This window comes from Hansschlegelia quercus (genome assembly GCF_004310425.1).
In the GTDB taxonomy this organism is placed as follows: Bacteria; Pseudomonadota; Alphaproteobacteria; order Rhizobiales; family Methylopilaceae; genus Methylopila; species Methylopila quercus.
Genome location: NZ_SIUB01000005.1, coordinates 112,393 through 169,915, shown reverse-complemented (window position 1 = coordinate 169,915; position 57,523 = coordinate 112,393). Strand labels below are relative to the sequence as shown.

49 protein-coding genes and 1 pseudogene (2 of these 50 running past the window's edge) are annotated in these 57,523 nt (G+C 66.4%); 22 read left to right on the top strand and 28 right to left on the bottom strand.

The features are described from left to right. A protein-coding gene (locus tag EYR15_RS11755) for a N,N-dimethylformamidase beta subunit family domain-containing protein (protein ID WP_131003736.1) crosses the window boundary here: on the top strand, window positions 1-266 show its 3' end. Its footprint begins 1,948 nt before the window's first position; the window shows 266 of its 2,214 coding nt (coding positions 1,949-2,214); its start codon lies off the left edge, out of view; its stop codon occupies window positions 264-266. Between the two features lie 53 nt (window positions 267-319). On the opposite strand, the gene EYR15_RS11750 is transcribed toward EYR15_RS11755, so the two are convergent. The 4 genes from EYR15_RS11750 to cysT are packed head-to-tail and all read right to left on the bottom strand — an operon-like array spanning window position 320 to window position 3,562. After that, complete coding sequence (locus EYR15_RS11750; protein WP_131003735.1) at window positions 320-769, bottom strand: RrF2 family transcriptional regulator; 450 nt, start codon at window positions 767-769, stop codon at window positions 320-322. 21 nt (window positions 770-790) lie between these two features. Further along, complete coding sequence (locus EYR15_RS11745) at window positions 791-1,852, bottom strand: sulfate/molybdate ABC transporter ATP-binding protein (RefSeq protein WP_131003734.1); 1,062 nt, start codon at window positions 1,850-1,852, stop codon at window positions 791-793. An 11-nt stretch (window positions 1,853-1,863) separates the two neighbouring features. Next, window positions 1,864-2,772 (bottom strand): sulfate ABC transporter permease subunit CysW, encoded by a 909-nt coding sequence (gene cysW / locus EYR15_RS11740; RefSeq protein WP_131003733.1) that lies wholly within the window; start codon window positions 2,770-2,772, stop codon window positions 1,864-1,866. Next, a complete protein-coding gene (gene cysT, locus EYR15_RS11735; RefSeq protein ID WP_245498288.1) occupies window positions 2,762-3,562 on the bottom strand; it encodes a sulfate ABC transporter permease subunit CysT in 801 nt (266 codons plus the stop codon). The genes cysW and cysT overlap by 11 nt, the downstream gene beginning before the upstream one ends. Window positions 3,563-3,896: 334 nt before the next feature. Between cysT and EYR15_RS11730 the strand changes: the two genes are divergently transcribed. Beyond that, window positions 3,897-4,139 carry a hypothetical protein gene (locus tag EYR15_RS11730; RefSeq protein ID WP_131003731.1) on the top strand — a complete coding sequence of 81 codons (243 nt, stop codon included), beginning with the start codon at window positions 3,897-3,899 and terminating at the stop codon, window positions 4,137-4,139. Further along, the gene (locus EYR15_RS11725) at window positions 4,136-6,586 is read left to right on the top strand and encodes a P-type ATPase actuator domain-containing protein (RefSeq protein WP_131003730.1); all 2,451 of its coding nucleotides are present in this window, start codon (window positions 4,136-4,138) and stop codon (window positions 6,584-6,586) included. Before EYR15_RS11730 ends, EYR15_RS11725 begins: the two co-directional genes overlap by 4 nt. Before the next feature lie 19 nt (window positions 6,587-6,605). Here the strand turns inward: EYR15_RS11725 and EYR15_RS11720 are convergent, their stop codons facing one another. Continuing rightward, the gene (locus tag EYR15_RS11720) at window positions 6,606-6,929 is read right to left on the bottom strand and encodes a hypothetical protein (protein ID WP_131003729.1); all 324 of its coding nucleotides are present in this window, start codon (window positions 6,927-6,929) and stop codon (window positions 6,606-6,608) included. Next, entirely contained in the window at window positions 6,926-7,786 is an 861-nt protein-coding gene (locus EYR15_RS11715) for an exopolysaccharide biosynthesis protein (protein ID WP_280987274.1), read from the bottom strand. Before EYR15_RS11715 ends, EYR15_RS11720 begins: the two co-directional genes overlap by 4 nt. 484 nt (window positions 7,787-8,270) lie before the next feature. On the opposite strand from EYR15_RS11715, the gene EYR15_RS11710 reads away from it, so the two are divergent. From EYR15_RS11710 to EYR15_RS11690, 5 genes are all read left to right on the top strand, one after another. After that, window positions 8,271-8,699, top strand: a complete 429-nt coding sequence (locus tag EYR15_RS11710) for a hypothetical protein (RefSeq protein WP_131003727.1) — start codon at window positions 8,271-8,273, stop codon at window positions 8,697-8,699. Window positions 8,700-8,773: 74 nt separating this feature from the next. Beyond that, the gene (locus EYR15_RS11705; protein WP_131003726.1) at window positions 8,774-9,082 is read left to right on the top strand and encodes a hypothetical protein; all 309 of its coding nucleotides are present in this window, start codon (window positions 8,774-8,776) and stop codon (window positions 9,080-9,082) included. A 176-nt stretch (window positions 9,083-9,258) separates the two neighbouring features. Next, a complete protein-coding gene (locus tag EYR15_RS11700; protein WP_245498274.1) occupies window positions 9,259-11,685 on the top strand; it encodes a heavy metal translocating P-type ATPase in 2,427 nt (808 codons plus the stop codon). Window positions 11,686-12,203: 518 nt separating this feature from the next. After that, window positions 12,204-13,583: an APC family permease gene (locus tag EYR15_RS11695; RefSeq protein WP_245498273.1), complete on the top strand. Its 1,380-nt coding sequence runs from the start codon at window positions 12,204-12,206 to the stop codon at window positions 13,581-13,583. An 84-nt stretch (window positions 13,584-13,667) separates the two neighbouring features. Next, window positions 13,668-14,069, top strand: coding sequence for a hypothetical protein (locus EYR15_RS11690; protein WP_131003723.1), 402 nt, complete (start codon window positions 13,668-13,670; stop codon window positions 14,067-14,069). 1,196 nt (window positions 14,070-15,265) lie between these two features. Here the strand turns inward: EYR15_RS11690 and EYR15_RS11685 are convergent. The 3 genes from EYR15_RS11685 to EYR15_RS11675 form a co-directional block, all read right to left on the bottom strand. Next, window positions 15,266-15,934, bottom strand: coding sequence for an OmpW/AlkL family protein (locus tag EYR15_RS11685; RefSeq protein WP_131003722.1), 669 nt, complete (start codon window positions 15,932-15,934; stop codon window positions 15,266-15,268). Window positions 15,935-16,092: 158 nt separating this feature from the next. Next, window positions 16,093-17,442, bottom strand: a complete 1,350-nt coding sequence (gene hemN, locus EYR15_RS11680; RefSeq protein WP_131003721.1) for an oxygen-independent coproporphyrinogen III oxidase — start codon at window positions 17,440-17,442, stop codon at window positions 16,093-16,095. Between the two features lie 48 nt (window positions 17,443-17,490). After that, window positions 17,491-18,318 carry a universal stress protein gene (locus EYR15_RS11675; RefSeq protein WP_131003720.1) on the bottom strand — a complete coding sequence of 276 codons (828 nt, stop codon included), beginning with the start codon at window positions 18,316-18,318 and terminating at the stop codon, window positions 17,491-17,493. Between the two features lie 122 nt (window positions 18,319-18,440). Here EYR15_RS11675 and EYR15_RS11670 point away from each other — a divergent pair, with 122 nt between their 5' ends. From EYR15_RS11670 to EYR15_RS11650, 5 genes are all read left to right on the top strand, one after another. Further along, a complete protein-coding gene (locus EYR15_RS11670) occupies window positions 18,441-19,943 on the top strand; it encodes a PAS domain S-box protein (RefSeq protein WP_131003719.1) in 1,503 nt (500 codons plus the stop codon). Further along, a complete protein-coding gene (gene fixJ, locus EYR15_RS11665) occupies window positions 19,933-20,571 on the top strand; it encodes a response regulator FixJ (RefSeq protein WP_131003718.1) in 639 nt (212 codons plus the stop codon). Before EYR15_RS11670 ends, fixJ begins: the two co-directional genes overlap by 11 nt. A 69-nt stretch (window positions 20,572-20,640) precedes the next feature. Then, the gene (locus tag EYR15_RS11660; protein ID WP_131003717.1) at window positions 20,641-21,012 is read left to right on the top strand and encodes a response regulator transcription factor; all 372 of its coding nucleotides are present in this window, start codon (window positions 20,641-20,643) and stop codon (window positions 21,010-21,012) included. Between the two features lie 114 nt (window positions 21,013-21,126). Further along, complete coding sequence (locus EYR15_RS11655; protein WP_131003716.1) at window positions 21,127-21,789, top strand: helix-turn-helix domain-containing protein; 663 nt, start codon at window positions 21,127-21,129, stop codon at window positions 21,787-21,789. A 145-nt stretch (window positions 21,790-21,934) separates the two neighbouring features. Continuing rightward, entirely contained in the window at window positions 21,935-23,587 is a 1,653-nt protein-coding gene (locus tag EYR15_RS11650) for an OFA family MFS transporter (RefSeq protein WP_131003715.1), read from the top strand. A 782-nt stretch (window positions 23,588-24,369) separates the two neighbouring features. On the opposite strand, the gene pdxR is transcribed toward EYR15_RS11650, so the two are convergent. Then, window positions 24,370-25,866 (bottom strand): MocR-like pyridoxine biosynthesis transcription factor PdxR, encoded by a 1,497-nt coding sequence (gene pdxR, locus EYR15_RS11645; RefSeq protein WP_165455487.1) that lies wholly within the window; start codon window positions 25,864-25,866, stop codon window positions 24,370-24,372. Between the two features lie 261 nt (window positions 25,867-26,127). On the opposite strand from pdxR, the gene EYR15_RS11640 reads away from it, so the two are divergent. Beyond that, a complete protein-coding gene (locus EYR15_RS11640) occupies window positions 26,128-28,278 on the top strand; it encodes a molybdopterin-containing oxidoreductase family protein (protein ID WP_131003713.1) in 2,151 nt (716 codons plus the stop codon). A gap of 68 nt (window positions 28,279-28,346) precedes the next feature. On the opposite strand, the gene EYR15_RS11635 is transcribed toward EYR15_RS11640, so the two are convergent. Together EYR15_RS11635 and EYR15_RS11630 are read right to left on the bottom strand one after the other, a co-directional pair. After that, window positions 28,347-30,461 (bottom strand): hybrid sensor histidine kinase/response regulator, encoded by a 2,115-nt coding sequence (locus EYR15_RS11635; protein ID WP_131003712.1) that lies wholly within the window; start codon window positions 30,459-30,461, stop codon window positions 28,347-28,349. Window position 30,462: 1 nt separating this feature from the next. Then, on the bottom strand, window positions 30,463-31,938 hold the full coding sequence (locus EYR15_RS11630; RefSeq protein ID WP_245498272.1) for an ATPase domain-containing protein: 1,476 nt from the start codon (window positions 31,936-31,938) through the stop codon (window positions 30,463-30,465). A 154-nt stretch (window positions 31,939-32,092) separates the two neighbouring features. On the opposite strand from EYR15_RS11630, the gene EYR15_RS11625 reads away from it, so the two are divergent. Further along, window positions 32,093-32,524, top strand: coding sequence for a response regulator (locus tag EYR15_RS11625; RefSeq protein ID WP_245498271.1), 432 nt, complete (start codon window positions 32,093-32,095; stop codon window positions 32,522-32,524). Window positions 32,525-32,578: 54 nt separating this feature from the next. Here EYR15_RS11625 and EYR15_RS11620 read toward each other — a convergent pair whose 3' ends face one another. The 3 genes from EYR15_RS11620 to EYR15_RS11610 are packed head-to-tail and all read right to left on the bottom strand — an operon-like array spanning window position 32,579 to window position 35,329. After that, the gene (locus EYR15_RS11620; RefSeq protein ID WP_131003710.1) at window positions 32,579-33,094 is read right to left on the bottom strand and encodes a DUF4142 domain-containing protein; all 516 of its coding nucleotides are present in this window, start codon (window positions 33,092-33,094) and stop codon (window positions 32,579-32,581) included. 57 nt (window positions 33,095-33,151) lie between these two features. Continuing rightward, complete coding sequence (locus tag EYR15_RS11615) at window positions 33,152-34,495, bottom strand: NTP/NDP exchange transporter (protein ID WP_205741631.1); 1,344 nt, start codon at window positions 34,493-34,495, stop codon at window positions 33,152-33,154. A gap of 3 nt (window positions 34,496-34,498) precedes the next feature. Beyond that, window positions 34,499-35,329 (bottom strand): aldo/keto reductase, encoded by an 831-nt coding sequence (locus EYR15_RS11610; protein ID WP_245498270.1) that lies wholly within the window; start codon window positions 35,327-35,329, stop codon window positions 34,499-34,501. 259 nt (window positions 35,330-35,588) lie between these two features. On the opposite strand from EYR15_RS11610, the gene EYR15_RS11605 reads away from it, so the two are divergent. Then, entirely contained in the window at window positions 35,589-37,055 is a 1,467-nt protein-coding gene (locus tag EYR15_RS11605; protein WP_245498269.1) for a phospholipase D-like domain-containing protein, read from the top strand. Between the two features lie 19 nt (window positions 37,056-37,074). Continuing rightward, entirely contained in the window at window positions 37,075-37,797 is a 723-nt protein-coding gene (locus EYR15_RS11600; RefSeq protein ID WP_131003707.1) for an endonuclease/exonuclease/phosphatase family protein, read from the top strand. 4 nt (window positions 37,798-37,801) lie between these two features. Here the strand turns inward: EYR15_RS11600 and EYR15_RS11595 are convergent, their stop codons facing one another. From EYR15_RS11595 to cyoA, 10 genes are read right to left on the bottom strand one after another with little or no spacing between them, the layout of a single operon-like run. After that, window positions 37,802-38,197: a RidA family protein gene (locus EYR15_RS11595; protein ID WP_382239712.1), complete on the bottom strand. Its 396-nt coding sequence runs from the start codon at window positions 38,195-38,197 to the stop codon at window positions 37,802-37,804. Between the two features lie 44 nt (window positions 38,198-38,241). Then, window positions 38,242-39,231 (bottom strand): DUF808 domain-containing protein, encoded by a 990-nt coding sequence (locus EYR15_RS11590; protein ID WP_131003706.1) that lies wholly within the window; start codon window positions 39,229-39,231, stop codon window positions 38,242-38,244. Between the two features lie 49 nt (window positions 39,232-39,280). Beyond that, window positions 39,281-40,690, bottom strand: a complete 1,410-nt coding sequence (locus EYR15_RS11585; protein ID WP_131003705.1) for an amidase — start codon at window positions 40,688-40,690, stop codon at window positions 39,281-39,283. After that, the gene (locus tag EYR15_RS11580; protein ID WP_131003704.1) at window positions 40,687-41,226 is read right to left on the bottom strand and encodes a response regulator transcription factor; all 540 of its coding nucleotides are present in this window, start codon (window positions 41,224-41,226) and stop codon (window positions 40,687-40,689) included. The genes EYR15_RS11585 and EYR15_RS11580 overlap by 4 nt, the downstream gene beginning before the upstream one ends. Then, entirely contained in the window at window positions 41,216-42,469 is a 1,254-nt protein-coding gene (locus EYR15_RS11575) for an ATP-binding protein (RefSeq protein WP_131003859.1), read from the bottom strand. Before EYR15_RS11575 ends, EYR15_RS11580 begins: the two co-directional genes overlap by 11 nt. 56 nt (window positions 42,470-42,525) lie before the next feature. Beyond that, a complete protein-coding gene (locus EYR15_RS11570) occupies window positions 42,526-43,320 on the bottom strand; it encodes an SURF1 family protein (RefSeq protein WP_382239703.1) in 795 nt (264 codons plus the stop codon). Continuing rightward, window positions 43,317-43,706 (bottom strand): cytochrome o ubiquinol oxidase subunit IV, encoded by a 390-nt coding sequence (gene cyoD / locus EYR15_RS11565; protein ID WP_131003702.1) that lies wholly within the window; start codon window positions 43,704-43,706, stop codon window positions 43,317-43,319. The genes EYR15_RS11570 and cyoD overlap by 4 nt, the downstream gene beginning before the upstream one ends. Then, on the bottom strand, window positions 43,706-44,335 hold the full coding sequence (cyoC, locus tag EYR15_RS11560) for a cytochrome o ubiquinol oxidase subunit III (protein ID WP_131003701.1): 630 nt from the start codon (window positions 44,333-44,335) through the stop codon (window positions 43,706-43,708). Before cyoC ends, cyoD begins: the two co-directional genes overlap by 1 nt. A 4-nt stretch (window positions 44,336-44,339) precedes the next feature. Beyond that, window positions 44,340-46,343, bottom strand: coding sequence for a cytochrome o ubiquinol oxidase subunit I (cyoB, locus tag EYR15_RS11555; protein WP_131003700.1), 2,004 nt, complete (start codon window positions 46,341-46,343; stop codon window positions 44,340-44,342). Between the two features lie 4 nt (window positions 46,344-46,347). Beyond that, complete coding sequence (gene cyoA, locus EYR15_RS11550; protein ID WP_245498268.1) at window positions 46,348-47,466, bottom strand: ubiquinol oxidase subunit II; 1,119 nt, start codon at window positions 47,464-47,466, stop codon at window positions 46,348-46,350. Window positions 47,467-47,704: 238 nt separating this feature from the next. Between cyoA and EYR15_RS11545 the strand changes: the two genes are divergently transcribed. Further along, window positions 47,705-49,021: an MFS transporter gene (locus EYR15_RS11545; RefSeq protein WP_131003698.1), complete on the top strand. Its 1,317-nt coding sequence runs from the start codon at window positions 47,705-47,707 to the stop codon at window positions 49,019-49,021. A gap of 4 nt (window positions 49,022-49,025) precedes the next feature. On the opposite strand, the gene EYR15_RS11540 is transcribed toward EYR15_RS11545, so the two are convergent. Beyond that, window positions 49,026-50,510, bottom strand: a complete 1,485-nt coding sequence (locus EYR15_RS11540; protein ID WP_205741629.1) for an AAA family ATPase — start codon at window positions 50,508-50,510, stop codon at window positions 49,026-49,028. 96 nt (window positions 50,511-50,606) lie between these two features. After that, window positions 50,607-51,380, bottom strand: a complete 774-nt coding sequence (locus EYR15_RS11535; protein WP_131003696.1) for a DeoR/GlpR family DNA-binding transcription regulator — start codon at window positions 51,378-51,380, stop codon at window positions 50,607-50,609. Between the two features lie 239 nt (window positions 51,381-51,619). On the opposite strand from EYR15_RS11535, the gene EYR15_RS11530 reads away from it, so the two are divergent. The 4 genes from EYR15_RS11530 to EYR15_RS11515 all read left to right on the top strand — a co-directional run bounded on the left by EYR15_RS11530 (window position 51,620) and on the right by EYR15_RS11515 (window position 57,325). Next, window positions 51,620-53,143: an amino acid permease gene (locus tag EYR15_RS11530; RefSeq protein WP_131003695.1), complete on the top strand. Its 1,524-nt coding sequence runs from the start codon at window positions 51,620-51,622 to the stop codon at window positions 53,141-53,143. A 93-nt stretch (window positions 53,144-53,236) separates the two neighbouring features. Further along, window positions 53,237-54,616: an NAD(P)/FAD-dependent oxidoreductase gene (locus tag EYR15_RS11525; RefSeq protein WP_131003694.1), complete on the top strand. Its 1,380-nt coding sequence runs from the start codon at window positions 53,237-53,239 to the stop codon at window positions 54,614-54,616. Next, on the top strand, window positions 54,613-55,848 hold the full coding sequence (locus EYR15_RS11520) for an NAD(P)/FAD-dependent oxidoreductase (RefSeq protein ID WP_131003693.1): 1,236 nt from the start codon (window positions 54,613-54,615) through the stop codon (window positions 55,846-55,848). Before EYR15_RS11525 ends, EYR15_RS11520 begins: the two co-directional genes overlap by 4 nt. Before the next feature lie 67 nt (window positions 55,849-55,915). Then, a complete protein-coding gene (locus EYR15_RS11515) occupies window positions 55,916-57,325 on the top strand; it encodes an FGGY family carbohydrate kinase (RefSeq protein WP_205741628.1) in 1,410 nt (469 codons plus the stop codon). A 27-nt stretch (window positions 57,326-57,352) separates the two neighbouring features. Here EYR15_RS11515 and ssuE read toward each other — a convergent pair. Then, window positions 57,353-57,523, bottom strand: a pseudogene (gene ssuE, locus EYR15_RS17180) (NADPH-dependent FMN reductase) (its annotated part continues 324 nt past the right edge of the window); the annotation flags it as partial.

Genomic DNA, 57,523 nt, shown 5'->3' with positions numbered 1-57,523 from the left:
ACGTGGTTGCGAGCTCGGAGGCGCACACAAACGCCTACTACATCGTGCCCGAGGAGTTTCTCGAGACAGGACCGGCGCTGGGCGGCGACGAAAACCCGTCAGTGCGCGCCGACATGACCTTCTTCGAGACGCCAAACGAAGGCGCGGTTTTCTCGGTCGGATCGATGGCTTGGGCGGGGAGCCTTTCTCACGCCGGCTACGACAACAACGTATCCCGCATCACGGACAATGTCCTTCGGCGTTTTCTTGATCCGACGGCGTTCTGACTGCAGCTATGTACAAGCTGGTTAAGTCGTTCTGACCAGAAGCGACCGCCCGCCTAGATGTCGTAAACGAACGACGCCATTCGATCGGAAGTCGAGTCGCGGACTTCGGCCAGCGTCGTATGGTCGAGGATGCCGGCGAGGGCTTCCCGAACGTTGAGCATCACGATCCTGATCTCGCAGGTCTCGATCGTCTGGCAGTCCGCGCATGGCGCGTAGTTCGACCGGCTCGCGCAGGCGATCGGGGCGAGCGGTCCGTCCAGGACGCGCAGGATCGCGCCGATCGTGATGTGCTCGGGGCGCCGAGCCAGCACGTAGCCGCCGTTCCGGCCTTTCTTGCTCGAGAGCATGCCGGCGGTTCGAAGCTCGCCGAGGATCGTGTCCAGAAACTTCTTCGGCGTGCCGTTATGCGCCGCGATCGACGCCACGAAGGCGCTCTGCCCGAAGTCGAGCCTCGACAGATACAACATGGCCTTGAGGCCATACTTCGCTTTTTTGGTCAGCATACCGCGCGACCAGACGTTTCGTTAGTTCGGCGCCGTAGAATGAGGCGCGTCCGACGGGAATACGGCGAAGCGGTTGAAATGCAGCCCGACCTCGTCGCCTTCGGTGATCGCCAGTTCCGGCGGCAACTGCGCTTCGATGCGCCGACGGGCGTCGCCGACCTCGATGTCGGCCCGCCGGAACGCGCCTGTACGGCGAAGCAACGTTACGCGTCCTGATACGCCTTCTCCGGTCGGACGAAGAACGACGTCCTGCGGTCGGACATGGAGACGGGCCTGGCCGTCGGGCGCGGAGAGCTGGCCGAGAGGCAGGACACTGCGATCCAGAACGGCCTCGCCGCCGCGCACCTCAATGGGCAGGAAGCTGGAATCGCCGATGAAGGCGTAGACGAATGGCGTCGCCGGACGGTCGTAGATGTCGTCGGGCGTCCCGATCTGCTGAAGCTCGCCCTTGCTCAGAACCGCGACGCGATCAGCAAGCTCGAGAGCTTCTTCCTGATCGTGCGTCACGAACACCGTCGTGTGTCCGGTCTCTTCGTGGATCGCCCGCAGCCAGCGGCGGAGATCCTTTCTCACCTGCGCGTCGAGGGCCCCGAACGGCTCGTCGAGCAACAGCACCTGCGGCTCGATCGCCAGAGCGCGGGCGAGCGCCACGCGCTGGCGCTGACCACCCGAGAGCTGTGCGGGATAGCGGTCGCCGAGTTCCGGCAGTTGAACGAGCTCCAGGAGCTCCTTCACCTTCCTGGCGATCTCGGACTCATGGGGCCGGCGCGAACGGTCGCGGGCGCGCAGGCCGAAGGCGATGTTGTCGGCGACCTTCATGTGCCGGAACAGAGCGTAATGCTGGAACACGAAGCCGACATTGCGCTGCTGGATGGAGGTCCGGGAGGCGTCGGTCCCGCCAAAGAAGATCTGACCTTCGTCGATTGTCTCCAGCCCCGCGATCGCGCGCAGCAGGGTCGTCTTGCCGGAGCCGGAGGGCCCGAGCAGCGCGACGAGTTCTCCCGATCGGATGTCGAGGCTGACGTCATGAAGCGCCGCGAAGGTCCCGTAGTCTTTGCTGACGTGGCGGATCTTGAGTTCCATCGTTTTGCTCCTCAGCGCCGACGGCCGGCGGCCAGTTGATCCGCGTAGCGCCACTCCAGAGCCGACTTCACGGCGAGGGTGACGAGGCCGAGCCCGGCGAGCACCGAGGCGACGGCGAAGGCCGCGACGAAGTTGTAGTCATTGTAGAGAATCTCGACCTGCAGCGGGATCGTGTTGGTCAGACCGCGCAGATGGCCCGAGACCACCGAGACCGCGCCGAACTCGCCCATCGCCCGCGCGTTTGAGAGCAGCACGCCGTAAAGCAGCGCCCAGCGGACGTTCGGCAGGGTCACGGACCAGAAAGTCCGCCAGCCGCCGGCGCCGAGCGACAGCGCGGCTTCCTCCTCGCTCGAGCCCTGCTCCTGCATCAGCGGGATCAGCTCGCGCGCCACGAAGGGGAAGGTCACGAAGATCGTCGCAAGGACAAGCCCCGGAGTCGCGAAGATGATCTGCAGATTGATGGTGTCGAGGTAGTGGCCGAGATACCCTTGAGCGCCGAACAGAAGCACGTAGGACATGCCGGATACGACGGGAGACACCGAGAAGGGCAAATCGATGAGCGTGACAAGAACGCTCTTGCCGCGGAAATCGAACTTCGCGATCGCCCAGGACGCGGCAAGGCCGAACACGACGTTCAATGGCACCGCAATCGCCGTCACCAGGAGGGTCAGCTTGATCGCCGCCCAGGTGTCGGGGTCGTCAAAGCTCTCGAGATATTTCGACACGCCGCCGCGGAAGGCCTCGGTGAAGACGGCAGCGAGCGGAAGGATAAGAACCGCAGCGATGAAGGCGAGAGATATCGCGATCACCACCCGGCGCGTGGCGGGAGTTTCCGTGGTCGCCGAAGGCGGCGGCGCGGGCGGCGTTTCGCGGCTGGGCGCGGTGGTTGCAGGAAAACGAAGCGCGATGTCAGCGGCCATGACCGAGCCTCTTGCGGGACCACGCCTCGACGAGGTTCACGAACAGCAGGATTGCGAAGGACAGGGCCAGCATGATCGTCGCGACCGCCGTAGCGCTGCCGTAGTCGAACTCCTCGAGCCGCATCACGATCAAAAGGGGCGCAATTTCCGAGACGTACGGAATGTTGCCGGCGATGAAGATGACCGAGCCGTACTCGCCGACCGCGCGTGCGAACGCCAAGGCGAAGCCTGTCAGGAGGGCGGGAAGAAGCGTCGGCAACACGACCTTGAGGAGCGCCCAGGCGCGTGAGGCGCCGAGCGTCGCCGCGGCTTCCTCGACCTCGCGATCGAGATCCGCCAGCACGGGCTGCAGAGTCCGCACGATGAACGGCAGGCCGATGAAGACAAGCGCTACGAAGATGCCGGCCGGCGTGAAGGCGACCTTGAACGGGATGATCGAGCCGACCCAACCGTTCGGGGCGTAGATCGAAGCGAGCGCGATGCCGGCGACCGCCGTTGGAAGCGCGAACGGCAGATCCACCGCTGCGTCTATGAGGCGGCGGCCGGGGAAGTCGTATCGCGTCAGCGCCCAAGCCACGATGAGGCCGAAGACGGCGTTCACAGCAGCCGCGGCGAGCGAAAGGCCGAAACTGAGCCTCAGCGCGTGCCCGACCCGGGCGTCGCTCGCGATCTGCCAGAGCCGCTCCGGCCCGAGCGAACCGGTCCAAAGCACGACCGCGCCGAGGGGTACGAGGATGACGACCGCGAGATAGAGCCAGGTGAATCCGAGCGCCGCTCCGAAGCCTGGAATTGCGCTCGGCTTTCTGAAAGTGGTCCCGCGTCCCCTTTTGCGAGGAGGTCGGCGATGCTGGGAATAGGCCCGATCAGTCAGGGCGCGCCCAATTTCAGCGTCAGACAACAATGCGCTCCTGCGCTCAAATTTCGAGCCGATCGCGAGGGGAAACCGCTCGGCGGCCACGCGAAAGTGCGGCGCAGCAACATGAACTGTCAACAACAATCTATAAAGTCGAGCAATTTTGTGGAAAGACATTGACTTCGCCCGATGCGGAACTCTAGCTGACGGGCGCATGGGCTGAGGGCCGGAACGCGCCTCGCTCGCATCACGAGGGGTCTGGAGACAAAAGATGAGTCACGCCACGATCGTGCGCGTCGATGGACGGCAAGCCGGCATCGCCGTCTGCCTCGAGCAGGATCAATTCCGATTCTTCTCGACGATGAGGGAGGCCTACCCCGTCGAGGACGGCACGTTCGGAAGCATCGCCGAAATCACGAACGCCGTGCGCGACGCACTGGCGGTGAGACGTTCCGCTTGGCCCGATGCAGGCCCCGTTCGCGTCGCTCGTCCGCTCGGGCACAGCTTTGCATGAGTGCTGCGCCTAAGCTCAAGATCGCGCCTGGCGTCGACGGCGTCTCGATCTGGAGCGACGCCCTCTTCAGAAGCGCGAACGCCGACAACCTTCGCCAGTTCGTGAGCCGCGCCTTCTCGGTGCCCGACGTGAGCGGGGTCGAGATCCGACCCGATGGCGGCTTCGCTCGCCTGTCCTATGCCGCCACCCGAGACGCGGCCGCGATCTGGAGGCGGCTAAACGCCTCCCTGCGAGGCGCTGTGGAAGCGCCGCACGACGCCTCCGGCCTGTTCCTGAACAGCGCGGCTCCCTGGCCTATCCGCGTCACCAAGGTCGGGGACGTGCTGTCCACGTGGCGAATGCGGTCCGAAGGCCAAGACCATCTGCGAGTCGCCCACCCGATCCTGCGCGGCCGCCGCGACGTCGCCTTCCGGCTGGAGGAGGTTCTGGCCGAAATCGTGGGGGTTGAGGAATTCCGGTCGAGCAGGCTCACGGGAGGCGTCCGCCTCCGATTCGACGCCAGCGTCCTGACCCTTTCGAAGATCGCTCGTGAATTGGAGGCCGCATGGCCTCGGGTGCTGAGCGGGATCGAAGGGCCTCCCGCCAAGACGCGTCTCTACGCCGCTGGCGGCCTTCTCGCTCTCGCCGCGGCCGGGCAGTTCGCCATTCCCGCCTTGCGCCCAGTGGCGGTGGCGGGCGTCGCCCTTTTCAGCGCGCCGAACGTCGCGCTCGCGGCGCGCCAGCTTCGGCACGGCCAGGTCGGCCTGCCCGCGCTCTACTCGACCGGCCTCGCCTTCCTCTTCATCACAGGCCTGCCACTGACAGGCACGATCATGGCCCTGCTCATGCAGCTTTGGCCGCATCTCGCCGAGCGTACGATCATCGATCGTCAGCGCAAGCTCTTCGCGACCCGCCGTAAGCGCCACGCCTGGGCTCGGCTGCCGCAAGACGACGGGGTGAACGTCGAGATCCACGTCGATGACCTTAAGCCCGGCGATCTCGTCGTGGTTCGACGCGGCGAGTTCGTGCCGGTGGACGGCGTCGTAACGGAAGGCGTGGCGGCAATTGTCGACGCACTCGCCAACGATCCGGATGGCGATGCGGATCTCGCTCCCGGCGACCCCGTGAACGCCGGCGCCTTCCTTCGGGATGGAGAAGTCGTCATCCGCGTGAGGCAGTCCGGCTCGGCGACCGCCGCCGCCCATATCGCGAAGTCTTTGCCGCACGCCTTCGTAGACGGATTGCCTTCGTCCGCCGTCGCTGAACTCGTCGCGAACCGCAATGCGAAGCCGGCCCTGGCGCTCTCGGCGCTGAGCTTTCTCGCTACGGGCGTGCTGCGCCCTTCGCAGGCAGTGATCCGACCGGACTACGCGACGGCGCCGCGCATCAGCGCCCAGTTCTCGGCGCTCTACGATCTGGCGAAAGCGCTCGACCACGGACTTTTCTTCCGCAACCCGGCGGCGTTGGACAAGGTCGGCGAATTCGACCTCTTCGTGTTCGACGACAGCGCCGCGCTTGATCGGCGCGCCGTCGCGATCTCAAACGTGCTGGTCAACGGTGCTTCCGACAAGGAGATCTTGGCTTACGCGGCGGTCGGCTTTCCCGATCTGCGTTCAGAGCGCGGACGGGCGATCCGCGCCTTGCTGGAGTCTCGGAGCGTAACCATTCCAGGGCCGGAGACGCTGCGCCGCGCGGGCGCCGTCGTGTTTCGTGATGATGTCGGCCAGACGATCGAACTACTGTCGCCCGCCCGGTTCGCGCTGTCGAAGCTCGAAGCGCCGGCTCGGCTCGAGGCCGCAGCTGCGCGCGCGACGAGCGAGGGGCAGCCAAAGCCCTTATGGGTCGTGCGAGACGGCTCGCCAATTGGCTTGGTGACGTTCGGGCGGAGCGGCGCGCCGGAAGCCGAAGCCGTGATTCGGGCGCTGAAGGCTAAGACGCCGTCCGCCCGTTTCGTCTATGTCTCGAGGCGCGCTGAAGCCGTAGCGCAGACGATCGCGGCAGGCGCCGGGATCGAGCACGTCGCAAGCGGACTGACGGCGCGGAAGAAGGCGGCGTTCATCCGGTCCCTTCCCCGCGCAGTCGTCTGGATCGGAGACGGCTCTCATGAGGATTCGAGGGAGGCGATGACCGCAAGCGCCGTCAGCGTCTCGCTTGCCGGTCTCTCATCAGCACCCGGCGACAACGCCGACATCCAACTGCTTAAGGGACGGCTCTCAGGGTTGCTCGATCTCGCGGACCTTGGCGCAGCGCACCGCCGCCGGCTGAAGGCCGACTACAAGACGGTCTACGCGGCGAACCTGCTTGCTGTGGCGGGCACGTTTCTCGCAGGCTTCGGAAGCCTTCGCGCCGGTCTATTCTCCAACCTCGGCACTGCCGTGGTTTACGCCCAGCACATCCGCCAGCTCGATGCGCTCGTGCAGGAACGCGAGGGCCGCGACGCCCGGCTGCGATCATCGATCCATCACTGACGCCAACGGAAGCCGGAGATCAGGCTCTCGGTCCGAACTTGGAATCCGTGAGCACGCTCTCGACGAGCTGCTTGACCTCGGCCTTGCGCTTTTGCGTGAACGCGACGCGCGCCCATAGCGGGGCCGTTGCGAAGAGCTCGACCTTGTCGGCGAGGAAGCTGATCTCGATCTCGACTGGATCGATGACGATGTGAAGCAGATTGTCGTCGTCCTCGTCCCACCCGTACTCGAAATCTTTCGGGGCGAGCGAGGCGTTCTTCTCGATGTTCTTTTCGAGCGATTTGCGTCGCGTCGCGTTCAGCGGCTTCTCGATCGAGAACTCGAATATCTTTTCGCGCTTCATGCCGTGGCCAATTGCCCCCGCCCGATCTTGTGATCTCTAGCCTTCGCCGCCTCCGCCCGTCCATTTGACCGCGCAGATTTGATGCTGCGACGCGCGATCGACGGATCGGATGCGCCCGCCGTCTCCGCCAAGCCGGCTTCAGCGCCAGCGCGACGCTCCGGATCCCATGCAAGCAAGAGGTCGGCCCACTCGAACCGAAGGATTGCGGCGAGCCGTTCCCAGCCTCGGCGCTGGCAGTAGTTCGCGAGCGCCCTGAAGCCTAGACGGCGTGTCAGCTTGCCGACCCACTTGCCGATCTTCGAGCGCAACGCACGCAGATTGACGCCTGAAAGCGCGACAAGGCCCAGCGAAAGCAAGCCCGCAATCACGCCAAGGATGATCGCGAGCCCATCCTTTTCGGCGAGACCGAGCGAGATCACGAAGATCGACATGGCGTGCAGCGGGTCGAAGCCGATCACGGGAAACGCGATCGTCGCGGCGAGGATGAAGACCAGAACCCCGACGATCCAGCGGCTGACGGGATGGCTGGTCCAGGCGAGCCTCGCCCGCGTCCTCTTCTCCGCGAACTCCATGACCGGCAGAAGCGCATGAATCGCGACCGCCAACGAACGGCGCGGCACCTGCTTTTCGAGGATGGCCTTCGGCAGTTTGAACTCGGTGCGGCCCGCGGCGAAATGGGCGCCGACGGCGGCGGCGGCGCGCGGGCTGAATGCGGGTGCGCCGGGCGCCGGAAGAAACGCCGAAACGGAGAACAGCATCAGAGAGGTTTCGACCCTCTCAGTCCCGATCGAATCCAGGATGTCTCCGATGGAGAAACTTTGGACGTCAGGATTCTTTGCAAGCACGTTCCGAAGCAAATCCGATGTTCGCGTGATCGGCGGCCGCTCGGCTTCGGAGCTGGGCCTGACGCGTGATGCGATGATCAAAGCCGACTGCCCTCTTTGACGATATGCGCCGCGCGGCCGGGACGACTCAGGGTCCTATCTGCGTCAGCCGCTTGATGGCCTGCTTCTGCTTCAGTTTTGCGAAGGTTCAGAGGGAACTTGTCCATCGCTGATGCTTCGTCCGTTGCAGGCCGGTAGCCGACGGATCGACCGTCGTCCGGTTTGACAACAATGGCCGCTCTCGGTAACGATCTCAAGACACAATCTATGGATTAGATAGTTTGTCTGATGGCGGTGTGAATGATGGCGTTCTCAGGCTGGCGAGCCGTCGCCAGCAGGGCCGGCCTCATCTTTGCCCCGGAGCACAGTCGCCGCGTTGCGTCGCCTTCGCGACCAGAACCACGCTGCAGCCCAGAGACTTGGGCCGCTTGAGCAACAGTAAGAAGGAAACGAGTTGATGGCTGCGACGGTCGCCGATCCCAACGAAGCGAACGCTTTTTCCATTCTTGGAGATGCGCTGGAGGCGGCCGCCGAGAGCATCGGCGACGCAAGCGCGAACGCCAGCGCTCAGGCCAAGGTCGCCGCCCGCAAGGTGAAGTCGGGAGTCAGCACGGGCGCCTATCACACCGCCTACGGCCTGTCCTTCGGCATCGTGTTCAGCGGCGTCTTTCTGAAAGAACTGCTGCCCGAGAACAGTTCGGTTCGCCGTGGGCTCGAAGAAGGGGCCGAGGCGGCCTTCGACGCGGTGGCCGCACGCAGGGCCGGCGCGTCGCCGGTCGTGGGCGACGAATTCGAGGACGAACTCAAGGAGCAGGCGAACGGTCGCAAGCCCGCCGCCCCGCGCGCTCGTAAGACGGTGCGCGTGACGAAGAAGGCGGCTGTCTGAGCCGACCGACGGGCGCGTGCGCAGCGACCGTCGCGCGCCCGATTTCATCATGGTCTTGCGACCGGAGGACCTCCTTGACCACGCCATCGAGACCCCCCGCCGCACGGCGGCCCCTGCCGCCCGCTCGTCTGTCAAACCCCAATTTCGAGATCGTCCATAAGCGGCTGCCCGAAACGCAATTCCTGTTCCGCGACCTCTTCGCTGCGGTCAGCGGCGGCCTGTCCTGGAGCGCCGAGCTTCTCGGCGCGGCCTATGCCGGCGCGGCGCGAAGCGCGCTGGAGCGCAAGGAGGCGCTGCAGGATTTGAACGCCGAACGGCGTGCGGCCTCGCGCCCGGCCGCCCGTACGCACGAGGCGCCGCACGACGGCGCCCACCGCGCTTAAAGCAACTCGTCCCCCGGTGAGTAATCGAGCCCATGACGCTGAACACATCGTCTTCGCCTAGGTCCGATCGTTCCGCCGCCCGGCAGTCCGGTCGAACGGCCGCGTCGCATGCCGCCAGCGGCGGCCAGCGCTCGCGGGGGGCGCGGCGGCCCCGCTCGAAGGCGTCCGAGCTTCACGTGACTTTTCCGTCTGATGACACGGTGCAGTTCGCGAGCGACAGCCTGTTCGTGAGCCCGCGCGGACCACTCGCCCGGACTTTCTTCGAGCGCGCCTTCCGATCGTCCGGCGTCGTCGAAGTGGCTGTGGACGGCGCGAAGCGCGTCGCTCAGGTGAAGTTCGGGGCGCCGCTTTCAAGAGACGACAGCCGCATCGCCGAGCTCGGCAAAGCGCTGTCGGGGCGAACCTCGCCGCCGCAGGCGCCCGAGCTGAAGCTGCCGGAGGATTTCGATCTTGGAACGTCCCGGGAGGTGAGGCTGCGCCGCCATGGAGAGCGGCTGTCGACATGGACGGTCCGGAGCGCGATCCCCGGCCGCATCCGCCTTTACAATCCCGCAATCCTGCGTCGGCGAGAACTCTGCCAGGCGATCGAACGCGAGTTCATGAACACGCTGGGCGTCGATCGCTACGCCACCAACGAGCTAACCGGGACGGTTCTCGTCCACCACGATCCGAAGGTCATCCGCGCCGATCAGATCGTCGAGCTGCTCGATTATGCAGTCGTCTCGACCGGGGACGTTCCTCTTTCGCCCGTCGATCTCGACCTGCCGATAGCGACCGCCTCGGTGGCCCTCGCGACGGTCAGCCGCTTCTTCGTTCCGGGCCTCACGCCGCTCAGCGCCGCATTGTTCCTGTTCTCGGTGATCCCGAGCTTCAAGAGCGCCTACGAAGTCCTGTTCAAGGAGAAACGCCTCGGCGTGGACGTGCTCGACGCAATCGTCGTCGCGGCTTGCCTCGCGACCAACCAGGTGTTGGCCGGCACCGTCCTCGGCTTCACGCTCAGCGTTTCCCGAAAGCTCGTCGAGAAGACCGAAGACGATTCCAAGAAGATGCTCCTGAACGTGTTCGGGAAGCAGGCCCGGTTCGTCTGGCTCGATGTCGACGGGACCGAGGTCGAGACCCCGCTCGAGCGCCTCAAGGTCGGGGACGTCATCGTCGTGCATACCGGCGAGGCCGTGCCCGTCGACGGCGAGGTCGTCGACGGCATGGCGATGATCGACCAGCACACGCTGACCGGCGAAGCCGCGCCGGTCGAAAAGCTGAAGGGCGACAAGGTCCTCGCCTCCACCACCGTGATCGGCGGCAAGGTGCGCGTCGCGGTGACGAGCGCGGGCGACCAGACAACCTCCGCCAAGCTCGCGCAGATCCTGAACGACACCGCCGGCTACAAGCTGAAGTCTCAGTCCCGCGGCGAGGAGCTCGCCGACAAGGCCGTCGCCCCGACGCTTGCCTTGGGCGCTCTCGGCCTCGCGACTACGGGCGTCGCGAGCGCCACCGCGGTGGTGAACTGCGATCTCGGCACAGGCATTCGCATGGCGGCGCCGATCGCCATGCTGAGCTCGCTGACGCTGAGCGCCGAGCACGGCGTGCTGGTCAAGGACGGCCGCGCGCTCGAGACGCTTCGGAAGGTCGACACATTCCTGTTCGACAAGACCGGGACGCTGACGCGCGAGCAGCCCGAGGTCGGCCGCATCCTCACCTATAACGGGGATTCGGAGGACCAGATCATCGCCTGGGCGGCGTCCGCCGAGAACCGCTTCAGCCACCCGATCGCGAAGGCCATCATCGCCAAGGCGCGCGCGCTCGGCGTCAGCGTGCCGAGCACCGACGATTCCAAATACGACGTCGGCTACGGCATCAGGGTCGAGGTCGAGGGCCATGTCGTGCGGGTCGGCAGCGCGCGGTACATGACCCATGAAGGCGTGAAGCTTCCCTCTTCCGTCGAGAGGGAGCTCGAGGCGGCGCATGCCGAGGGGCACTCGCTCGTCATGGTGAGCGTCGACGGAAAGCTCGGCGGCGCTCTCGAACTCCGCGCTTCGGAGCGTCCGGAGGCGGCCGAGATCATCAGGGGATTGCGCGCTCGCGGCGCGAAACACCTAGCGATCATTTCGGGCGATCACGAGCAGCCCACGCGCCGCCTCGCGGAGCGGCTCGGCATGGACCGGCACTTCGCCGAGGTGCTGCCCCAGGACAAGGCGCGCTATGTCGAGCTGCTCCAGAAGGAAGGTCGGACCGTGTGCTTCATCGGCGACGGCGTGAACGACTCCATCGCGCTGAAGAAGGCCAACGTCTCGATCTCTCTGCGCGGCGCTTCGAGCATTGCGACAGACACCGCGCAGGTCGTGCTGATGGAGGACAGTCTCCTGAAGCTTCTGCAGCTCCATGACGTATCCACCAACCTCCATCGAAACATAAACCGAAGCTGGGGCCTCGTCATCGTCCCGAACGTCATCTGCATCGCGGGCGCGTTCTTCGGCGGCTTCGGCGTCATGCACTCGATGATCTTCAACCAGATCGGCGGATTGCTGGCGGTCGGCAACGGACTTCTTCCGCTGCGGAAGGCGACGGCTCTGCGCGCCGAGAAGGAACGTCTCCTTCTGAGGTGAGGACCGCGTGGCGCTGCCGCGCCGCGCCGGCCACCGACCTGACGCATCGATGCACGCCTTGCTCAGGTGCAACGCAGCAGCCGGAGGCTCGTCAAGAAAGAGCATACTCCTAGTAGACTTATAGAATTCTTTTTACTCTCAGTGAGTTAGAAGGATTTTTTTTGCAGCACTGCATTGCGAAATCCGTAGTCGCACTGCATGATGTGTCAGGTTAGTGACGATGTCGGCCGCGCTCCGAAGCCGCGTCGACGAAGAGCATCCGCAAGACTGCATGCCGCCTCAGCGCCTCGCCGGCGCGTCCGGCAGTTGTGCGACAAGCCGGGGTTCAAGCGACCAGCACATAGGCGATCCAAGAGCGGGATCGATAAGCAACCGGAACTTACGAGAGGCGCAACGGCATCATGACATCACGGGCGGCTTATTCGGATCAGAATGGATTTGAAGGCGGATCCACCCAGGAAGCTCCCACGGAACTTCGCCGCTCGTGTCTTTCCTATCCGGAAGTCCTCGCCCAGTCGGTGTCGGTCATCGCGCCGTCGACCGTCCCTGCCGCCATTCTCGGCCTCATCTTCGCGTCCGCCGGCAACGGCGCCTGGCTGAGCTTTGCGCTCGGGATGCTCGGCCTCGTGCTGGTCAGCCTCAACGTCAACCAGTTCACCACGCGCTCGGCGTCGCCGGGCTCGCTCTACAGCTACATTGTCCAGGGCCTCGGCCCGACCGCCGGCATCCTCGGGGGATGGGCGCTCGTTTTCGCATATATTCTGACGGGCATGTCGACGCTCTGCGGCTTCGCGATCGTCGGCGACGTCCTTCTCCAGCAGGCGGCCGGATTGCATGCGCCGATGCTCGTCTGGTTCGCGGGCGGCGCGGCGGCGTCTTGCTGGATCGCGATGCGCAACATCCAGCTCTCCGCCAAGACGATGCTGGTTTTCGAGGTCGTCGCTCTCATCTCCATCGTCGTGCTCGGAATCATCATCTGGTCGAGCCACGGCTTCGAAGTGGACGCCGCTCAGTTCCGGCTTGAGGGCGGCACCCCGAGCGGGATCCTGGTCGGCGTGGTCCTCGTGGTCTTTGGCTTTTCCGGCTTCGAGAGCGCGAGTTCGCTCGGCGCGGAGGCCAAGAATCCGCTGAAGTCGATCCCCCGCGCGGTCACGCACAGCGTCCTGTTCTCCGGAATCGTCTTCATCTTCATGGCCTATGTGGTTGTGCTGGGGTTCCACGGCGCGCCGGAATCGCTCGCGACCTCCGAAGCGCCGCTGAACTACCTCGCGTCCAGCCTCGGCTGGGGTCCGCTCGGCACGATCATCACCATCGGCGTGGCTCTCAGCTTCTTCGCCTGCACGCTTGCCGCCATCAATTCGACCGCCCGCATCATCTTCTCGATGGCGCGCCACGGGCTGTTCTTCGAGGCGCTCGGCGAGGCCCACGAAACCAACCGGACGCCTCATATCGCGGTGGCGGTCTCGGCGGCGATCACCTTCGCTGCGCCCGCGGCCATCTATATGGCCGGCGTCACGCCGTTCGACGCGCAGGGTTATTTCGGCACGCTGTGCAGCTTCGGCTTTATCCTGGTCTACATCCTGATCACGGTCGCGGCCCCGCTCTATCTGCAGTCGATCGGTAAGCTGTCGGCGCGCGCGGTGGCCTATTCGGTTGGCGGCGTGGCGTTCATGGCCCTGCCGCTGCTCGGCACGGTCGGCCTGCCGGGAAGCGCTTTGTTCCCGCCGATCGATCACACCAACTCCGTCCTCGCGTCGATCTTTCTCGGATACATGGCGGTCGGCGCCGCATGGCTGCTGGCCGAACGCATCCGCCGGCCGAGGATGATCTCCGACGTCAGAGGCGCCGTCGCCGACGTTCAGCTTCAGTTCGGCGCCGGCGCGGAGCGCCTGGCCTGAACGCAGCGCGCGCCTCGCTCTCCGTCTCCAAACGTCCCGGCAGCAACGCCGTCGCGGAAAAGCCTGAAGAAAGGTCACATCCAGATGTCTGACACCGCTCTCGCCACCTCCGAGCGCAATACCTTCTCATCCCTCGGCGACGCGCTCGAGACCGCCGCCGAATATGTCAGCGCCGCGGGCGCGACCGCCGGCGCTTCGGTGAAGTCGGCGGCGGCCAAGACTGGCGAGGTCGCCGGCGTCGGCGCCTACAAGACGGCCTATGGCCTGTCCTTCGGCCTCGTCTTCGGCGCGGTCTTCCTGAAAGAGCTTCTGCCCGCCGGGAATGCGCTTCGCCGCGGCTTCGAGGACGGCGCCGACGCCGCTTTCGACGCGGTCGAGGCGCGCAAGTCGAGCGACGAGACTCTCGGGGACGAGATCGCGGTCGCGCCGAAGCGCAAGGCGCCCGTTCGCAAGACGGTGAAAGCGACCGCCTCAGAGGCGAACTGAACGCGCGCTGACGACGGAGCTGGCTTGCCGCTCCGTCGTCAGCGGACGAACGAACCGCGCCATGATGCGCTTGCAAGCCGGGGATCGGCCGGTCTTGCGAGAACTTCCGCAGGTCGAGAAATGTGTCTCCCGCGGAGTTCGCGCTTCTTTGTAGAAGCGGCTTCTCGCATCGCCTAAGCCGGACGATGTTTTCGAGGCGTTTGCGCGCTCTTGCAGCTTGGCTCTGACGGAGAGGGGACGCTTTCATCGCCCGTTTCCATCCAGCTCCTACAGATAAAATATCAACTCTATCGACGCTTGCTTTCGCGAGGGAGCTCGAACGTCTACGGCCGTTTGTGGGTCCGCCCGGATTCGGCTGATGGCGAACCAGGCCGATCGTCCTCCGACCCGCGAACTGCTTGGCCTGATCGCTGCCACCGCGATCGATAAGCGAGGAAAAGCCGGAAGCGCTAAGCGCCAGCACCGGAAGCCGGACAAACGCCGCGAAGGCGACCTCGTGGATCGGCGTCGTCTCAGGTCAGTATGGCTTGACGTAAGTGGCTGCGGCGTGAGCATTATTCAGGTCATAACGCTTGCCTAGCGCGGGGCGCGCAACGCACGGAAGCGCACTTTCTCCAGGACGGTCGCTGCGTGCTTAAGGCTGGCTCGCTTGTGTTCGGCCATTGCGTTTCCTCGCTGCATGGGGGACGGACCTTGATCTTCGAAGAAGCAAAGTTTTAGGGCTTTTGCAGGCCAGCCGGAGCGCCGATTGCTCTCAGCCACCGCTGACCTAACCTTCCACAGCGCGATTACATGAGACAGTTGTGCGGACTGGTCCCAGGCTAACTGGACCGCTGGAAGCTCACTCCGCGAGGCGCGATCGACGCAGTCGCGGCGATGAGCAGGGCCGATCGGCCATCCCGGGCGGAACGCCACGCTGACACAGCGACGGGCTAGCGTTCCGTTACACTACGTTGTCACAGTTGCGAGTCGGAATGCTCGCCGGGCTTCGCGTCGAAGACCTTCGGCCCCTCGACGAGGTGGAAGGTCAGCGCCGGCCGGCTGACGTCGATCGCTCCTTGACGTCGCGCCGCGGGACCGTTCGTTCCAGGCGAACAGGCCGATCTTCGCCGTGGACTAGGCGGCGTTGAAGGCGACCAGAAGTTTCTTGGTCATGGGCTGCGCCTTCAATCGCCGCGCGCGTCCCGGGCAGACGGTCAGAAGCGATAGGTCACGCCGACGCCGGTCACCCAGGGGTTGATCTTGGCCTTGCCGCGCACGTCGGCGCCGCCAGCCGTCAGCCTGATCTTCGGCTGCATATAGATCTTCTTGACGTCGAAGTTCACGCCCCAATGCTCGTTGAACATGTAGTCGAAGCCGACCTGAGCGGCGGGGCCGACGGAGTTCTTGAGCTTGAGATGCGACAGGCCCGGACCGCTGTCCTCGTTGAAGTAGATCGAGTAGTTCACGCCGACGCCGACATAAGGCTTGAACGCGCCGAAACCGGTGAAGTGATACTGCGCCGTGACTGTCGCCGGGATCACCCAGGCGTCGCCGATCTTCAAGCCGTCGATCGCCCCACGGCCCCTGATCTTGTGGTGGGACGCGCAGCAGATCACTTCGACCGCCAGATTCGGCGTGAAGAAGTAGCTGAAGTCGATCTCCGGCATCACGTCGTAGGAGACGTGGGCGCTTCCCGCGATGTTCAGCTTGGCCGACGAATCGGTCAGCAGACCGATGGCGCGGACGCGGATCATGAACCGGCTCCAGTCCGACGGAGAAGCGGCGACGAAGCTCGGCGATTCAGGGATGTCGGCGGCGCGGGCTTGTCCCGCAAGCGACGCCGACGCGAGCAACGCGGCGGACAAGGCGTAGAGCGACTTCACGTTAACCCCCTTCAGAAACGGACTTATTCCGTCCTTGAAGGTTAGGCGGCGCTGCGGCTCACCGCGTTGACCTGCATCAAACACATTGGTCAAAAGTACAATGCGGATCGCCGAACGGTGGTCTCACGGAGGCGTGCTGGCTGAACGATCGAGGACGATCAAACCACCAGCGAATGCCGCGCGGCGGCGCCGAGATAGGCGTCGAACGCGCTCGCCACGATACGGGCGAGGGCAGGGGCGTCCTTGGCGATCGTGACGCGCCAGCCATCGATGCGGACGAACTCCTGCTCGGCCAATTTCCCGAGCTTCTCGAGGTCGTCCGCGAAGATGGCGGGCTTGAAGCCATGCGCGGCCGCGGTCGCTCCGAGGTCGACCTCGAATCCGCACATCAGCTTCTCGATGATTTCCGCCCGCAGGCGGTCTTCCGGCGTCAGCGCGCGTCCCTTGACCGTCGCGAAGCGGCCGGCGTCGATCGCGCCTGCCCAGCCCGCAGCGTCGGCGGCGTTCTGGACGTAGCCTTCGCGCAGCCGCCCGACGGCCGAGGGGCCGAAGCCGATCAGGACGTCGGACCGGTCGGTCGTGTAGCCCTGAAAATTGCGGCGCAGCGTCCCCTTCTGCGCCGCGCGGCGGAGTGCGTCCTTCGGCTTCGCGAAGTGATCGATGCCGACCGCGACATAGCCAGCCTCCAGCAGCGTCTCGCGCGCAGTCTCTGCGAGATCGAACCTCGCGGCGGAATCCGGAAGCGCCGCGTCGTCGATCAGCCGCTGGTTCGCCCGCAACCAGGGAACATGCGCGTAGCCGAACAGCGAGATCCTGTCCGGGCCCAGGAACGCAGCGAGGCGCGCGGTGAGGCGGACAGATCGCATCGTCTGGCCTGGAAGACCGTAGATCAGGTCGAGGTTCAGCCCGTCGACGCCCGCCGAGCGGAGCGCCGAGATCGCGGATTGCACGACGGAATAGGGTTGCGGACGACCGATGGCGCGCTGCACCCCCTCGTCGAAATCCTGCACGCCGAGGCTCGCGCGCGTCACGCCGCTCGCCTTCAGCCGGCGGGCGCTCTCGCGGGTGACCCAGCGCGGGTCGAGCTCGATCGCGTGTTCCGCGTCCGGTCGGACGTCGAAGCGGTCGCAGAGCTCCGCCACGAGCTGGTCGAAGACGTCGGGCGGCAGCAGGTTCGGCGTGCCGCCGCCCCAATGGATATGGGAGACCCGCAGCGGTCCCGTCCGATCGGCGACGAGCGCGATCTCCCGGCGCAGCCTGTCCGCATAAGCGATGATCGGCTCGTCGCGGCGCGTCGCCTTGGTCGTGCAGGCGCAGTAATGGCAGATCGACCGGCAGAACGGGACGTGGAGGTAGAGCGAGGCCGAAGCGCTCTCGCCCTTAAGTCCGCGGAGCCATCCGTCGTAGTCCTGCGGCCCTACGGCTGGCCCGAACTGCGGCGCCGTCGGATACGACGTGTAGCGTGGCGCGGACCGACGCACGAGTTCCGATAGTCGAAGCGGGATCATGCGTCGGTCTCTGCTTTTCGATGTCCGGCCGCGGCTTCTCGCGAAGCTTCAGTGCGAGAGCAGGAGGGGGATCGAGGCGGTTTCGAGCAGGTCCCTCGTCGCGCCGCCGAAGATCCATTCGCGGGTGCGGCTGTGACCATAGGCGCCGGAGACGACGAGCCCCGCGCCGAGGTCGTCTGCGACGTCGAGCAGTTCTTCCGCGACGGATGACAGCTCTCCGGCCCGCACCAGCGGCCGGCTATTGGCGCCGTGGCGCGCGAGCCATGCGGCGACGTCCTCCGCGCCTTCGTCCCGGAAGGACGAGGTGGCGGCGACGACGACGACTTCGCCGGCGCGCACGAGCAGGGGAAGCGCGTCGAAGACCGCACGCCTCGCCTCGCGCGTGTCCTTCCAGCCGACGACCACCGACTTGGTCGACAGGGTCTCGGTCTCGGGCGGCACGACAAGGACGGGTCGGCCGCATTCCATGACGACGTAGCCGGGCGAGACGCCGAGCGCCGGATCGCCATGGTCGTAGGACGCCCGCCTACCGACGACGACGATGTCGGCGCCGCGCGCCTGCTCGACGACATGGCGGTCCGGCGCATGAACGCAGGCGCGCCATTCGACGTCGTTGCGCGAGCCGACGACGTCGAGAAAGGTTCCGTGCGCACTTTCGAGGTTCCGTTCGACGCGCTGCCGTTCATCGTCGGCGCCGTAGCCGGTCTCGCCGGTGATCTGCATGATGATCTGCTCGGCCGCGACGCCGATCATGCGGGCGCCGAACATGTCCGCGAGCGACGCGGCGAGCCGGCCACGCTGCGCCGCGTAAGGCGAAAGGTCGAAATGCGCCATCACGCTCGCATAGGACGGCGAGCCAGCGATCGGTCGGGTCATGCTCCGTCTCCTCTCGGATGTGTGGAGGAACCGTCCGCCGAAAGCCGCTGCGGCGCTTTGATCCTGCTCAAGTCCCGCGGCGCCGTTTCGGGAATGCCCTCGAAGCCGCTATACGTCCGGGCATGCGCGCCACGCGGGACGGCGAAAATCACGGGACGACGATCGGGCCGCGCGCCTCGGTCGGGCTGGCCGCGTTCACGCTGGACGCCGCCGGGCGCATCACGACCTGGCCGGAGTTCGCCGAACGCGTTTGTGGATGGCGCGCGGGCGACATCGTCGGCCAGCACGTCTCCGCTCTCCGTCCGCCCGAGGATCGGCGGTCCGAGGTCGTCCTTGAGACTATTGATCCCTCGCAAGAACGGATCGAACTTGCGAGGGCCGACGGGTCGCGCTTTCTTGCCGAGGTGGCCGCAACGGAGATCCGCGATGGCGGCGGCGAGGTCGTCGGCTATGCGCAGGCGGTTCGCGACGTCAGCGAGAGCTTCGCGTCGGAGACGGCGCTGAGAGCGCGCGAGGCGCATCTCAGCTCGATCCTGGAGACGATCCCGGACGCCATGATCGTGATCGACGAGCAGGCGATCGTGCGATCCTTCAGCGCCGCTGCGATCCGGCAGTTCGGCTACCAGCCGGAGGAGGTCGTCGGCCGCAACATCAGCATGCTGATGCCGGAGCCCTACCGGACCCAGCATGACGGCTACATGGCCCGCTATCTCAAGACCGGCGAGCGGCGGATCATCGGGCTCGGCCGCGTCGTGGTCGGCGAGCGCAAGGACGGCTCGACTTTTCCGATGGAGCTCGCGGTCGGCGAGATGCGCTCGGCCGGCGCGCGCTACTTCACCGGCTTCATCCGCGACCTGACCGAGCGGCAGCAGACCGAGGCCCGGCTGCAGGAGATCCAGTCCGAGCTCATCCACATGTCCCGCTTCACCGCGCTGGGCGAAATGGCCTCGACGCTTGCGCACGAGATCAACCAGCCGCTGACGGCGATCACGAACTACCTCAAGGGCTCCCGCCGGATGCTGGAGCGCATGGAGGGCGAGCAGGCGGTTGTGCTCCGCGGCGCGGTGGACGAGGCCGCCGAGCAGGCGTTGCGCGCAGGAGACGTGATCCGACGGTTGCGCGACTTCGTCACCCGCGGCGAAAGCGAGCGGCACATCGAGGAGCTGCCGCGGCTGATCGAGGAAGCGTCCGCGCTCGCCCTCGTGGGCGCCAGGGAGCGGGGAGTGCGCGTGTCGTTCCGCTTCAAGCCGGCCGCGAACCTCGTTCTCGCCGACCGCATCCAGATCCAGCAGGTTCTGCTCAACCTGATGCGGAACGCCGTCGAGGCGATGGAGGGCGCGGAGCGTCGCGAGTTGGAGATCGCGACCGAGGCGCTCGCCGACGGACTGCACGCGGTCAGCGTCGCCGACACCGGCCCCGGGATCTCGCCCGAGATCGCGGGACGCCTGTTCCAGCCCTTCGTCACCACAAAGGCGAACGGCATGGGCGTCGGGCTTTCGATCTGCCGGACGATCGTGGAGGCCCACGGCGGAAAGCTCAACGTCGTCTCGCCTCCAGGCGGAGGCACGAAATTCACCTTCACCCTGCGCTCGGTCGACGAACGGGAGCTCGCGAATGGCGAATGAGGCTGTCGTGCACGTGGTGGACGACGACGACGCGGTGCGCCGCTCGCTGTCGTTCCTTCTGGCCTCGGACGGCCTGCCGGTGCGGCTTCACGAATCCGCCGACGCCTTCCTCGATCATATCGACGGGGTTCAGGAGGGCTGCGTCGTCACCGACGTGCGGATGCCGGGGATCGACGGCATCGAGTTCCTGCGGAGGCTTCGGATTGAGGGTCTCGGGCTGCCGGTGATCGTCATGACGGGACACGCCGACGTTCCGATGGCCGTCGAGGCGCTGAAGCAGGGCGCGGTGGACTTCATCGAGAAGCCGTTCAGCGACGATCTGTTTCTTGCGGCGGTCAGATCGGCGCTCGCGGGCCATGCGGCGGAGACCCGCGAACACGCGCGCGCCGCCGAGATGCGGGAGCGCATCGAGCGCCTGTCGGACCGCGAGCGCGAGGTGCTCGACAGGCTGGTCGCCGGCAAGGCCAACAAGGTCATCGCGTACGAGCTCGAAATCAGCGCGCGCACGGTGGAGATCTACCGGGCCAACGTGATGACCAAGATGCAGGCGAAAAGCCTGTCGGAGCTGGTCCGCATGGCCGTCGCCGCAGGCCTCGACCACGAAAGCGAAGATCCGCGGCGGGTTTGAGAGAGATCAAGCCGCCGATCGTCAACCTCCGGTAGGTTCTGACGCGTTCACGACGTCAGGATGACCCCCATGCCTTGCAGCGGCACCGTGATCGTCGTCGACGACGACGAGGCCGTCCGATCCTCGATGCGCTTCGCGCTGGAGCTCGAAGGCCTCGACGTGCGCCTCTACGACGGCGGCGCGTCGCTGCTTGCGGCCGGCGACCTGCCCGCGGCAGGCTGCCTGCTGATCGACCAGTACATGCCGGAAATGGAGGGCGTCGATCTGATCGCGCGCCTCAGGGAGCGCCACGTGGACTTGCCGGCCATCCTGATGACCGCGAAATCGACCGAGGAATTGCGGCGTCGCGCGGGGCAGGCGGGCGCCGAGCTGGTCGTCGAAAAGCCGTTCGGCGACGGCGCCCTGATGGACGGAATCCACCGCGCGCTCGGGCCCCGCTGAGCCGGCGCGGCGCGCAACTCAGGGATTCCCCTTAAGGGTCGTATCTGAATTTCGCGGAGCCATCCCCGGCCGTAGCTCTGGACGACGCCAGACGCGGTCGATGGAGGTCGCCAGATGCTTGCCGCTCTCGAAGCCAATCCTATCCGTTTCCGTCCCGTCGAGACGCGGGCCGAAGCCTCACGGACGGCCGTCGGCCCGCTGCGGAATTTCTCGAAAGATGAGGAGATCTTCGCCGAGGGCGACGACACCGACGTCTTCTACAAGGTGGTGAGCGGGGCGGTGCGCACCTACAAGCTGCTGAGCGACGGCCGCCGCCAGATCGACGCCTTCCATCTCGCCGGGGAGATATTCGGGGCTGAGGCCGGAGCCGAGCATCGTTTCACCGCCGAGGCGATCGGCGACGTTTCGCTCGTCTGCTATCGCAGCCGTTCGATCGATACCCTGTCCTACGACAATCCGGCGCTTGCGCGGGACGTCCTGGGCGCGACGATGGAGGCGCTCGCCCGCGCGCAGGAGCATATGCTGCTGCTTGGCCGAAAGAGCGCCGTCGAAAAGGTCGCGACCTTCCTGCTGGGCCTCGCCGAGCGGACCACGAGCGGCGGCGCGGTCGATCTTCCGATGGCCCGCATCGACATCGCCGACCATCTCGGCCTGACCATCGAGACGGTGTCGCGCTCGCTCACCCAGCTCGAGCGCCAGGGCGTCATCGCGGTCCCCGCCAATCGCCGCGGCATCGTCCTCAAAGACCGCGCCGCGCTGAGGCGCCTGCGGGCGTAAGCCCAGGACGTCCGAGCGGCGCGGCCGGGGGCGGCCGCGCGTTTGATGCAATCCTTCAGTGTACGGACGGGGCGTGATCACGCTGGCGTGAACGGAGATCCGGCTTTATCCCAAGTTCATAACAAAAGAACATTTGGGAGGATCAATGTCCGTCGCCACTGCGCCCAATCCCGGAGCCGCTCCTCTGCTGTCGCGGGAGCGGATCGTCGCCAGACCCGGATTCAATCGCTGGCTCGCGCCGCCGGCCGCGCTCGCGACGCATCTGTGCATCGGCATGGCCTATGGCCTGTCGGTGTTCTGGCTGCCGCTGTCGAAGGCGCTAAGCCAAAGCGCGCCGGCGGCGGCGTGCCCGGACATGACGCTTGCGCAGGCGCTGTTCACGACGTCCTGCGACTGGCGCGTGACCGATCTGGTGATCGTCTTCTCCATCGGCATCGTCGTGCTCGGCCTTTCGGCCGCGCTGTTCGGCGGCTGGCTGGAGAAGGCCGGGCCGCGCAAGGCGGGCGCAGTTGCGGCGCTCTGCTGGGGCGGCGGCTTCCTGATCGGCGCGCTCGGCGTCTACGTCCACCAGCTCTGGATCATCTGGCTCGGCATGGGCCTGATCGGCGGCGTCGGCCTGGGGATCGGCTACATCACGCCGGTCTCGACGCTCATCAAATGGTTCCCCGATCGCCGCGGCATGGCGACCGGGATGGCCATTATGGGCTTCGGCGGCGGCGCCATGATCGGCTCGCCGCTTGCGGATCTGCTGATCAAGCACTTCCACGCCGGCAATCCCGCCTCGGTCGGCGTCTGGGAGACGCTCACCGTCATGGGTCTCGGCTATGTCGCGTTTATGCTCGGCGGCGCGTTCGGCTATCGCGTTCCGCCGGCCGGCTGGGCGCCTGACGGGTGGACGACGCCCACCGCGAAGAACGCCATGATCGCCTCCGGCCACGTCCATCTGCGCGACGCGCACAAAACCTTCCAGTTCTGGATGCTCTGGCTCGTGCTCGCCCTCAACGTCTCGGCGGGCATCGGCGTGCTCGCGCTCGCGTCTCCCATGCTTCAGGAGATCTTCGGCGGCGCGCTGATCGGCCAGCCGGGCGTGCCGCTCGGCTCCCTCGACGCGGGCCAGAAGGCGGGCGTCGCTGCGGTCGCGGCCGGCTTCGTCGGCCTGCTGTCGCTGTTCAACATCGCCGGCCGCTTCTTCTGGGCCTCGATGTCGGACAAGCTCGGCCGCAAGCTGACCTATGCGATCTTCTTCGTGCTCGGGGCCGGGCTCTACGCGGCCGCGCCATGGGCCGCACATCTCGGAAGCCAGGCGCTGTTCGTCGCCTTCTTCTGCGTGATCCTGTCGATGTATGGCGGCGGCTTCGCCACCATTCCGGCCTATCTCGCCGACATCTTCGGAACGCAGTTCGTGGGCGCGATCCACGGCCGGCTGCTGACCGCCTGGTCGACGGCCGGCGTGGTCGGTCCGCTCGTCGTCGCCGAGATACGGCAGATCCAGCAGTCGGCCGGCGTCGAGGGCGTCGAGCTCTATGCCCGCACGATGTACGTGCTGGCTGGCTTCCTGATCGTCGGCTTCATCTGCAATCTGCTCGTCCGCCCGCTCGCGGCGCGCTGGTTCATGGGCGACGCGCAGGTCGGCGAGGCGCAGGGCCACGGCCAGAAGACCGCCACGGCGACGGGCTCGCAGGGCATCGGCAAGGGAGGCTTCACGCCCGCGATCGTGATCCCCTGGCTCGTCGTGGCGCTGCCGATCCTCTGGGGCGTCTACGTTACGTTCGGCAAGGCGGTCGTGCTGTTCAGGTAGCGATCCATAGCGCATGGCGTCGTCCGATGCGGCGACGCCACGCAGCCAAGTTCGAACATCTCGCTCGGAGGCTTTTCACGCCGGCCACAGGAGGGGCCGGTTGCATGGCCCTGCGGCGACTTACGCCGCTCTGCCCAGAAGGGTAGTTTGGAGATGAGCTTCAAGAGCGTTGAAACCTATTCAAAAGAGCCATCGGCCCTCGTTCCGGAAGGGATGGGGCACAATTTCGGTCCCCCATCGAGGTGACCGAGCACCCAACGATAAGCAAGGCGGCGAAACGGGCTCTGCTGGCGTCGTGGGCGTCCGATCAGAACGCGGTCGGGCGCGGTCCGGACCTTCGCCAGCTTGATAGCGGGGCCATAGTCCGCCTCGATGGAATCCTGTCGGCGTTGAAGTCGCTGGACGATTCAAAGCCGGCCCGGACCAAGCCATCCCTATTCGCGAGACGTCCGGCCTTCCGGATGATCCGGGGGACGTTCGCCGGCGCTCGCCAGCCATTGGTCGGATGACGATCCGCCGCCGCCAAAGCCGATCCTCGTCCGCTTGAAGGTAGCTGCTGATCGGCGGGGTTCAGGATGTCCTACACAGTAATCGGCCAGGGAACCGCTGACACGACCGGCGTCGTTCGTTCCAACGGTTATCGAGGCTCTGTCTCTGGCGCGTAGCCTCGGAAGCGAAGAACAGCGTGAGCCGATCATCTTCGCGGACAATGGATAGATGCTGACGATGGACGAGCTTGAGGAACCAGAGAAACCTTGAGCTCGGCGACCAATCGGCGGCGGTCAGCCTGCCGCCGATGCGGCGGAAATCGGTGACGTCTTCGCTACGAGCATGACCCGCAGCTTCGCTATTGCCGATCCGATCTGCCGCTCATCCAGCGAGGAATAGCCGAGCACCAACGCATCGTCGGGCGCGTCGCCGTTGAAGTCGAAGGCTGCGCCGCTCGAGAGCGCATAGACGCCAAGGCCGATGTCGCGCGCCCGGGTTTGGATTTCGCGAGCCGCCGGGAAGCCCGGCGGAAGCCGCCAGATAAGATGGAGACCGCTGTCGGCGCCTGAAATCCTCGGGTTCTCGAAGTTCGCGCGCAGCGCGGCGACCAGGCTGTCGCGACGCGCCTTGTAGACCTGCCTCAGCTTCCGGAGGTGTCGGTCGAAATGCCCCTCATTGATGAAGGCGGCGAGCGCGGCCTGCTCCAGCCAGGATTGGCCGTTGCTCATGCGCGCCTTCAGGAACCGGGCGTCGTCCCACATCATCCGCGGCGTCACGGCGAACCCGATGCGCAGGCCGGCGCCGACCGATTTGGAAAAGGTGCCGGCATAGAAGACGCGCCGCCCGCGATCGAGGCCGGCGAGCGAGGTGAGCGGCGGACCGTCGTAGCGGAAGTCGCTGTCGTAATCGTCTTCCACGATGAAGCTGTCGGTCTCCTCCGCCCATTTCAGCAGCGCGAGACGCCGCGGGAGCGTCATCATCACGCCCGTTGGAAACTGGTGCGAGGGAGTGACGTAGAGCAGGCTGCCCCGCGCGGTCGGGAGCCGGTCGGTGCGCACGCCGTCCTCGTCGACCGGAATCGGCCGGATCTCGAGAGAGGTGCTGGAGAACAGCATCGACGCGCCGAGATAGCAGGGGTTTTCGATGCAGAGCTGCTTCGTGTGCGACTGGAGCAGGTTGACGACGAGGTTGAGCGCATCCTGACCGCCGGCGGTCACGATGATCTGGTCGTCGGTGACCGTCATGCCGCGGGCGCGGCCGAGATGGCCCGCGATCGCCTTGCGCAAATCCGGCAACCCGGCGGGGTCGCAGTAATCGGTGAGATAGGAGGTCTCGCTCGCGAGCAGGCGGTTGACGATGCGCCGCCAGATCCGGAGCGGAAAGGCGGCGGGGTCGGACCGGCCCACCCAGAAATCGAGCGCGGGACGATCGCTCCCGCCGCCCGGCGCGCCCGCGAAACAAAGCAGCGGCTCGCTTGAAGGCTCGGGAATCGGCCCGTTGGTCTCAGCTCGGCTTCCGTTCTGGATGAGGATCAGACCATCGGGCGGGATCGACGTGACGAACACGCCCGCTGTGCCGCGCGCTTCGACATAGCCTTCCGCCGCCAGCCGTTCATAGGCGATCAGCGCGGTGTTGCGCGAGATGCCGAACCGCTCGGCGAGCAGGCGGCTCGGCGGCAGCGCCATGCCCGCCTGAAGCTGGCGGTCGAGGATGAGCTGGCGCACCTGGTCGAAAATCTGCGCCTGCAGGGATCTCGACGATCGGGGGTCCAGCGAGAGGGTCAGGTCCAAGCGCGAGCCGCTTCCGGTGAGATTGGCGCCATCGAGCGACGGTGAGGCGACAAGTCTGAGACCCCAGAATCGCGTCTGTCCATGGCGCCAACTGATAAGCGGTTTCTTGCCCAAACCGGTCTTGGCGCCATGGCTTCTTGCGGAATTGGTACTTCGCAAAACCAAAACTTCAAGATGTTCTATCTCCAAAGCGTCATGTGACGGGACCTCGCGTCAGGCCCGCGCTAAAGGCGCCCCGGAAGACGCTGGGAGCAAAGCCGCATGAACGAGCTCATCAAGCCCGAGACCCTGTTCGGCAAATCGTCGGAAACCTTCTTCGGCGGCTGTCCGCACGATTGTCCGGACACCTGCTCGATGCTGTTCGAGGTCGAGGACGGCAAGCTGCTCAGCGTCCGCGGCAATCCCGAGCACCCGATGACGCGCGGCGGGCTCTGCGTGAAGCTCAAGGATTACGAGCAGCGCCATTATCATCCGGACCGTCTGCTCTACCCGATGCGCCGTGTCGGGCCGAAGGGCTCCAAGCAATTCGAGCGGATCTCATGGGACGAGGCGCTCGACGAGATCGTCACGCGCTGGAAGGCGATCATTGACCAATACGGGCCGCAGGCGATCGCGCCCTACAGCTATCTCGGCAATCAGGGGCTCGTGCACGGGCTGAACGGCGGCGACGCCTTCTTCAACCGCCTTGGCGCCACCGTGATGGAGCGCACTTTTTGCGGCGAAGGCTCGTGCACTGCCTGGCTGCTGACGGTCGGCCCGACCGCCGGCCTTGATCCCGAGAGCTACATCCACTCCAAGTACATCGTGATCTGGGCGTGCAACTCGGTCAGCACCAACCTTCATCACTGGGCGATCGTCCGCGACGCGCAGAAGAAGGGCGCGAAAGTCGTGGTGATCGACTCCTACGCCTCGCGCACGGCGAAGGGCGCGGATTGGCACATCGCTCCGAAGCCCGGCACCGACGGCGCGCTCGCCATGGCGCTGATCAACTCGATCATCGAACAGGGGCTGGTCGACCAGGATTATGTCGACAATTACACGCTCGGCTACGAAGAGCTGAAGGAGCGCGCCGCGAGCCGCACGCCCGAGTGGGCCGAGGCGATCACCGGCGTTCCCGTGGCCGACATTCGCCAGCTGGCGCGTGAACTCGCAACCGCGCAGCCGGCGGCGATCCGCATGGGCGTCGCGCTCGAGCGTCACTATGGCGGCGGCCAGACCATCCGCGCCGTGAGCTCAATCCCGGCGCTGACGGGCGCCTGGCGTCACGTCGGCGGCGGCGTGACCCAGTTCCCGGTCTGGGAGCACCCTTACAAGTTCGACGTGATGTGCCGACCGGATCTGATCCCCGAGGGCACCCGCGTGGTGAGCAATCTGCAGATCGGCCGCGCGCTGCTCGGCGAGATCCCGATGGATCCGCCGATCATGTCGATGATGTGCTGGAACTCGAACCCGGTGACGCAGGCGCCGGAAACCGACAAGATCGTCGCAGGCCTGATGCGCGAAGACCTGTTCCTGGTTTCGGCCGAGCACTTCATCTCCGACACCGCGTCCTACGCCGACATCCTGCTGCCGGCTTCAATGGGCGCGGAGATGGAGGACATGATCCTGTCCTGGGGCCATCTCTATCTGACCTACAACACCAAGTGCGCCGACAGTCCTGGCGAGGCCATTCCGAACAACGAGATCTTCCGGCGGCTCGCGGCGCGGCTCGGTTTCGAGGAGGAAAACTTCAAATGGTCGGACGCCGAGTGCCTTGAGCATTATGTCGACTGGTCGTCGCCGGCCTGCGAGGGCATCGACCTCACTTACATGCGCGAGCATGGTTTTGCGCGGTTGAAAGTTGGGACTCCCGACGATCGCGTTCCGCACAAGGAAGGCAATTTCCCGACGCCTTCGGGCAAGTGCGAATTCAAGGTCGAGGGCGCCAAGAACTTCGTCGCCCCGCCGTTCCGGCAGATGTACGCGGGCTTCCAGCCTGGCGAAGATCTCGACCCGCTGCCCGATTATGTCGGCGCGCGCGAGAGCCACGCCAACGATCCCGAGCTCGCCAAGCGGTTCCCGCTCAACATCGTGAGCCCCAAGAGCCACGCCTTCCTGAACTCCTGCTACGCCAATATGGAGCAGAAGCAGCAGGTGCAGGGCGAGCAGTTCGTGATGATCAACCAGATCGACGCGGACAAGCGCGGCATCCTCAATGGCGATCGGGTTCGCGTCGCGAACGACCGCGGGGCCTTCAAGGGCGTCGCGCGGATCACCGACGACGTGAAGGCCGGGATCGTGGTGGCGACGCTTGGCTATTGGCGCCAGCTCAACGAAGGCACCGTCAACAGCATCTCCTCCTCAGCCTTCACCGACATGGGCCATGCGCCGTCGTTTTCGGACAACCTCGTCGAGGTTTCGCTGTCGAATTGACGGATAGCGAGGCGGCGTCTTGAGGCGCCGCCTCGTCGGAAAGCGCGTCCCGCGGGCTCGCGGCTGCGCTAGCTGGAGACTTGGTCGAGTTCGGACTTGGCGGCGTCGGCCGCCGCAAGCATCTCCGAGACTCGCTGCGCCAGGAGCTCCATAGCGAATGGCTTGGTGATCATCTGCATGTTCGTGCCGAGGAAGCCGGCGCGGATCGCGGCGTTCTCGGCATAGCCGGTGATGAACAGGATCGGCACGTCCGGATGGTGCGTGCGCGCGATATCGGCGAGTTGACGCCCGTTCATTCCCGGAAGCCCGACGTCGGAGACGATCAGGTTGAACGTCTGTCCCGACCGGAGGACTGGGATCGCAGTAACCGCGTCCTTGGCTTCGATCACCTGATAAGACAGCTCCTCCAGCACATTCCGGACCAGGAGGCGCACGGACACGTCGTCCTCTATCAGGAAGATCGTCTGGCCTTTTCCGTCGGGAGCCCGCGGCAGCGGCGTTTCGAGGCGTTCTTTAGCGATGGCGTTGCTCGCCTGCAGATAAAGCGACACGGTGGTCCCGACTCCGGGCTCGCTGTGCACTCGCACCTGCCCCCCTGACTGGCGCACGAAGCCATAGATCATCGACAGTCCGAGCCCGGTTCCCTGTCCGATGGGCTTGGTCGTGAAGAACGGATCGAAGATCTTTTCCAGGATTTCCGGGCTCATGCCGACGCCGGTGTCGGAGACCGAGATCACGACATACGGCCCCGGCCGCATGTCGGGCTTCAGCGCGACATAGCTTTCGTCGAGCTCGACAACGCTGGTCTCGATCGTGAGCTGCCCACCCTCAGGCATGGCGTCGCGCGCGTTGATCGCGAGGTTGACGATCGCGCTCTCGAGCTGGTTCGCGTCGGCGATCGCCTGAGGGGCTCTCGGATTGGCGACGATCCTCAGCGAGATATTTTCCTGGATCGTCCGACGCAGAAGCTCCTCGAGGGACATGATCAGGGCATTGGGATCGAGCGGCTTGGGGTCGAGCGACTGACGCCGTGAGAACGCCAGGAGCCGCGCCGTCAGCGCAGCGGCGCGCTGCGCCGACGATGAAGCGGCGTCCATGAAGCGGTCGAGATCGTCCAGGCGTCCGGCGCCGACACGGCGCTTGATCAGGTCGAGCGCTCCGATCACGCCGGTCAGCATATTGTTGAAGTCGTGCGCGATGCCGCCGGTGAGCTGACCGACCGCTTCCATTTTATGGCTCTGGCGCAGAGCCGCCTCGGCCGCCATCAGCTTGTCCGTGCGCTCCGCAACATGGCGTTCGAGCTCCTCGTTCAGCGATCGCAGCTGAAGCTCGGCGGCTTTCCGCGCCGTCACGTCGATCGCCGTTCCGATCAGCCGGACGCAGCGTCCCATCTCGTCGAAGACGCCCCTGCCTTTGGCGGCGACCCAGCGCAGAATTTTGTCCTCATGGCCGATCGTCCGGTATTCGACATCGTAGACCGCGCGGCGCCCGGGATCCGCAGCCGCCTGGAATGCGGCCGCGGTCGCGTCCCTGTCGTCCGGATGAAGCCCCTCATAGAAGTGCGTCATCGAGACCTCGGCGTCGGCGGAAAGGCCGAACATCTTCTTCACCCGAGGCGGCCAATAGAGGACGTCGTTGATGGGATCGACATCCCAAAGGCCGATTTCGGCGGCCTCGGTCGCAAGCCTGAGCTGGTTTTCCCGCTCCACGAGTTCGACGCGCGTTCTGTCGAGATCCGCCAGCCTGTCGCGCATCTCGAACTGCTTCTGGCGCGACCGCAGCGCAGACGCCGTGGCGCTCAGCAGCGAAGCCAATCCGAGCGGCCGTTCGAGCACGATGGCGTTGGAGACGAAGTTGAAGAGCCAGCCGCCCGTTCGGTCTCCGGGGCCGCTTCGTTCGGTGCTACGCGTGGTCAGGAGGATGAACGGGACGTCCGACCAGTAGGGCTGCGCTTTCAGCGATTGTTGCAGAGCTTCGACGCCGGCGGCGTCTCGAAGCGCTTCTTCCGTCACCAGGACGACGCCCGTCCCCTCGTCCAGCGCCGTCGCGACGGACGGGAGATCCACGCAGACATGCGTGTCATGCCCCTCGCGCGACAGGAGCGTCGCCGCACTTTCGGCGTCGCGTCCATAAGGCGCCAGTATGAGGACCTTGTGCCCTTCGGGGCCGGTCCTGTGGCTCATGTCAGCGGTCTTCCATCAGCGGGGCCCGTTCGCCGGTGTATTCGGGCGTCCCCGTCAGCACTCCCCTGAACTGTTTCAGCGCTTCGCCCACCCGAACGCCCTGGGAGTCGATGCGAAGCTCACGAATGACATCTTCATGCCTGCCGCCACGGTTCTTGAGCACCGAAATCGCTTTTCTGATGCGGCCTTCGGCCTCGAAGAACCGAAGCAGCACCACCGCGTCGGCGACATAGGAGATGTTCAGATTGGTCGCCATCGAGCCCACAAGTCCCTGCTGGGGATTGATGAGGAACGTCACGACGCCCTGCTGGCCCAGATACGAAAGCAACTCGTGCATCTGCAGGATAAGGAGCTGCTCCTCGGGCATCGAGGAGAGATAGCCGTTGAGGCTGTCGATGACGAGCATCTGGGCTTGGCGCGCTTCGACTTCGCGGCGGACGCGGGCCGCAAATTCGCCAGGCGACAGCTCTGCCGGATCGATCTGCTCGATGCGGAGCGTTCCGGCGTCGATGTGCTTCTGCAAGTCCAGTCCGAAGGCGCTGGCGCGTGTCAGAAGCGTCCCGATCCGCTCGTCGAACTGATAGACGGTCGCGGCTTCGCCCCGCTCGCACGCCGCGTAAAGATACTGAAGCGCGATGGTGGTCTTGCCCGTGCCGGCGGGACCCGTGATCAACGTGCAGGTTCCGCGCATGGGGCCGCCGTTGAAAAGTCCATCCAGTTCCGGCACGCCGCTTTGCACGAGGTCCCCGGTAAATGGGGTGTGGTGGTCCGCTGCGATCAGGCGCGGATAGATGTCGAGGCCGCCCTTGCGGATGTTGAAGTCGTGGAAGCCTGCGACGAAATCCACGCCGCGCAGCTTCTGGATCTGCAGTCTGCGGCGAGCCGCCCCGAAAGTCAGCGTCAGACGCTCCAGCGTGATGACGCCGTGGCACAGGCTGTGGAGGTGGGTGTCTCTCCCGTCGCCATTGCCGGTCATGTCGTCGATGAGCAGGACGGTCGTATCGCGGCCGGCGAAGAACTGCTTGAGGGCCAGGATCTGCCGTCGGTAGCGAAGCGGATCCTGCGCGAGCAGTCTCATCTCGGAGAGGCTGTCGAATACGACGCGCTTCGGCTGCGTGCGTTCCACCTCGGCCTGCACGAGGCGAACAGTTTCTCCAAGCTCCAGCTCCCAGGAATGCAGAATCGACTGATCGCTGCCGGCGCCGAGGACGCTCTCGATGGAGCTGAACTCAAAGACGTCGAACTCGTCGAGGTCCCACCCGTGGGAGACGGCGACGGCCCTCAGTTCTTCCCTTGTTTCCGAAAGCGTGACGTAGAGCGGTCGCTCACCTCGCCGGACGCCTTCCCGCAGGAATTGCAGCGCCAGCGTCGTCTTACCGGCTCCTGGCGCCCCTTCGAGAAGGTAGAGGCGGTTTTCGGGAAGGCCGCCGCGAAGAACGAGGTCGAGTCCCTGATTTCCCGTCGAGATCAAGCTCACTGGCGCGCCACGTTGAATGCGGGGAGAGGTAGCATATCGCCTTCTAATGGTATCCGAGGGCGCCGCCTAGCGGATTGGAGGTCGATGCCCGTCTCAACCAACCCCTGCGAATGCCCGCTTCGCGTAGCCTCTCGATCCCAACGTCACGAAACCTATGACCGCCTGCTCCGTTGAGGCTTCAAGGCAGGAGACGGAGGCTATGGATGGCGTTGTTCTGGTCGTTGAGGATGATCCGGTCCTCCGCTTGGCGGCCGCATCAAACGTGAGAGAAGCCGGCAGTCGGGTTCTGACAGCCGCAAACGCGGACGAAGCGTTGAGCCTGCTGGAAAGCAATCCGGACGTCTCTGTACTTTTCACCGACGTGGACATGCCCGGCTCGATGGACGGCGTCGCGCTTTCCTATTTGGTCCACGAGAGGTGGCCAAACATCAAATTTATCGTCGTTTCCGGCCACGCCTCTATTGCAAACGAAGACCTCCCGGATGATGGGAGGTTTGTATCGAAGCCGTATTATCCGAGGGTGATTCAAGACGCCTTGCGCAACGCGGTTCAACAGTCCGCAGAAGCCGAGGATCAAGCTCGATGAGCGAACGCGTCGTCTAGAGAAAAATCGGCGCGCCGTGAGGCGCGCCGATCGAGATTACTTGTCCAGCGCTTGCGCCATTTCGAGATGATGCTGGAGATCGGGCAACGTCTTCGCCGCCCAGGCCTTCAGCTCCGGGGAGTCGCCGCCGTCCGCGTAGCGCTGGAACAGCGACACCGCATCCTTATGAGCGCTGACCTGATCATCGATATACTGATCGGCGAGGTCGTCGCCCTTCCGGGTCTTCAGGTCGTCCAGCATGCTCTTCTGCGAGCTGCTCACGTCGGTCGGGAGCGTCATCTTGGAGCCCACGGCGGACTTCAGCTCCGAGGTCGTCTTGCTGTGCGCCTCGACCATCTGCTGAGCGAAGTCCTTGACCTTGTCGCTCTGCGTCGACGCAAGTTTGCTCGACTGAATCTCGAACATGTCGCTTTGCGCGGCTTGTAGGACAAAATCCTCTGTCGAAGGCGTGACGCCGAGAACGGAGTTGACGCCTGATTTCTCTCCGACTGACTGGGCGAGCGCCGGAGACGCTGCCAGCAGGAGCACTGCGAGTACGGTTGTCGTTTTCATTTGAACCTCCCTAGTTGAAGCTAGAACGAGCCAGACCGCTCGTTCGATCCTCGAACATCAGGCATTTTCACCGAGCGGAGCGGCGCGCTCCGGCGCCTGCTCGCTCGACTTCGCCATCGCCTCCTGCCGCGCGCCGAGCCAGTAAGCGTTGATGAGCCACGCCGCAGCAATGGGCAACGCCGCGACCGCGACTCCCGCGACGCCGAGCCCAAAAGCTGCAAGCAGAGCGTAGGACCAACTGCCGACTTGGTCGCCGAGCCGATAGATCACCGTGTCGACGACGTTCTTCGCCTTGTACTTATCCTCGCGCGAAAGCACCGTGAACATCAGCTCCCGCGTCGGTTTCGCGAGGCCGAAATTGCCGACACGGCGCAGCACCTGGAACGCGACGATCGCCGTGATCGTGGGCGCGACGGCCAGAGCCGTGAAGCCGATCAGCGTCAGTAGTGGAAGGACGGCGGCCGCCTTTGCCACGCCGAAGCGCCGCAGCACGCCGCTCGTCAGGAATACCTGCACGAACAGCGTCAACACGTTCACGGCGAGGTCGACAGAGGCGAAGAAGGCGGTGCGCGCGCCGCGATCGGCGAAAGCGTTCTTCGCGATCTCGGCCTGCTGGAAATACAGGAACGTCGACGTCACGGCGTAGAACAGGATGTAGAGGCCGATATTGATCAGATAAGGCGAACGCGCGACGCGGATGAGGCCGGCCCACAGGCCGCCGCCGATCGTCTCGCGCTCGAGGTCGGCGGTTCTGCTCGGCAGGTCCCGCGCCAGCCGGACGATGCGGGCGACGCAGGCGACCGCGACCAGAAGGAGCGCCGCTGCGACCGTCATCATCGCCGCGGTGCTGAGCGCCTTGGCGAGCGTGGCGGCGATGGCCGAGCCGAGCGTCGCTCCGAGCGTTGCGGCCGCCGCGAGAAAACCGAACAGCCGCTTGGCTTGGCCCGAGTCGAACAGGTCGACCATCAGGGTCCAGAACACCGAGACGACGAACAGGTTGAAAACCGAGAGCCAGATGAAGAAGCCCCGGCCGACCCAGACCAGTTGCTCAGGCGAAGAGAAATGCGCAGCGAGGCCGAACGCGGCGAGATTGGCGACGAAGAACAGGTAGACGACCGGGATCAGCGTCCGGCTCGGGAGTCTCCGCACGAGCGCGGCGTAAAGCGGGTTCAGCGCGATCATCGCGACGAGCGTCGCGCTGAACAGCCACGGTAGGTTCTCGATCCCGCCTTCGACCCCCATCGCGTCGCGGATCGGCCGCAGCACGTAATAGGCCGTCATCAGGGCGAAGATGTAGAGGCCGGCCCAGCCGATCAGCGCGCCTTCGCCTCGCCGGATGTCGGCGAAACGCCTGAAGCCGCGTCCCCCGTTCGCCTCGGCGGCGGCGTCGCCGGCGGCCACGCCTCAGCCCAGCATCTCGATCAGCGATTTCCGCTGCGCCTCGTCCAGCATCGGCCCCGTTCCGGCCTTGAGGTTGTCGGCCTGCCGCTCGGGCTTGCCCGTCGCCGGGATCACGACGGTCACGGCCGGCTGGCTGAGCGCGAATTTCAGGAAAGCCTGCGCCCAGGACGTGACGCCGATCTCGGCGGCCCAACCCGGCAGATCCTTACCCTTCGTCCTGGCGAACAGCTTCCCGTCTTCGAAGGCGCGGTTGATGATGACCGCGACGCCCATGTCCTTTGCAGCCGGCAGCAGCCTTTCCTCCGCCCCTCGAACGCCAACCGAATAGTTGATCTGGATGAAATCGGGCTTGGTCTCGCGCATCGCCTCGAGCAGCCGATCGTGCGCGGATTCGAGGTAATGCGTGAGCCCGACGTATCGCACCTCGCCTTCGGCCTTCAGCTCGCGCGCGAGCTTCAGCTGGGTCGCGGTGTCGCCGAGATTGTGGACCTGCAGCAGCTCGACCTTGTTGGTCTTCAGCGACTTCAGCGAACCGTTGAACTGCTCGAGCCCCCGTTCGCGGCCCTGAACGCCCGACAGCTTGGTCGCGAGCCAGGCTTTTCCGCGCAGGTCCTGCTCGGCGAGGATCGGACCGAGGATGTCCTCCGCGTTCGAGTAGGTCGGGGCGGTGTCGATGACCGTCCCTCCGCCTGCGAAGAACGTCCTCACCACCTCGCGCAGCGCCGCCTCCTCGGGCGAGCCGGGTCTGACCTCGAAGCTGCCCGACGTGCCCATCCCGATCACCGGGATCTTCTCGCCGGTCGAAGGGATCGCACGCGTTTCGATCGCGCTCATGTTTCCTCCGGAGGGTTCCGCCGCCCGCGCAAGCGGGCCGATCGCGGCGGAGGCCGCAGCGGCGGCGAGTAGGGAGCGTCGGGTCAGCATAGCGGCTTCCTCGTTTGTCCGGCGGCGATCGGATGGCCTGGCAAGGCCGGGCAAGCTCAACCTAAAGCGCTGCCGCCGATGCGCGACGCCAGCTGCATCACATCTGTTTGACGAGCCCGCGGTCGGGGTTGAGCTGAGGCGTCCAGCTGCTTGGCAAGGCGAAGTTCGCGTGCTGATTGGTCGGCGGGCCGCCAAGCCGCCCGTCGCCTTCGGAGACGTCGTCATCCTGCAGAATCTGTTCGCAACCGACGGCCTCATTCTCAGCGTCCTGCACGTCGCGATCGCCTCGGCGACGACCGTCCACGCGCTGCTGAACAAGCGAGAAGTGCGCGCGGCGGTCGGGTGGATCGGCGTCGTGTGGCTGTCGCCGCTTCTCGGGGCGGCGCTCTATCTCGGCTTCGGCATCAACCGCGTGCACCGCAAGGCGCGTCGTCTTCGCGGGTTGAAGCAGACCCTCGACGCCGAGGCGAGCAACCGCTCCGCCCCGACCACGCGGCGCGAGCGGCTGCAACTCGCCGTCGGCGCCATTACCGGCTCCGACCTCAGGCAGGCGGACGTCGATCTCGTGCTCGATTCCGGGGAAGAGGCCTATCCCGTCATGCTCGCCGCGATCGAGAGCGCGCGGTCGAGCGTCGCTCTCTCGACCTTCATCTTCCGCGTCGACGAACCGGGCTCGAAATTCGTCGCGGCGCTTGCCGTGGCCAGGCGCCGAGGCGTCGACGTGCGCGTGCTGATCGACGGCATGGGCGGCGGCTTCTTCCTGTCTCGGGCCTATCGGGCGCTCCGCGCCGAGGGCGTGCCGGCCGCACGTTTCCTACATTCGTTCTGGCCGTGGAAGATGCCGTTCCTCGATCTGCGGCTCCACAAGAAGGCCCTCATCATCGACGGCGAGATCGCCTTCATCGGCGGACTCAACATCGCGGCCGAGAACCTCGCCTCGGCGCCTGAGGAGGCGCGCGTCCGCGACACCCATTTCCGGGTGCGCGGCGACGTGGTCCGCCAAATCGCGGAGGGCTTCGACGACGATTGGGCGTTCGCCACCGGCGAGGAGGCGAGCGGCTCGAGCCGAACTTCGTCGCGGCTGCCGGCCGAGGGCGAGGTCGCCCGCGCGATCCAGGCGGGCCCCGACCAGGCGGTCGGCCAGCTCCTGCTCGTGCTGCTTTCGGCCATCACCGCCGCACGACGGTCCATACGGATCGCCACGCCGTACTTCCTGCCGGAGGAACAGCTTCTGACGGCGCTCATGCTCGCCTCGCTGCGCGGCGTGGACGTCAGGCTGGTGACGCCCGGGGTGAACAATCACAAGATGGTGGCGTGGGCCGTCGAGGCGCATATCCGCCCGCTTCTGGAGGCCGGATGCAGCCTTTATCGCTCGCAGCCGCCCTTCGACCACGCCAAGCTCATGACGGTGGACGACGAGTGGAGCCTGATTGGCTCCGCGAACTGGGACGCGCGCAGCCTGAGGCTGAATTTCGAGCTCGGCCTCGAGGTCTACGACCGAGATCTCTGCCAGCGGCTGTCGACCCTGATCGACCAGAAGTGCGGGCGGCGTATTACGCTATCGGAGATCGATGGGCGGCCTTTCCTCATAAAACTTCGCGACGCGACCACTCGGCTCGCGCTGCCCTATCTCTGATCTGATCGAAGGAGGCGCGGTGCGGTTCGCATCCTACAACATCCATAAGTGCCGAGGCACCGACGGTCGCGTCAGGCCGGACAGGATCGTCCAGGTCCTGGCCGAAATCGCGCCGGACTTCGTCGCGCTGCAGGAGGTGGACCACCGCTTCGGCAAGCGGATGGGCCTGCTCGATCCGGACGCGGTGAAGCGCGAAGCGGGCCTCATCCTGCTCGCCCAGTCCGACGCGCCGGACGGCCACGGCTGGCACGGCAACGCCTTGCTGACGCGCCGGACCCCGAAGACCTATCGCCGGCTGCGGATGCAACTGCCCGGCGTCGAACCGCGCGGCGCGATCATCGCGGAGCTCGATTTTGGCGAAGGTCCGTTCCGCGTGATCGCGGCCCATTTCGGCCTGCTTCGGCGCTCGCGCGTCAGCCAGGCGAACGCCCTGCTCGCGACCTTCTCGAAGCTGACGCCGATGCCGACCGTGCTGCTCGGCGACCTGAACGAATGGCGACGCCGCAGGCGCTCCTCGCTCAGCGTGTTCGAGCCGGTGTTCGGCGAGCCGCGGCCGCTCGCGAGCTTTCCGTCGCGCCGCCCGATCTTCGCCCTCGACCGGATCCTCGGCTGGCCGCACGGTCTCATCAAGGATCTGTCGGTCCACAACACTCTGCTTGCGCGGAAGGCGTCGGATCACCTTCCGCTGGTGGCCGAGATCGACCTCGATCATCCGAGCGTCGCGATCCGCAACGTCGCCTGACGGTTCAGGGCCGGCGCGCGATCAGGTCGATCTCGACGAGAGCGTCTCGGGCGAGACCTGTCACGCCGATACAGGTGCGGGCAGGCCGCCGCTCCGGCGGGAAGTAGGACGCGTACACGGCGTTCATCGCGGCGTAGTCTTCCTTGAACCGGGTGATGTAGATCCGGGCTTGGACCACATGCTCGAGCCCGAGGCCGAGACCCCTCAGCACGATGATGAGGTTGTCCATCACCCGCGCGGTCTGCGCCTCCACTCCGTCAGGCAGCGGACGCGCGTCGTCTCCCGGCCATGTCGGCATCTGCCCCGTCACGAACACCCAGCCATCGACTTCGACCGCATGCGAGAACGGCGCGACCGGCGTCGGCGCGTCAGGCGACATGAAGAAGATGGGCTCGGACATCGGGGCTCCTCGATCGACGGGCTGCGGCTCCGCCATCATGAATTTCAGGCCGACTTTCCGACCAGCCGCTTGGCGCCGCTCCATATCGGCGCGAGCACAAAGCTCGTCAGCGGAATGACCGCCGCTCCGATCGCGAGACCGACGACGCCCGCGCCCGCCGCGCTGACCAGCCACTCGATTGCGGACTCGGCGAACGGAACCGCGTGCCCTGCGGCTGCGGCCGCGGCGTGGATGAAATGGCCGAGGGCGGGAAGCCCATAGATCTCCAGCCCGTGGACGATAATGCCGCCGCCGACCCACACCATTGCGGCCGTGCCGATGATCGCGAGGACTTTCAGCAGGACCGGCATGCCGACGACAAGGCTTCGGCCGACGCCGCGCAGCAGACTTCCAAAGGCTGATTGCGACTGGCTCGCGGCAAGCGCCACGCCGGCGTCGTCCGCTTTTACGATCAGAGCCACCACGCCGTAGACGCCTACGGTGATGCCGAAGCCGACCGCCGCGAGCACGATAGCCTGCGTCCAGAAACCGCCGTCAGGAACCGCTGCAAGCGTAATCGCCATGATCTCGGCGGACAGGATGAAGTCCGTCTTGATCGCGCCGGCGACCTTCTGGTTCTCCATCGCCGTCGCATCGACCGGTTGAGCGACCGTCGCCTCGTGGGCGTGGGCGGCGTGTGGAAACAGCGCCTCGTAGACCTTCTCCGCGCCTTCGTAGCAAAGGTATGCCCCGCCGAGCATCAGCAGCGGCGTCATCAGCCAGGGCGCGAAGAAGCTGAGCGCGAGCGCGGCCGGCAATAGGAAGACCAGCTTGTTCTTCAGCGAACCGATTGCGATCCGGAAGACGATCGGCAGTTCTCTCTCGGCGGCGAAGCCCACGACGTAGCGCGGCGTGACCGCCGCGTCGTCGATCACGACGCCCGCGGCCTTGGCGCCGGCCTTCGCAGCCTGTCCTGCGACGTCGTCGAGCGAGGCGGCCGCGACCTTCGCGATGGCGGCGACATCGTCCAGAAGCGCGATCAGACCGACGGCCAACGGGGTCTCCAGAGCGTTCGACGGGAAGCGGAGGCGGCAATGAGACAGCTTATAGAGCGGCGGCCCGTGAGGTCGCGTCCAGCCCGAGCCTCTCGATCGATCGTGCGACGCCGAGCAGCGCCTCGTCCTGATACCGTCGGCCGACGATCTGCAGGCCGACCGGCAGCCCATCGGCCGCGCGCCCGACCGGGAGCGACAGCGCGGGGCAGTGCGGCGTCATGTTGAAGGGGCAGGTCATGTCGAGCCCGAGCAGCTTGCCTGCCTCGTCCTCCGCCATGAACTCCCCGTCGCGCGCTTCGATCGGCGGCGCGGTGATCGCGCAGGTCGGGCAGAGCAGGGCGTCATATTCGGCGTGGATCCGGGCAAGGTCGCGCCACATCGCGCTGCGCAGGAGCTCGATGCGCTTGTACTCCGTCGCGCCGAGCGCGCGGCCCTGCTCGATCAGTTCGACGATCGCGGGATCCATGCGCTCGCGGAAGGCCTCCAGCCGATCGCCGAAATAGGCGGACATGAACACGGCCCAGAGGTCGATCCAGCGATCGAGGACGGCGCGCGTCCAAGGGAGCTTGATCTCGTCGACCACGCCGCCGGCGTTGCGGATCGCGTCGACCGCGCGGCGCACCGCCGCCTCGACGCCAGGCGCGACCGCGTAGAACCCCAGGTCCATCGACAGCGCGAAGCGCATTCCGGAGAGGTCGCGCGGCGCGGTCGCCGCAAGGTCGAAAGCGAGCGGCAGCGACAGCGGGTCCTCGTCGCTCGGGCCGGCGGCGACGGCCATGAAGCGGGCGGCGTCGTCGACGGTGCGGGCGAGCGGCCCAAAATGCGAGATGTCGTCGAACAGGCTCGGCAGGATGGTCATCGGGATGCGACCAAGGCTCGGCTTGAGGCCAACCACTCCGCAGAACGACGCCGGGATGCGGATCGAGCCTCCCATGTCGGTACCCTCGGCGAAGGGGACGACGCCGGCCGCGACGGAGGCTGCCGAACCCCCGGACGAGCCGCCGGGCGTGCGGTCCGGCGCGCGAGGGTTGCGCGTCGCGCCGTAACGCGGGCTCCAGGTCAGGCTGGAATGGGCGAACTCCGGGCTCGTCGTCTTGCCCACGAGGATGCCGCCGGCTTCCTGCAGGCGGCGCACTATCAGCGCGGAACTCTCGGGCACGTAATCGCCCGAGCTCCACGAGCCCAGCGTGGTGATGTCTCCCGCGGTCGGCGTCAGGTCCTTTGCGAGGAAGGGCACCCCGTGCAGCGGCCCGAGCGGCTTCTTCGCCTGAACCGCCTCATCCGCCAGCCGCGCCGCCACGAGCGCCGCTTCGTCACGGATCACGACGAAGGCGTTGAAGTCTCGCGCCGCGGCGTGCGCGCGGGCGAGGGAGGCCTCGACGATCTCGACCGCGCTGAAGCGGCCGCGCGCCACGCCATTTGCGATTTCTCCGGCGGTGAGGTCGAGCGGCTCAGTCATTTCACCTGTCTCTTCTCGAGCTTGCGGGCGAGCGTCCGGCGGTGGAGGCCGAGCCGACGGGCGGTTTCGGAGATGTTGAAGCCGGTCTCCATCAACGTCTCGTGGATACGCTCCCATTCGAGCGTCTTGATCGAGGTCGCCCGCTCGGTCAGCGGCGCGTCGACATCGCCGTCGCCGCCGCGGGTGAACGCGGCCTCGATGTCGTCGGTGTTGGAGGGCTTCACGAGATAATGGCAGGCGCCGAGCTTGATCGCCTCGACGGCGGTCGCGATGCTCGCGAAGCCCGTGAGCACCACGATCAGCGTCGCCGGGTCGGCCGTATGGAGCGCCTGCACGCAGGTAAGGCCCGAGGCGCCGGCCGCGAGCCTGAGATCGACGACCGCGAAACCGGGCTTCCTAGTCTCCAGCAAGGCGTTCAGCGCGTCGAGGTTGGGGACCGCCAACGCCTCGTAGCCGCGCCGCTCGAACGAGCGGCGGAGCGTGCTCGCGAACTTCTCGTCGTCCTCGACGATGACGAGAAGCCTGTCAGAGGGCATCGGCCGCCGCGACGTCGATCGAAAGCGCGGCGAGCGGCAAAGAGAGCGTCACGATCGCGCCGCCTTCGGGACGGTTCGCTGCGGCCACGGCGCCGCCGAGCTTGCGCAGCACGTTGACGACGAGAAATAGGCCGAGCCCGCCGCCCGGACGACCCTTGGTCGAGGAGTAGGGGCGGCCGAAGCCCGCCAGCATCTCGCGCGTGAAGCCCGGCCCGGAATCCCCGACGGAGAGCCGCAACGTCGAACCCTCGCGCACGGCGGAGACGCCGACCCAGCGGGGAGAGGCGTCGACGGCGTTGTCTATGACGTTCCCGATCACCTGCTTCAGCGCCGAATCCGAAATGATGGAGACATCCTCCCCGAAGGCGTCGTCGAAGTCGATGCGGCCAGCTGGCCTCGCGGCTCGGCGGTCCTCCACGATGTCGTTCAGGAAGGCGCGCACGGTCGTCACCCGCAGCTCCTCGCCGCGCGCCTCGCCGGCTGAAAGCAGGATGCCGCCCACGATCGACTTGCAGCGACGGATCTCAGCCAGCATGTCGTCGATCTCGGCGGCGCGCTCGGGCTCGGAGGTCAACGCCTCTTCTCGCCGCCAATCGCTGAGGATCACGTCGATCGTCGCGAGCGGCGTTCCGAGTTCGTGCGCGGCTCCGGAGGCGAGCAGACCCATGCGCACGATATGATCTTCCTCGGCTGCATGCTGGCGCAGCGTCGCGAGACGTCCGTCGCGCTCCTTCAGGTTCCGGTTGATGCGCGCGACGAACACCACGAGGAGGGCGGCGTTGAGCATGAAGCAGATCAGCATGCCCTCGATGTGCAGGCGGAACAGGTCTCCGTCCCGCCCCTCAGGCAGCGCAAGCGGCTGGTAGTTCATGGTGAGGAAGGCGAAGCACGCTACGGTGATCACGACGATCGCCCACGTCGACCAGGCCTCCAGCAGCAGCGCGCTCAGCATGACGTGCAGCAGAAACAGGAAGGCGAACGGGTTGGTGGCCCCGCCGCTGAGATAAAGCTGCGCGGTCAGCGCGGCTGCGTCGAAGGCGAGCGCGACGAACAGCTCGGCGTTGGTCGCGGACATGCGCGACCGAAGCCTTGCGAGGCTGATCAGGTTGAGCGCGACGAGAGCTGCGGTCACCATCGCCATGGCTGCGAGCGGCAGCGCGACCCCGAGCCAGTATTCGACGAGAAGGATCGTGGTGATCTGGCCGACGACCGCGATCCAGCGCAGCTGGATCAGCTGATGCATGTTCTTGCGAATGTCGGAATCGTCTGGCGCGGTTCGCGCCGGCGCGAGGCTCACGGTCAGTGACGCCGGCGCAGCGCGATCTCGCCGCGCGCGACGATCGCCGCCCCGACCAGAACCATCGCGGCGAGGGCGAACCAGGTCAGCGCGTAGACGAGATGGCTGTTGCGGAAGGCGACGACGGTGAGGCCGCCCAAGGGGACGCCGCCCGGGTTGGGCGTCGCGTCCGCATCGACGAAGTAGGGCGCCGCGTCGCTTAAGCCGCGGGCTTGAGCGATCGCCGCGACGTCACGGGAGCGCCAGGTGTCGGTGGCGGGGTCGTTGGCGCGAAGAAAGCCGCCCTTCGGCTCCGTCATGCGAAGCAGACCGGCGACGGATGTCTCGGCGGCAGGAGCCGCGGCTTCCGCGCGATGGTCGGCGGCGACGAAGCCGCGATTGACCAGGACGGTGAAGCCGTCGCGCGTCCGGAACGGCGCGAGCGCCCAGAAGCCCGCGCCAAGGTCCGTCACCGCCTGCACGAAGGTCTCGCGGCCCGGAAGGAAGGCGCCGTCGAGGCGCACCCGGCGGTATTCGTCGCGCTCGGCGGAGATTTGGGGCCACTCGGCGGGGCCGGGCGCGGGAACGGGCGCTGCGTGGAAGCGAGCGTCGACCCGCTCGATCAGGTCAAGTTTCCAGGCGCGCCGTTCGATCTGCCAGACGCCTAGCGCGGCGAAGCCTGAAAACGCCACAAGGGCGGCGAGCGCGAGGACGACGAGGGTTGCGGCGGAGCGCGGCCGCGCCGCCGAAGGCCGCTCTTTCGCCCCCTGACTGGCGGAAGCGGCGGCGGCGCGAGGACCGGCCGCCGCGCCGCTCACTGAGGCGCGCCCATCGTGTGGGTTCCGCCCGGCATCATGTTCGACTTGAGGTGGAACATCACCCATAGCGAGCCTGACAGTGTGATGATGACCAGCACGACGGTGAAGATCATCGCGAGCATGGTCCAGCCGCCCTCCGATTTGGCGTTCATGTGGAGGAAGTAGACCATGTGCACGACGATCTGCGCGACCGCGAAGACCATCACGACGATCGCGGCGGTCGCCGGCTCGCGGAACACGTCGCCCATCACGATCCAGAACGGAATCGCAGTCAGGATCACCGAGAGCACGAAGCCGGTGACATAGCCCTTCATCGAGCCGTGGGCGGCTTCCTCGTGGCCGGGTTCGTGGCCGTGGCCGTGCGCGGCGTGCGCTTCGCTGGACATCACAGCGTCCCCATCAGGTAGACGAAGGTGAAGACGCCGATCCAGACGACGTCGAGGAAATGCCAGAACATCGACAGGCACATCAGCCGCCGCTTGTTCTCGGCCGTCAGTCCCAGGCGGGCGACCTGGACCATCAGCGTGACGAGCCAGATGGAGCCGAAGGTCACGTGCAGGCCATGGGTGCCGACAAGCGTGAAGAACGACGACAGGAACGCCGAGCGCTGCGGCGTCGCGCCCTCCTCGATCAGATGGTGGAACTCGTAGAGCTCCACGCTGAGGAAGCAGAGGCCGAAGAAACCGGTGACGCCGAGCCAGAGCAGCGTCGTCGCCGTGCGGTTCTTCGCCATCTCCAGCATGGCGAAGCCATAGGTGATCGACGACAACAGCAGGAACAGCGTGTTGAGGGCGACGAGCTTCAGATCGAATAGGTCGGCGCCCGAGGGACCGGCCGCATAGGACCGGCCGAGCACGCCGTAACAGGCGAACAGAACCGCGAAGATGAGACAGTCGCTCATCAGGTAGATCCAGAAGCCGAGCAGCGTCCCGTTCTCGGGGTGATGCTCCTCCCGGGTGTAGAAGTTCACGCCATCGTCGGCGGGGACGGTGGAGGCGGGGGCTTGAGCGGTCATCGGTTCAGGCTCCCGCGCCGAGCAGGCGGGTGCGCTCGTTCTCCGTCATGACGACGTCCGAGGCCGGGATGTGGAAGTCGCGGCTGTAGTTGAACGTGTGCCCGATGGCGGTCGCTATCAGCGCGACAAAGCTCAGGCCGGCGAGCCACCAAATATGCCAGATCAGCGCGAAGCCGAGCAGGGTGCTGATCCCGGCCAGGACGACGCCCGCGCCGGTGTTCTTCGGCATATGGATCGGGATGAAGCCGTCGGTCGGCCTGACATAGCCGCGCTTCTTCATGTCGTGCCAGGCGTCGAGGTCGTGCACCACGGGCGTGAAGGCGAAGTTGTAGGCCGGCGGCGGAGACGACGTGGACCATTCCAGCGTGCGGCCGTCCCAGGGGTCGCCGGTCGTGTCGGTCAGCGCCTCGCGGTCGCGGAAGCTCACATAAATCTGGATGAGGAACGAGGCGATGCCGATCGCGATCAGTCCGGCGCCAAGGGCCGCGATGACGAACCAGATCTGCAGGGACGGATCGTCGAACTTCGACAGACGACGCGTCACGCCCATCAAGCCGAGCACGTAGAGCGGCATGAAGGCGACGTAGAAGCCGATCGTCCAGCACCAGAAGGAGATCGTCCCCCAGAAGGTGTTGAGCTTGAAGCCGAAGGCCTTGGGGAACCAGTAGGCGATGCCGGCGAACAGACCGAACAGCACCCCGCCGATGATCACGTTATGGAAGTGCGCGATCAGGAACAGCGAGTTGTGCAGCACGAAGTCGGCCGGCGGCACGGCGAGCAGCACGCCGGTCATGCCGCCGATCACGAAGGTCACCATAAAGGAGACCGTCCACATCATCGGCAGCTCGAAGCGGATGCGGCCGCGATACATCGTGAACAGCCAGTTGAAGATCTTCGCGCCCGTGGGGATCGAGATGATCATCGTCGTAATGCCGAAGAACGAGTTCACGCTCGCGCCGGACCCCATCGTGAAGAAGTGGTGGAGCCAAACGAGGTAGGAGAGGATCGTGATGACGACCGTCGCGTAGACCATCGAGGCGTAGCCAAAGAGACGCTTGCCGCAATAGGTGGCGGTCACTTCGGAGAAGATGCCAAAGGCCGGCAGGATCAGGATGTAGACCTCCGGGTGGCCCCAGATCCAGATCAGGTTCACGTACATCATGGCGCTGCCGCCGAAATCGTTCGTGAAGAACGCCGTTCCGAGGTAGCGGTCGGCCGAGAGCAGCGCGAGCGTCGCCGTCAGCACCGGGAACGAGGCCACGATCAGGATGTTCGAGCAGAGCGCCGTCCACACGAAGATCGGCAGGCGCATCATGGTCATGCCGGGCGCGCGCATCTTCACGATGGTCGCGATCAGGTTGACGCCGGAGAGCAGCGTGCCGACGCCCGCCACCTGCAGCGCCCAGATGTAGTAGTCGACGCCGACGGTCGGACTTGATTCGATCCCCGAGAGCGGCGGATAAGCGAGCCAGCCGGTCGCCGCGAACTCGCCGACGAACAGCGACATCATGACGAGCACGGCGCCGCCGGTCGTCATCCAGAAGCTGAAATTGTTGAGGAAGGGGAAGGCGACGTCGCGCGCCCCGATTTGCAGCGGGACGATATAGTTCATCATGCCGGTGATGAACGGCATCGCCACGAAGAAGATCATGATCACGCCGTGCGCCGTGAAGATCTGGTCGTAGTGGTGCGGCGGCAGGTAACCTTCTGATCCGCCGAAGGCGATCGCCTGCTGGAGACGCATCATGATCGCGTCGGAGAAGCCGCGCAGCAGCATGATGACGCCGAGGATCATGTACATGATCCCGATCTTCTTGTGGTCGATCGAGGTCAGCCAGTCGCGCCAGAGCCAGCCCCAGACGCGGTAATAGGTGAGCGCGCCGAGGACCGCGACGCCGCCGATGGCGACGACCGCGAAGGTCGCAAGCAGGATCGGCTCATGCAGCGGGATTGCGGCGAGCGAGAGCTTGCCGAACAGGACGCTTTCGGAGGCGGGGTTCGGTGTCATCGGATCACTCGGTCATTCCGCCGGCGGACCGCGGCTGAGCGCCGTCGATCAGAGGCTTATCGAACGCGATAGGGGTTGCGGCGGCTGACTTGATCTCGCCGTCCCGCGGCCGCTGGGGGGTGCACACGGCCGCGACGAAGCGCGACCCGGTCGCAGGAGGCGCGCCGGGGACGTCGACCCGCCGCTCGAAGACATTGCGGAGGCCCGCCATTCCCATGCCGCCTTCGGCGTCGACCGCCATCATGTCCTTCATGCACATGCGGGCGGGGTCGACGCAGCGGTTGAGGATCGCGTCGTAGAGGTCCGGCGCGACCGACTGGAAGCGCTTCGGGGCCTCTTTGACGCTCGGCTCCGCAAGGCCGGTATAGGCGGCTCGGTCGAGGTTGCCGCCCTGGCCCGCCTTGATGTCAGCCACCCACTTTTCGAACTCTTCGCCGCTAACGCCGTGGAACTTGAAGCGCATGTCGGAGAAGCCCGCGCCGCTGTAGTTCGCTGAAAACCCGTTAAAGACGCCGGCCTTGTTGATGACCGCGTGGAGCTTCGTGTCCATGCCGGGCATGGCGTAGATCTGGCCAGCGAGCGCGGGGATGAAGAATGAGTTCATCACGCTGGTGGAGGTCAGGCGGAAGCTGATCGGCCGATCGACCGGCGCGGCGAGCTCGTTGACTGTCGCGATGCCGTATTGCGGGTAGATGAACAGCCACTTCCAGTCGAGCGCGACCGCCTGCACCTCGAGCGGCTGCGCCGCCTGATCGACGGAGCGGCCGTCGGCGACCCGGTTGAGCGGACGGTAGGGATCGAGCAGGTGGGTCGAGACCCAGGTGATGGCGCCGAGCGCGATGATGATGACCAACGGGGCCGCCCAGATCACCACCTCGAGCTGCGTTGAATGGTGCCAGTCGGGATCGTAGGTCGCGTCCTTGTTCGAAGAGCGATAGCGCCATGCGAACAGAAGCGTCAGCGCGATCACCGGGACGATGATCAGCAGCATCAAGGCCGTCGAGATGACGATCAGGTCGCGCTGCTGCATCGCCACGTCGCCGGATGGCGACATGACGACCCAGTCGCAGCCGGTGAGAATCAGGAGGAGCGGCAGAAGCGCCGTCAGTCGAAGAGCGCGCACGGGCGAAGCCATCCTTGGCGGATCGGGACGTCGTCCCGCCGGGTTAAGCCTGGAGCGTCCGACGGGACATTGGACGGTTTGTCCTATCGGCGAAGGCTCGTCGATAGCATTACACACGAGAAACCCGCTTCGCGAAGCTTCGAGTTTGAACCGGCGGCCGTGTCCGGGCATTGTGGATCGGCGCAATGCCGGCGATCCTCAGGCGTTTTTGAGAGCCGAGACCGATGGGCGAGAACCGATGAGCCAAGACGTCGCAATCACCGCCGGCTCCGCCGGTCACAGGGACGGGACGGCGCACGGCAAGGTTTCGCCTGGCGAGATCGCGACCGCCGTCGTCATCGGCCGGACGTCGGAGTTCTTCGACTTCTTCGTCTACGGCATCGCCTCGGTGCTGGTGTTCCCGCGGCTCCTGTTCCCCCATATCGCGCCGCTCGAAGGCACGCTGCTCTCCTTCGCGATCTTCTCGCTCGCCTTCATCGTGCGGCCGGTCGGTTCGGCGATCTTCATGTGGGTCGGCCGCAGGCACGGCCGCGGCGTCAAGATGACGATCGCGCTCTTCCTGCTAGGCAGCTCGACCGCCGCGATCAGCTTCCTGCCGAACTATCAGAGCATCGGCTATGCGGCGGCCGCGCTGCTTGCGATCTTCCGGATCGGCCAGGGCCTCGGCCTCGCTGGCGCGTGGGACGGCCTCGCCTCGCTGCTGTCGCTGAACGCGCCTCCCGGCAAACGCGGCTGGTACGCGATGATGCCGCAGCTCGGCGCCCCGTTCGGCTTCCTGATGGCAAGCGGCCTGTTCGCCTTCTTCGTCGGCGTGCTGTCCGACGCGGAGTTCCTCGACTGGGGCTGGCGCTATCCGTTCTTCTGCGCCTTCGCGATCAACGTCGTCGCGCTGTTCGCGCGGCTGCGACTTGTGCTGAGCGAAGCCTATTCGCAGCTGCTCGAGACGCGAGAGCTCGCGCCCGTCGGCGTGTTCCGGATGCTGCGCGAGGAGGGCCGCAACGTGCTGATCGGCGCCTTCGCGCCGCTCGCGAGCTTCGCGCTGTTCCACCTCGTCACGATCTTCCCGTTGTCCTACGTCACGCTGTTCACCGATCTCTCGGCGCGCGACTTCCTGTTCATCGAGATGTCGGGCGCGCTGGTCTGCGTCGCCGCGATCGTCGCCTCCGGGCTGATCGCCGATCGCATCGGCCGCCGCACTCTCCTCGGCGTCTGTGCGGTGCTGATCGCGGGCTTCGCGATCCTGACGCCCTTCCTGCTCGGCGGCGGAGTAAAATCGGAGACGGCCTTCATTCTGATCGGCTTCGCGTTGCTCGGCCTGACCTTTGGTCAGTCCTCGGGCGCGCTCACGTCGAATTTCTCGAGCCGCTACCGCTACACCGGCGCCGCGCTCACATCCGATCTGGCCTGGCTCATCGGCGCGGCGTTCGCGCCGCTCGTGGCGCTTGGCGTGTCGAGCCGGTTCGGTCTCGCCTTCGTCGGGATCTATCTGTTCTCGGGCGCCGTGTGCACGCTGGCGTCGCTTGCGATCAACCGCCAACTCGTCAGGAACGACTGAGCGTTCAGCCGGCGGCGGCGGCAAGGTCCGCCGCGCCCGGCGCGGTCTGCCAGCCGAGATCGGGCAGCATGACGATGCGCCGCCCGCGAAGGTCGGAAGCGCAGGTGAGGAAGCCGCGATCCTCCATATGCGCCAGCAGTCTCCGCGCCCGGCCGGTCGACCTCGTGCCGTAGGCGCGGGCGATCTCGTCGTCTGACGGGCAGGGGGCCTTCGAGAGCGCTGCCTTCGCCAGTAGTAAAAACACGCCCTGCACGTCGTCCGGCAGGCCGGAGGCGACCAGCGTCGCCTGATCCCAGTCTGAAGTCGCGACGGAGCCTTCGCCGAAGCCGGCCTTGGCGAGCGCGAGCTCCTTCCGGAACCGCGGCAAATCGATCGGCTCGCCGGGCATCCGCGCGATTCGGCACCGGACCAGGAAGTCCTGGTAGAGTAGGGCGACCGGCTGAAAGCCCGCCTCGGGCTCGACCATCATTTCCGCGACGATCGCGCTCACGGCGGCGTCGCGCTCAGCGCCGAAGAACAGGTCGACCGGCGCTTCGGGCGCGTCGCTCGGCCGGGGCTCGGCGAGCCGCGCCAGCACCTCCTCGGCGGTTTCGCGCGGCAGTGCGCGAGGCCGCGGCCCCGCCTCGTCGGCGCCTCGGCGGAAGATCAGGCCGGCCGCGTCCTCTGCGGTCTCCGGCAGCGGCGTCAGCTTCGGCCCGCCGCCGCGCGGCTCGGTCTCCACCGCGCCGATCTTGACGGCTTCCGGCTTGCGGCCGATCGCGGGGCCGAGCGCCACGAAATGCCCGCGATCCAGGTTGCGGAATGTCTCCGCTTGACGCCGTTCCATGCCGAGCAGATCGGCTGCGCGCGCCATGTCGATATCGAGGAAGGTGCGCCCCATCAGGAAGTTCGAGGCTTCCGCGGCGACGTTCTTGGCGAGTTTCGCGAGCCGCTGGGTCGCGATCACGCCGGCGAGCCCGCGCTTGCGCCCCCGGCACATCAGATTCGTCATCGCGGCGAGCGACTGGCGTCGGGACTCCTCGTCGGCGTCGCCCGAGGCCGCGGGCGCGAACAGCTGCGCCTCGTCGACCACCACCAGCATCGGATACCAGTGATCGCGGTCCGCCTCGAACAGCGCGTTGAGGAACAGAGCGGCGGCGCGCATCTGCTTCTCGACCTCGAGGCCCTCGAGGTTGAACACCACGGAGACGCGATGCCGCCGCACCCGGTCGGCGATCGCCGCGAGCTCCCGTTCGGCATGGGCGGCGTCGATCACGACATGGCCGAAGCGGTCGGCGAGCGTGACGAAGTCGCCCTCTGGATCGATCACGCATTGCTGCACCCAAGGGGCGCTCTGCTCGAGCAGACGACGCAGCAGATGCGACTTGCCCGAGCCCGAATTGCCCTGCACCAGCAGGCGCGTCGCGAGCAGCTCCTCAAGGTCGAAGACCGCGCGCTCGCCTGTGCGCTTCGCGCCGATCTCGATGCCGATCGTCATTGAAAAACGCATTCCCTTGGGAGAGCCCGCCGCCGCGACCGTCGCCGATCATGACCGCTAGGTCCAAGCGTCGAACGGTCTTTTCCCCAGAGAAGAGCCCGCGCAGCCTTAAGACGAGAGGATCAGATCGATTCCGGCCGCCGCAATTGTGGTCTCGAGAGCTTGAACCGGCGACCGTTCGGTCACGATCCGGTCAACCGCGCCGAGCGGCGCCACCTTGAACAGCGCCGAATGCCCGAACTTCGAGGAATCCGCCAGCACGGTTACGGAGCGGGCGTGCGCGATCATGGCGCGCGCGACCAGCGCTTCCTCGAGATCATAATCGAGCAGGCCGACCTCGCCGATTGCGCCGACCGTGAGCACGGCGTGGTCCGCATGGAAGCGGGCGATCTGCTCCACGGCCAGCGGTCCGACGCTCTCCGCTCCGTCATTGCGATACGCGCCGCCGATCAGGAATACGCTGCTTTCCGGACCGCGGCCGGCGAAAGCCGCGATGGCCGCGGAATTGGTGACAACCGTAAGGCCGGTCGCGTGAGCGATCTCCTCCGCAAACAGGATGGTGGTGCTGCCGGTGTCGACGAACAGGGTTTCGCCCGGCTGGAAAAGCGGCGCGGCGCGGCGGGCGATGGCGCGCTTGGCGGCGATGTTCTCGCCGAGCCGCATCTGAAACGGACTCTCGCTGCCGGGCTCCACCAGCGCTGATTCCGCAATGGTCGCGCCGCCATGGATCTTTCTGAGCCGACCGCGGCGGTCGAGTTCCGAAAGATCCCGCCGGATCGTCTCGCGCGAGGATTTCAGCGCCGCGGCGAGTTCGTCGACCGCCACGCGCTCGCGCTGAAGCGTCAGCGCGACGATCCGCTCCCGCCGTTGTTCCGGATTCATGGCCGGATTGTGCGCATTTTGGGCGGCCCCGCCTAATTACCGAACAGTCACCCGTCTTGACCGAACGGGCGCCGCATCCGAGGATGCGACGTTTCCCGCTCCACAGGAAGGGCCTTACGCCAGATCGGGTCGCGATCACGCAAGGCTCTTCGAATGGAGCGGGCGCGCAGCCGGTCGCGGCGGCGGGGGAACGACGGTCGGTCCACGAGGGAAGGCCGAACATGGGCGAAGGGGTCGGCATGACGGATCATCACGACGAGGACACCAGAGTCCTCCATTCCATGGGCTATGCGCAGGAGCTGGCGCGGCGCATGGGCGGCTTCTCGAATTTCGCGATATCGTTCTCGATCATCTGCATTCTCGCAGGCGGCATCACATCGTTCCCGCTCGCCATGGCGACCGGCGGCGGCTTCGAGGCCACGATCGGCTGGATCATCGGCGGCCTGTTCGCGCTGCTCGTCGCGGCCTGCCTCGGCCAGATCGCCTCGGCCTATCCGACGGCCGGCGCGCTCTATCACTGGTCGTCCATCCTCGGCGGCCGCGGCTGGGGCTGGGCGACGGCGTGGATCAACCTGCTCGGCCTGATCTTCGTCGTGGCGTCGGTGAATGTCGGCGTCTTTCTGCTGTTCCGCGACCTCGTCTGGGCCGGCGTGTTCCACTACGACGTCTCGGCCTGGGGCGTGCAGGAACAGATCATCGGCGTTACGCTGATCACGCTCGCTCAGGCGCTGGTGAACCATTTCGGCATCAAGCTGACGACGATGCTGACCGATTTCTCGGGCTACATGATCCTGGTCGTCGCGGTCGTGCTCACCGCGATGTTCCTGATCTGGGGCGCGACCTGGGACATCTCGCGGCTGACCACTTTCGTGAACAACACCGGCGAGCCCGGCGGCGGCTACGTGCCGGAGCCGAGGACCGCGATCGTCGCCTTCCTCGTCGGCCTGCTCTACCCGCTCTACACGATCACCGGCTTCGACGCGTCGGCGCACACCTCGGAAGAGACCGCCGACGCCCGCCGCGCGGTGCCCCGCGGCATGATCCATTCAGTGTTCTGGTCGCTGGTGTTCGGCTTCGTGATGGCGGCCTCTTTCGTGCTCGCGAGCCCGGATCTGACGGCGACAGCCAAGGACGGCGCGAACGCCTGGTTCAACATGTTCAACACCCTGCCGGCGCCTGTCTGGCTGAAGGACATCATCGCGATCGCGATCGTGCTGGCGAACTTCATCTGCGCGCTCGCGGGTCTCACCTCGACCTCGCGCATGATCTACGCCTTCGCCCGGGACGGCGGCCTGCCGGGCTCGTCGATGTGGAAGCAGGTCAGCCCGAAGTGGCGCACGCCGGTGCCCGCGATCTGGCTCGGCGCAGTTCTCTCGGTCTGCGCGACGCTCTACTCCCCGGCATTCGCGGCTCTCGCCGCCGGCTGCGCGCTGTTCCTCTACGTGTCCTACGTGATGCCGATCGCCGCCGGCATTCTGGCGGAAGGCAAGACCTGGACGGAGTTCGGCCCGTTCCGCCTCGGCGTTTGGTCGAAGCCGCTGGGCGTTCTCGCCTGCCTTGGCGTGCTGATCCTGATGTACGCCGGCATCCAGCCGCCTTTCGACATCCTGATCAACTACGCGATCGGGCTGATCGTCCTGCTGCTGGTCCTGTGGTTCGGCCTGGAGCGCAAGCGCTTCTCCGGTCCTCCAATCGGCGCTGCGATCGCCCGACGCCAGGCGGAGATCGCCGCCGCCGAGCAGGCGCTCGGACGGAAAGCCTGAGCCAATCCTGAGACGAACGGCGCCCGTCCCTCCGCGGGACGGGCGCCTCTTTTTCTGGCCGTCTCGCATTTCGGCCGCGCATGGAGCGTGAACGTGTCCACCGCGGATATCGCGATCATCGGGGCCGGCGCCGTCGGCTGCGCCGCGGCGCGCCGGTTCGCGCTCGAAGGCGCCAAGGTCGTCCTGCTCGAAAAGGGCGCTGACCTGCTTTCGGGCGCGAGCAAAGCCAACAGCGCCATCCTGCACACCGGCTTCGATGCGCCGCGAGGCAGCGTAGAGCTCGCCTGCATGCAGGAGGGTCGCCGGGAATACCTCGCGATCCGCGAGCGGATGAACCTGCCTTTGCTGGAGACCGGCGCGATAGTCGTCGCCTGGTCCGAGGCCGAGCGCGCGGCGCTTGACGGCATCGAGGCCCAAGCGATCGAAAACGGCGTGACGGATGTCCGGCGACTGACCGCCGCCGAAATCCGCTTGCGCGAGCCGGAGCTCTCGCGGAGCGTGCTCGAAGCGCTGCTTGTGCCGGGCGAACACGTGATCGACCCTTGGTCGCCCTTCCTCGCTTATCTGATCGAAGCCAAGACCCAGGGCGCCGAGCTCCGTTTCTCAACGGAGGTTCTCGGCGGCGACTTCGACGGCGAGGTCTGGCGGCTCTCGACCTCGACCGGGGAGGTGCGCGCCAACGCCGTCATCAACGCCGCCGGTCTCTACGGAGACCGGATCGAGCGCTTACTCCTCGGCGACGCGTCCTTCGAAATCAGGCCGCGCAAGGGCCAGTTCGTCGTCTTCGACAAGGCGGCGGCGAAACTTGTCCGGAGCATCGTGCTGCCCGTGCCGAATGAGCGAACCAAGGGTGTCGTGCTGTGCCGCACCGCCTTCGGCAACGTCCTCGTCGGCCCCACCGCGGAGGAGCAGGAGGACCGCACGCGCGCCACCGTCGAGGAGGCGACGCTCAAGGGCCTCGTCGCGCGCGCCGTCGAGATGGTGCCGGCGCTGGCGGAGGTGGACGTCACCGCCGTTTATGCCGGGCTCAGGCCCGCGTCCGAGGAAAAGGGATATCGTATCCGCGTCGAGGCCGAGCGGCGCTGGATCAGCCTCGGCGGCGTGCGCTCGACGGGCCTGACGGCCTCGCTCGGCCTCGCTGCTTTGGCGGTGAGGATCTACAGCGAGATCGGCCAGGGCCACGCGGCTGCGAAGGATCCGGTCTGGCCTAAGGTTCCGAACATCGCCGAACACCTTCCGCGCGATTGGGAGCAATCCGACCATGGCGAGATCGTGTGCCATTGCGAATTGGTCACGCGGCGCGAGATCGAAATCGCCCTCGACGGCCCTGTGCCGCCGGGCGATTTCGGCGGCCTTAAGCGACGAACCCGAGCCGGGATGGGCCGCTGCCAGGGCTTCAACTGTAACGCGCGGCTGGCGAGCCTGACTGCCGGCCGCTTTGCCGCGCCGCTCGCGAAGGACGAGGCCGCGTGAGCGTACCGGCCGACCATACGAACGTGGTCATCGTCGGCGCCGGGCCTGCTGGCCTCGCCGCCGCGACCGAGCTCAAGCGGCTCGGCGTCGGCTCCGTCGTCGTGGTGGAGCGCGAGCGCGAGGCCGGCGGCGTGCCTAGGCATTGCGGGCATCCGCCTTTCGGCATGCGCGAGTTCAAATGCGTCCTGACCGGTCCGAGCTACGCGCGTCGGCTGGCCCGCCGGGCCGCGCGCGCCGGCGTCGATCTCAGGCTGCAGACGACGGTCGTCGCGATCGATCGCGACGGCGACGATCCCGCCGTCACGCTGACCTCTCCGGAAGGCGTGAGCGCCGTGCGCGCCGAGCGGATCCTGCTCGCGACCGGGGTACGCGAGCGCACGCGCGCCCAGCGTTTCGCCTCGGGCGACCGGCCGCTCGGCGTCATGAACACCGGCGCGCTGCAGGCCTACGCCTATCTCGAGCGCCTTGCGCCGTTCCGACGACCGCTCATCGTCGGCACCGAGCTCGTGGCGCTGTCCAGCCTGTTGACCTGCCGCGCGATCGGCGCGGAGCCCGTCGCCATGGTGGAGACGGGCGCGGGGCCGACGGTTCCCGAAGTCTACATGATGCTGCCCTGGCTGCTTGGGGTCCCACGCTTCTACAGCGCCGAGATCGTCGACATTTTCGGCGCCCCGCGGGTCGAAGGAGTGACGCTTCGGCTCGCTGGAGGCGGGACGGAGACCATCGCGTGCGACGGCGTGGTCTTCACCGGCGGCTTCCAGCCCGAGGCGACGCTGGTTCGGGCCGCGGGGCTGGAGCTCGATCGGGGAACGCTCGGGCCCTCGATCGACCAGTTCGGCCGCACCAGCGATCCCCGCATCTTCGCGGCCGGCAATGTGCTGCGCCCGGTCGAGACGGCCGGCTGGTCATGGGAGGAAGGACGGCGGGTCGCGGGCTTTATCGCCGAGGATATGAAAGGTTTGCTCCCCGTTCACCAGGGGGCGGCGCGGCTGCGGCCGGGGCCGGGGGTGCGCTATGTCGTGCCTCAGCGCCTCGCTCTGGGCGGCGGCGGGCTCTCTCAGCTGCAGCTGCGGCTCGGGGCACGGTCGGAAGGGCGGCTCGTCGCCAGGGGCAAGGGCCGCGAACTCGCGTCCGCGCCGGTCGCCGCGCGGGCGGAGCAGCGCGTGCTGTTCCGCTCGGATTTGCTAGGGCCGGTTTCCGGCGACGTCACGATCTCGCTCGAAGAGCGATGACGCGTTAACGCCGGTTCGTTCCGGGTTAATCCGGGTTAACCGTCGGTTACGGGAGAGTTCATTCGAAATGCGCATCGCCGCGATCGACCAAGGCACCACTTCGACCCGCGTCTTGGTCGCGGATGACCGAACGGGCGCCGCCAAAATATGCAAGGCGATCCGCCACCGGCAGTCTTACCCCGCGTCCGGTTGGGTCGAGCACGATCCGGAAGAGCTCGTCTCGAACATTCTGGCCTGCCTCGAAGCGGCGGGCGAGGTCGACGCCATCGCGATCGCGAACCAGGGCGAAAGCTGCCTTGCGTGGGACGCGGAGACCAAGGCCGCGCTCTCGCCGGTCATCGTCTGGCAGGACGACCGCACCGCGGCCGATCTGGCCAGTCTCGGCGCGGCGGGCGCGGACCTCGTAATGGAGCGCGCGGGCCTGCCGCTGGACCCTTACTTCTCCGCGTCCAAGCTCGCTTGGATCCTTCGGGAAATTCCGGCGGCGAAGGAAGCTTTGGCCGCCGGCCGACTCAGGCTCGGCACGACCGACGCCTTCTTTCTCGACCGGCTGGCCGGCGTCTTCGCCACAGACGTGACGACGGGGTCCCGCACCTCACTGATGAACCTAGCGACCAGTCGGTGGGATTCGGACCTCTGCGCTCTCTTGGGCATCCCGATCGAGACGTTGCCGGAGATCCGGCCGACGGTCGGCGATTTCGGCTCGATCTCGGGCGTCCCTGTCCGTGCGGCGATGGTCGACCAGCAGGCCGCGCTTTACGGCCATGGCTGCCGCGAGGCCGGCGACGCCAAGATCACCTTCGGCACCGGCGCCTTTGCGCTCGCGGTGACGGGAGACCAAATCGTGCGCGCGCCCGAAAAGGGCCTGCTGCCGACGGTCGCCTGGGCGACGGGGACGGAAACCCTCTACGCCGTGGATGGCGGCGTCTATGACGCGGGTTCTGCGGTGGAGTGGGCGACGCGGATCGGCGTCGTCAGCGACGTCGCCGAGCTCGACCGCTTCGACGCGGAGCCTGCGATCGATCGCGGCCTCGTCTTCGTGCCCGCGCTCTCGGGTCTCGCCTGCCCCCATTGGGATCGCTCGGCCGCTTCGCTCTATCTCGGCATGTCAGGCGGGACGACGCGCGAGGACATGGCCCAGGCGCTGCTCGAAGGCATCGCGCTGCGCGCCTGCGAAGTCATCGCGGCGATAGACGAGCGCGTGCCGCTCAAACGCGCGATCTCGATCGACGGCGGTCTCGCCCGCAGCAGCTACTTCGCGCAGTTCCTCGCTGACAGCCTTGGGCGGGAGATCGTGGTGGCGGATTTCGATGAGCGGACGGCCTTCGGAGCGGCGGCGCTGGCCGCGCTCGGATCAGGCGTCGCGCTCTCCGCCCCCGAGGGCGAGCGCCGTTTCGCGCCCCGGCCGGTCGACCGCGACGCGCGGACGCGCCGCTTCGCCGACGCCGTCTCGCGGTCCCGGGGCTGGCGAAACTGACGCGATCGCGGCGCAGAACGCGTCGAGCCCCTGCTCGAGCAGTTCCGCCTGCCTGACATCCGTCACGAAGCCGGGCGAACTCACATCGATCGCGCTCTCGGTGACGAAGCAGGCCTGTACGGAATGCCGCGCGCCGAGCGCATGCAGAACGGGGCGCAGCGCATAATCGAGCATCAGCACATGGGCGAGCGTGCCGCC

Bases quoted from the DNA above. Each gene is read 5' to 3' on its own strand.
- EYR15_RS11750 (WP_131003735.1), bottom strand. From the start codon at position 769: ATGCTGACCAAAAAAGCGAAGTATGGCCTCAAGGCCATGTTGTATCTG.
- EYR15_RS11745 (WP_131003734.1), bottom strand. From the start codon at position 1,852: ATGGAACTCAAGATCCGCCACGTCAGCAAAGACTACGGGACCTTCGCG.
- cysW (WP_131003733.1), bottom strand. From the start codon at position 2,772: ATGGCCGCTGACATCGCGCTTCGTTTTCCTGCAACCACCGCGCCCAGC.
- EYR15_RS11730 (WP_131003731.1), top strand. From the start codon at position 3,897: ATGAGTCACGCCACGATCGTGCGCGTCGATGGACGGCAAGCCGGCATC.
- EYR15_RS11725 (WP_131003730.1), top strand. From the start codon at position 4,136: ATGAGTGCTGCGCCTAAGCTCAAGATCGCGCCTGGCGTCGACGGCGTC.
- EYR15_RS11720 (WP_131003729.1), bottom strand. From the start codon at position 6,929: ATGAAGCGCGAAAAGATATTCGAGTTCTCGATCGAGAAGCCGCTGAAC.
- EYR15_RS11710 (WP_131003727.1), top strand. From the start codon at position 8,271: ATGGCTGCGACGGTCGCCGATCCCAACGAAGCGAACGCTTTTTCCATT.
- EYR15_RS11690 (WP_131003723.1), top strand. From the start codon at position 13,668: ATGTCTGACACCGCTCTCGCCACCTCCGAGCGCAATACCTTCTCATCC.
- hemN (WP_131003721.1), bottom strand. From the start codon at position 17,442: ATGATCCCGCTTCGACTATCGGAACTCGTGCGTCGGTCCGCGCCACGC.
- EYR15_RS11675 (WP_131003720.1), bottom strand. From the start codon at position 18,318: ATGACCCGACCGATCGCTGGCTCGCCGTCCTATGCGAGCGTGATGGCG.
- EYR15_RS11670 (WP_131003719.1), top strand. From the start codon at position 18,441: ATGCGCGCCACGCGGGACGGCGAAAATCACGGGACGACGATCGGGCCG.
- fixJ (WP_131003718.1), top strand. From the start codon at position 19,933: ATGGCGAATGAGGCTGTCGTGCACGTGGTGGACGACGACGACGCGGTG.
- EYR15_RS11660 (WP_131003717.1), top strand. From the start codon at position 20,641: ATGCCTTGCAGCGGCACCGTGATCGTCGTCGACGACGACGAGGCCGTC.
- EYR15_RS11655 (WP_131003716.1), top strand. From the start codon at position 21,127: ATGCTTGCCGCTCTCGAAGCCAATCCTATCCGTTTCCGTCCCGTCGAG.
- EYR15_RS11650 (WP_131003715.1), top strand. From the start codon at position 21,935: ATGTCCGTCGCCACTGCGCCCAATCCCGGAGCCGCTCCTCTGCTGTCG.
- EYR15_RS11640 (WP_131003713.1), top strand. From the start codon at position 26,128: ATGAACGAGCTCATCAAGCCCGAGACCCTGTTCGGCAAATCGTCGGAA.
- EYR15_RS11635 (WP_131003712.1), bottom strand. From the start codon at position 30,461: ATGAGCCACAGGACCGGCCCCGAAGGGCACAAGGTCCTCATACTGGCG.
- EYR15_RS11625 (WP_245498271.1), top strand. From the start codon at position 32,093: ATGACCGCCTGCTCCGTTGAGGCTTCAAGGCAGGAGACGGAGGCTATG.
- EYR15_RS11620 (WP_131003710.1), bottom strand. From the start codon at position 33,094: ATGAAAACGACAACCGTACTCGCAGTGCTCCTGCTGGCAGCGTCTCCG.
- EYR15_RS11610 (WP_245498270.1), bottom strand. From the start codon at position 35,329: ATGAGCGCGATCGAAACGCGTGCGATCCCTTCGACCGGCGAGAAGATC.
- EYR15_RS11595 (WP_382239712.1), bottom strand. From the start codon at position 38,197: ATGTCCGAGCCCATCTTCTTCATGTCGCCTGACGCGCCGACGCCGGTC.
- EYR15_RS11585 (WP_131003705.1), bottom strand. From the start codon at position 40,690: ATGACTGAGCCGCTCGACCTCACCGCCGGAGAAATCGCAAATGGCGTG.
- EYR15_RS11580 (WP_131003704.1), bottom strand. From the start codon at position 41,226: ATGCCCTCTGACAGGCTTCTCGTCATCGTCGAGGACGACGAGAAGTTC.
- EYR15_RS11575 (WP_131003859.1), bottom strand. From the start codon at position 42,469: ATGCATCAGCTGATCCAGCTGCGCTGGATCGCGGTCGTCGGCCAGATC.
- cyoD (WP_131003702.1), bottom strand. From the start codon at position 43,706: ATGTCCAGCGAAGCGCACGCCGCGCACGGCCACGGCCACGAACCCGGC.
- cyoC (WP_131003701.1), bottom strand. From the start codon at position 44,335: ATGACCGCTCAAGCCCCCGCCTCCACCGTCCCCGCCGACGATGGCGTG.
- cyoB (WP_131003700.1), bottom strand. From the start codon at position 46,343: ATGACACCGAACCCCGCCTCCGAAAGCGTCCTGTTCGGCAAGCTCTCG.
- EYR15_RS11545 (WP_131003698.1), top strand. From the start codon at position 47,705: ATGAGCCAAGACGTCGCAATCACCGCCGGCTCCGCCGGTCACAGGGAC.
- EYR15_RS11540 (WP_205741629.1), bottom strand. From the start codon at position 50,510: ATGCGTTTTTCAATGACGATCGGCATCGAGATCGGCGCGAAGCGCACA.
- EYR15_RS11535 (WP_131003696.1), bottom strand. From the start codon at position 51,380: ATGAATCCGGAACAACGGCGGGAGCGGATCGTCGCGCTGACGCTTCAG.
- EYR15_RS11530 (WP_131003695.1), top strand. From the start codon at position 51,620: ATGACGGATCATCACGACGAGGACACCAGAGTCCTCCATTCCATGGGC.
- EYR15_RS11515 (WP_205741628.1), top strand. From the start codon at position 55,916: ATGCGCATCGCCGCGATCGACCAAGGCACCACTTCGACCCGCGTCTTG.